This is a genomic window from Blautia sp. OF03-13, assembly GCF_003460685.1.
Classification (GTDB): Bacteria; Bacillota; Clostridia; order Lachnospirales; family Lachnospiraceae; genus Fusicatenibacter; species Fusicatenibacter saccharivorans.
Map to the genome: position 1 here is coordinate 115,344 of NZ_QTVR01000009.1, position 45,955 is coordinate 161,298.

34 protein-coding genes and 4 pseudogenes (1 of these 38 running past the window's edge) are annotated in these 45,955 nt (G+C 46.2%); 30 read left to right on the forward strand and 8 right to left on the reverse strand.

Annotated features, from left to right (window positions below; all coding sequences use genetic code 11):
- From DXA55_RS08905 to trmL, 3 genes are all read left to right on the forward strand, one after another.
- On the forward strand, window positions 1–1,463 hold the 3' portion of the coding sequence (locus DXA55_RS08905) for a VanW family protein (protein WP_117813807.1). Its footprint begins 46 nt before the window's first position; the window shows 1,463 of its 1,509 coding nt (coding positions 47–1,509); its start codon lies beyond the left edge, outside the window; it ends in the stop codon at window positions 1,461–1,463.
- 109 nt (window positions 1,464–1,572) lie between these two features.
- Window positions 1,573–2,553, forward strand: coding sequence for an AIR synthase-related protein (locus DXA55_RS08910; RefSeq protein ID WP_117813809.1), 981 nt, complete (start codon window positions 1,573–1,575; stop codon window positions 2,551–2,553).
- Window positions 2,554–2,585: 32 nt separating this feature from the next.
- On the forward strand, window positions 2,586–3,086 hold the full coding sequence (trmL, locus tag DXA55_RS08915) for a tRNA (uridine(34)/cytosine(34)/5-carboxymethylaminomethyluridine(34)-2'-O)-methyltransferase TrmL (RefSeq protein ID WP_117509323.1): 501 nt from the start codon (window positions 2,586–2,588) through the stop codon (window positions 3,084–3,086).
- Window positions 3,087–3,128: 42 nt separating this feature from the next.
- On the opposite strand, the gene DXA55_RS08920 is transcribed toward trmL, so the two are convergent.
- From DXA55_RS08920 to DXA55_RS08935, 4 genes and pseudogenes are all read right to left on the reverse strand, one after another.
- Window positions 3,129–3,620: a CinA family protein gene (locus DXA55_RS08920; protein ID WP_117813811.1), complete on the reverse strand. Its 492-nt coding sequence runs from the start codon at window positions 3,618–3,620 to the stop codon at window positions 3,129–3,131.
- Between the two features lie 63 nt (window positions 3,621–3,683).
- Window positions 3,684–5,102 carry a sensor histidine kinase gene (locus DXA55_RS08925; RefSeq protein WP_022461606.1) on the reverse strand — a complete coding sequence of 473 codons (1,419 nt, stop codon included), beginning with the start codon at window positions 5,100–5,102 and terminating at the stop codon, window positions 3,684–3,686.
- On the reverse strand, window positions 5,102–5,806 hold the full coding sequence (locus DXA55_RS08930; RefSeq protein WP_022461607.1) for a response regulator transcription factor: 705 nt from the start codon (window positions 5,804–5,806) through the stop codon (window positions 5,102–5,104). Before DXA55_RS08930 ends, DXA55_RS08925 begins: the two co-directional genes overlap by 1 nt.
- Window positions 5,807–5,880: 74 nt before the next feature.
- A pseudogene (locus DXA55_RS08935) lies at window positions 5,881–8,255 on the reverse strand (endonuclease MutS2).
- A 501-nt stretch (window positions 8,256–8,756) separates the two neighbouring features.
- Between DXA55_RS08935 and DXA55_RS08940 the strand changes: the two are divergent.
- From DXA55_RS08940 to rhaD, 6 genes and pseudogenes are all read left to right on the forward strand, one after another.
- A complete protein-coding gene (locus DXA55_RS08940; protein WP_117760729.1) occupies window positions 8,757–10,211 on the forward strand; it encodes a S1C family serine protease in 1,455 nt (484 codons plus the stop codon).
- Window positions 10,212–10,448: 237 nt separating this feature from the next.
- A complete protein-coding gene (locus tag DXA55_RS08945; protein WP_055228015.1) occupies window positions 10,449–11,399 on the forward strand; it encodes a 3'-5' exoribonuclease YhaM family protein in 951 nt (316 codons plus the stop codon).
- A complete protein-coding gene (gene rlmD / locus DXA55_RS08950; protein WP_117813813.1) occupies window positions 11,396–12,784 on the forward strand; it encodes a 23S rRNA (uracil(1939)-C(5))-methyltransferase RlmD in 1,389 nt (462 codons plus the stop codon). The genes DXA55_RS08945 and rlmD overlap by 4 nt, the downstream gene beginning before the upstream one ends.
- Before the next feature lie 396 nt (window positions 12,785–13,180).
- Entirely contained in the window at window positions 13,181–13,474 is a 294-nt protein-coding gene (locus DXA55_RS08960; protein ID WP_055267517.1) for a ParB N-terminal domain-containing protein, read from the forward strand.
- 1,104 nt (window positions 13,475–14,578) lie between these two features.
- Entirely contained in the window at window positions 14,579–14,815 is a 237-nt protein-coding gene (locus DXA55_RS08975) for a hypothetical protein (RefSeq protein ID WP_118700810.1), read from the forward strand.
- A gap of 90 nt (window positions 14,816–14,905) precedes the next feature.
- Window positions 14,906–15,447, forward strand: a pseudogene (gene rhaD, locus DXA55_RS19270) (rhamnulose-1-phosphate aldolase); the annotation flags it as partial.
- Window positions 15,448–15,455: 8 nt separating this feature from the next.
- On the opposite strand, the gene DXA55_RS08985 reads toward rhaD, so the two are convergent.
- Window positions 15,456–16,493, reverse strand: a complete 1,038-nt coding sequence (locus DXA55_RS08985; RefSeq protein ID WP_158565064.1) for an AraC family transcriptional regulator — start codon at window positions 16,491–16,493, stop codon at window positions 15,456–15,458.
- Window positions 16,494–16,707: 214 nt separating this feature from the next.
- Between DXA55_RS08985 and DXA55_RS17295 the strand changes: the two genes are divergently transcribed.
- The 16 genes from DXA55_RS17295 (at window position 16,708) to DXA55_RS17070 (ending at window position 38,485) form a co-directional block, all read left to right on the forward strand.
- Entirely contained in the window at window positions 16,708–17,199 is a 492-nt protein-coding gene (locus DXA55_RS17295; protein ID WP_199605767.1) for a hypothetical protein, read from the forward strand.
- Between the two features lie 17 nt (window positions 17,200–17,216).
- Entirely contained in the window at window positions 17,217–17,798 is a 582-nt protein-coding gene (locus DXA55_RS17300) for an alpha/beta hydrolase (protein ID WP_330415199.1), read from the forward strand.
- A gap of 35 nt (window positions 17,799–17,833) precedes the next feature.
- A complete protein-coding gene (locus tag DXA55_RS08995) occupies window positions 17,834–20,086 on the forward strand; it encodes a glycoside hydrolase family 3 C-terminal domain-containing protein (protein WP_117802661.1) in 2,253 nt (750 codons plus the stop codon).
- 62 nt (window positions 20,087–20,148) lie between these two features.
- Window positions 20,149–20,655, forward strand: coding sequence for a glycoside hydrolase family 78 protein (locus tag DXA55_RS17705; protein WP_158581228.1), 507 nt, complete (start codon window positions 20,149–20,151; stop codon window positions 20,653–20,655).
- A gap of 29 nt (window positions 20,656–20,684) precedes the next feature.
- Window positions 20,685–22,943, forward strand: a complete 2,259-nt coding sequence (locus DXA55_RS09000) for an alpha-L-rhamnosidase (RefSeq protein WP_242998444.1) — start codon at window positions 20,685–20,687, stop codon at window positions 22,941–22,943.
- 14 nt (window positions 22,944–22,957) lie between these two features.
- Window positions 22,958–25,588, forward strand: coding sequence for a family 78 glycoside hydrolase catalytic domain (locus DXA55_RS09005; RefSeq protein ID WP_117813817.1), 2,631 nt, complete (start codon window positions 22,958–22,960; stop codon window positions 25,586–25,588).
- A gap of 105 nt (window positions 25,589–25,693) precedes the next feature.
- Window positions 25,694–26,506: an SGNH/GDSL hydrolase family protein gene (locus tag DXA55_RS09010; RefSeq protein WP_227093632.1), complete on the forward strand. Its 813-nt coding sequence runs from the start codon at window positions 25,694–25,696 to the stop codon at window positions 26,504–26,506.
- A gap of 103 nt (window positions 26,507–26,609) precedes the next feature.
- Window positions 26,610–27,986 carry an MFS transporter gene (locus DXA55_RS09015; protein ID WP_117509310.1) on the forward strand — a complete coding sequence of 459 codons (1,377 nt, stop codon included), beginning with the start codon at window positions 26,610–26,612 and terminating at the stop codon, window positions 27,984–27,986.
- A gap of 23 nt (window positions 27,987–28,009) precedes the next feature.
- Complete coding sequence (locus DXA55_RS09020) at window positions 28,010–30,265, forward strand: beta-glucosidase (RefSeq protein WP_117813819.1); 2,256 nt, start codon at window positions 28,010–28,012, stop codon at window positions 30,263–30,265.
- Between the two features lie 213 nt (window positions 30,266–30,478).
- A complete protein-coding gene (locus DXA55_RS09025) occupies window positions 30,479–33,289 on the forward strand; it encodes an alpha-L-rhamnosidase (protein WP_055267552.1) in 2,811 nt (936 codons plus the stop codon).
- Window positions 33,290–33,303: 14 nt separating this feature from the next.
- On the forward strand, window positions 33,304–34,656 hold the full coding sequence (locus tag DXA55_RS09030) for an MFS transporter (RefSeq protein WP_055267537.1): 1,353 nt from the start codon (window positions 33,304–33,306) through the stop codon (window positions 34,654–34,656).
- 266 nt (window positions 34,657–34,922) lie between these two features.
- Complete coding sequence (locus DXA55_RS09035) at window positions 34,923–35,279, forward strand: family 78 glycoside hydrolase catalytic domain (RefSeq protein ID WP_010782296.1); 357 nt, start codon at window positions 34,923–34,925, stop codon at window positions 35,277–35,279.
- Window positions 35,276–36,370: an alpha/beta hydrolase gene (locus tag DXA55_RS09040; protein WP_055267539.1), complete on the forward strand. Its 1,095-nt coding sequence runs from the start codon at window positions 35,276–35,278 to the stop codon at window positions 36,368–36,370. The genes DXA55_RS09035 and DXA55_RS09040 overlap by 4 nt, the downstream gene beginning before the upstream one ends.
- Before the next feature lie 681 nt (window positions 36,371–37,051).
- Window positions 37,052–37,663 (forward strand): hypothetical protein, encoded by a 612-nt coding sequence (locus tag DXA55_RS09050; protein ID WP_117813821.1) that lies wholly within the window; start codon window positions 37,052–37,054, stop codon window positions 37,661–37,663.
- Entirely contained in the window at window positions 37,648–38,088 is a 441-nt protein-coding gene (locus DXA55_RS09055) for an alpha/beta hydrolase (protein ID WP_117813823.1), read from the forward strand. Before DXA55_RS09050 ends, DXA55_RS09055 begins: the two co-directional genes overlap by 16 nt.
- An 82-nt stretch (window positions 38,089–38,170) precedes the next feature.
- Window positions 38,171–38,485, forward strand: coding sequence for a hypothetical protein (locus tag DXA55_RS17070; protein WP_010782299.1), 315 nt, complete (start codon window positions 38,171–38,173; stop codon window positions 38,483–38,485).
- A 2-nt stretch (window positions 38,486–38,487) separates the two neighbouring features.
- Here the strand turns inward: DXA55_RS17070 and DXA55_RS09060 are convergent, their stop codons facing one another.
- Together DXA55_RS09060 and DXA55_RS19275 are read right to left on the reverse strand one after the other, a co-directional pair.
- Complete coding sequence (locus DXA55_RS09060) at window positions 38,488–38,805, reverse strand: hypothetical protein (RefSeq protein ID WP_010782300.1); 318 nt, start codon at window positions 38,803–38,805, stop codon at window positions 38,488–38,490.
- A gap of 3 nt (window positions 38,806–38,808) precedes the next feature.
- Window positions 38,809–39,726, reverse strand: a pseudogene (locus DXA55_RS19275) (ParM/StbA family protein).
- A 220-nt stretch (window positions 39,727–39,946) separates the two neighbouring features.
- Between DXA55_RS19275 and DXA55_RS09070 the strand changes: the two are divergent.
- The 5 genes from DXA55_RS09070 to DXA55_RS09090 all read left to right on the forward strand — a co-directional run bounded on the left by DXA55_RS09070 (window position 39,947) and on the right by DXA55_RS09090 (window position 44,503).
- On the forward strand, window positions 39,947–40,621 hold the full coding sequence (locus DXA55_RS09070; protein ID WP_014080778.1) for a response regulator transcription factor: 675 nt from the start codon (window positions 39,947–39,949) through the stop codon (window positions 40,619–40,621).
- Entirely contained in the window at window positions 40,609–41,787 is a 1,179-nt protein-coding gene (locus DXA55_RS09075; RefSeq protein ID WP_117813825.1) for a sensor histidine kinase, read from the forward strand. The genes DXA55_RS09070 and DXA55_RS09075 overlap by 13 nt, the downstream gene beginning before the upstream one ends.
- A 116-nt stretch (window positions 41,788–41,903) precedes the next feature.
- A complete protein-coding gene (locus DXA55_RS09080; RefSeq protein WP_117813827.1) occupies window positions 41,904–42,974 on the forward strand; it encodes an ABC transporter permease subunit in 1,071 nt (356 codons plus the stop codon).
- Window positions 42,971–43,627: a transporter gene (locus tag DXA55_RS09085; RefSeq protein WP_242998439.1), complete on the forward strand. Its 657-nt coding sequence runs from the start codon at window positions 42,971–42,973 to the stop codon at window positions 43,625–43,627. Before DXA55_RS09080 ends, DXA55_RS09085 begins: the two co-directional genes overlap by 4 nt.
- Window positions 43,628–43,630: 3 nt before the next feature.
- Entirely contained in the window at window positions 43,631–44,503 is an 873-nt protein-coding gene (locus DXA55_RS09090) for an ATP-binding cassette domain-containing protein (RefSeq protein ID WP_117813829.1), read from the forward strand.
- A gap of 37 nt (window positions 44,504–44,540) precedes the next feature.
- Here DXA55_RS09090 and DXA55_RS19280 read toward each other — a convergent pair.
- A pseudogene (locus tag DXA55_RS19280) lies at window positions 44,541–45,855 on the reverse strand (tetratricopeptide repeat protein); the annotation flags it as partial.
- Window positions 45,856–45,955 lie beyond the last annotated feature (100 nt).

The following is a 45,955-nucleotide window of genomic DNA, read 5'->3' on the forward strand; positions in this document are numbered from 1 at the left end:
CATTCGCATTCTGCTTTCTGGCAGAACCAGTCAAAGCGGATGGCCGGACAGCGCTGGACGGAATCTATGTAGAAGACATTTCCGTCGGCGGTATGACCGAAGAGCAGATCACACAGGCAGTAAACGACAAAATTGAACAGTTAAAACCCTCGGTTATCAACCTGTCTGCCGGAGAGCAGAATGCACAGGTGACAGCAGGGGATCTCGGACTTTCCTGTGCCAACCCGGAGGTGGCAAGAGAAGCCGTCACAATCGGGCAGGAAGGCAATGTACTGAAGCGGTTCCTGACACAGAACCGGCTCAAAAATGGAGAGACGGTGACGTTTTCCCTGAAATATACAGTCGATGGCGAGGCAGCGCGCCAGGCGGTAGAAAACAACACAGCCGTGCTGAACCGCGAGGCAACAGATGCAACGCTGACCCGCGAAAACGGCGAATTTGTCGTCAATCCGGGCCAGACCGGATGCAGCGTCAACGTGGATGAGTCCACGGCGAAGGTTGTCAATTACCTGACGACAAGCTGGCGGGGCGGCATCGGCGGCGTAGAACTGGTAACAGAAGAAACACCGGCAGGCGGTAATCCGGAGCAGCTTGCACTTGTCAAAGATCTGCTCGGCGAGGGTACGACGGAGTATGGCAACGGTACGAGCGGCAGAAAACAGAATGTCGCAGTCGGCGCAGAGAAGATTAACGGAACGCTGGTACAGCCGGGCGAGGAATTTTCCGTAGAGGCGGTCGTTGTGCCGTTTGATGCGGAAAATGGTTATGCACTGGCAGCATCGTATGAGATGGGCAAGGTCGTCGATTCGTACGGCGGCGGTATCTGCCAGGTTTCCACAACGCTCTATGTTGCTGTCTTAAAAGCAGAGCTTGAGGTGACGGAGCGGTACAGCCATTCCATGATTGTCCACTATGTGGATCCGTCGATGGATGCGGCGATTGCAGAGGGATTGAAAGACCTGAAATTCATCAACAATACGGATGCGCCGATTTATATTGAGGCGAGCGCGGACGGAAGCACCCTGCATTTTGCCATCTACGGCCATGAGACGAGAGATCCGAACCGCACGGTCCGCTATGAGAGTGAGACGACAAACACGGAGGATCCGACGCCGAGCCTGACGGAAGATGCGAATGCATCGTTTGGAACAATTGAACAGACATCGTACGGCTATCAGGGTTCGACGGCGCGGCTGTGGAAGATTGTGAATGACAATGGAAATGAGACGAAGGAGCAGGTGAATTCCAGCACTTACCGCATGACATCGGATGTCTATACCGTGGGAACAAAGACGGACAATGCAGCGGCGCGTGCGGAAATGCAGGCGGCGATTGCGGCAAATGATCTTGCAAAAGCAAAGGAAGTTGCAGCGAAATACAGCCAGAGCAGTTCGTCATCGAGTTCTTCGGAGAAGAAGGAAGACAGCAGCGATACAGAGAAAACGGAGGACGATGAGGACTAGGCGTTTTCTGGTTACTGTTCACTTAGCAGTGAAACACTTGCTGTTTCGTTGCGTAAGAACATGACGTCTGCTTTTTCGTTTGAAACAGGAAGTTCGAGGAGGACAAGGGATGCGAAAGGGTAAATTACAGCAGAGCGTGCTGGTGCGCTCGGTGTTTAAGATGCTGGGGCAGAAAAGAGAGGACGCAGCAGGGCCGGCGGTCGGACGTGGGGTATCGGCATTTGCAGGAGAAAAGGAGACGCAGGTGTTTTCGTGTGCGCCGGTGCTGGTGAAGGATCCGGAGGACGCGGTGCTCGCGGTCTGCAGGGTGTGCAACAGTGTGGCCGCGGCGGGGGCATCGGCAAAAGGAGTGCTGGTGTCGCTGATGCTGCCGGAGGCGATGGAAGAAAAGGATTTAAAGGAGCTGATGCGGGCGGTTGACGGTGCGTGTGTGCGGTATGGAACTGCGGTGATCGGCGGGCATACGGAGGTGACGGACTGGGTTTTGTATCCGGTGCTTAACGTGACGGCGGCAGGCGGGACAACGCGTGCGGGGCTGTTTGATCCGTCGTGTGTGACAGCGGATTTGGATCTTGTCGTGACGAAGGGGATTGCGCTTGGCGCGGTGTCTTATCTGGCAAAGACAAGAAGGGATGAGCTTCTGACGAGATTTTCTCCGGGATTTATCCATGGGGCGGCGGATTTTTCGGAGGATTACTCTGTCTGCCGTGAGGCGGAGATTGCGATCGAGCACGGTGCGGCTGCGATGCAGGATCTCTCGGAGGGCGGGATTTTCGGGGCGCTCTGGGAGATGGCGGACGGCGCGGGTATCGGGCTTGATGTGGCGCTGAAGAGGATTCCGATCCAGCAGGAGACGGTGGAGATCTGTGAATTTTTCGGGGTGAATCCGTATCAGATGCTTTCGACGGGGGCGCTGCTGATTGCGGCGGCGGACGGCGAGGGGCTGGTGCAGAAAATGGCACTCGAAGGGATTCCATCGGCGGTGATTGGGCGGACGACATCCGGGAAGGAGAGGATTCTCCGGAACGGGGAAGAGGTCAGGTATCTGGATAAGCCGCAGATGGATGAGATGTACCGGGTTGGCAGATAAGGCTTAAATATACGACAGGAGTGATTGGTAAAATGGCACATTTGAATATTGTTCTTCATGAGCCGGAGATTCCAGCAAATACAGGTAATATCGGACGGACGTGTGTGGCGACGGGGACGAGGCTGCATCTGATTAAGCCGCTGGGGTTTGATATTTCGGACAAGGCGGTCAGGCGCGCGGGGCTGGATTACTGGTCAAAGCTGGATGTGACAGTGTATGAGAGTTACGAGGATTTTCTGGAGAAAAATCCGGGGGCGAAGATTTACTATGCGACGACGAAGGGGCCGCAGACGTATGTGGATGTGCAGTATGAAGAGGACTGCTTTATCATGTTCGGAAAGGAAAGCGCGGGGATTCCGGAGGATATTCTGTACGATAATCAGGAGACGGCGGTGCGGATTCCGATGATTAATGATATTCGGTCGCTGAACCTTTCAAATTCCGTGGCGATCGTACTGTACGAGGCACTGCGGCAGAATAACTTTGACCATATGCAGCTCGCGGGGCATTTGCGGACGCATGAGTGGAGGTAGACGGACGGGACTCTGGTGATCGTAGACGGAGCTGCATTCTTTTTATAAGGAAGAAGTTAAGATCATTTCCAATTCGGCAAAGACCTGCTCTGCGTAAAGCTGTTTGATTTCGTGGCGGGTCATGCCGGAGACGTTGGTCTGGAAGGTGAAGGTGTGGGCTTGGGCTTTGTATAAAATACAGAAGTAGACGACGCCCTGTACGCTGTCAGCGTTGTTGGGGTCGAGATTTCCGGTTGTGCCGGTGATTCCGATGGCGATGGCGGTGTGCAGGTTTTCTTGTACTGTGCGGGCCATGGCTTCGGCGCATTCGGGGGAGTAGACGCCGTGGATTTCGATGACGGAAGGGTCGACGCCGACGAGGACTTTGGTTTCGTTCAGATACGTGACGTAGCCGCCGGGGAAAATGGCGGAGGCGCCTTCGGTGTCGGTGATCAGGGAGGCGATCAGGCCGGAAGTGCAGCTTTCCATGGTGGAAATGGTGGTGTGGGATGTAATGAGCTGTTTGATGATGGAATCAATGGTGTTTGGGTTCATAGTGAAAATTACCTCCAGAGTTAGTTTGATATGTCTGGCAAAAAAGCCCCTCGGCGGAGGGGCTTATTTTGGTGCTTCGCCTTTGGCGAGTGTAAAGATAAATTCGGTACCAACGCCCTCTGTACTGATGACATTGATATTCTGGTTATGCGCAGTGATGATCTCTTTGACGATTGAAAGCCCAAGTCCCGTTCCTTTGCGGTCCTTGCCGCGGGAGGCGTCGAGCTTGTAGAAGCGCTCCCAGATTTTCGTGATGCTTGCCTTTGGAATGCCGCAGCCGGTGTCCTTGACGGAGACGAAGACTTTACCGTGCTTCTCCGTTGTCTCAACTGTGATGGTGGAATCGTTGTTGCTGAATTTGATTGCATTATCAATGAGATTGTACAGCACCTGCTGGATTTTTCCCATATCGGCGCAGACGTATAAGGTGCGCGATGCGAGGATCAGTGAAATGGAAATCCGTTTTTTTGTGCAGGTTCCCTCAAACGAAGCGGCGGTATCCTTGATGACGGCGTTGATGTCAAACGAGGTCAGATCGAGCATATTCCCTTTATCGTCGATGTCGTTCAGCGTCAGCAGGCTCTGCGTCAGCTTGTGCAGCCGTTCTGTCTCAAACAGAACGATTTTCAGATATTTTTCCTGCATTTCCGGCGGAATCGTTCCGTCGAGGATTGCCTCCACATAGCCTTTGATCGAGGTCAGCGGTGAGCGGAAGTCGTGAGAGACGTTCGCCACAAATTTCCGCTGGTATTCGCCGGTCTTGTTCAGCTCGCCGGACATGTAGTTCAGCGTGGAAGCGAGATACCCCATCTCATCGTGAGATTTAACATCAATTTTGTGGGTCAGGTTGCCGGAGGCATACTCCTTTGCACCGTTGATGATCTTTTTCAGCGGCCGGTACACGACGAGGGAGAAAAAGATCAGAATCACAAACGAGAGTCCGAACACGAGCAGGAACAGAAAATCAATCCGTGCCAGCAGACTTTCCCTCTGCTGATAGACGTCCTGCAGCGGAAGGTGGATGGCGACATAGCCATTGATCCGGAAATCGGAGGTGACGGGAACCATGACGCTCAGCATTTTGTCTTCGAAATAGCCGAAAAACGTTCCCGTGCTGTAATACTCGCTGCCGAGCGCAACCGGATCAAAACCGTCGATGATCTCCGGGTTTTCCTCATCGAGTGCAGCTGCCGTGTTCAGCAGAATTTCCCCGTCTGCGCTGATGAGCCAGATCTGGGAATTGTGATAGGAAGCCAGTGCACTGAGCGAATTGTAAAGATCCGTCAGGGAACGCTCACTGTGGTAATAAAGGTCGCCCTGTTTGGAAGCGATCTGCGTGGCCTCCCGGTACAGACTGGTGCTCGCGCTGGAGACCAGACTGTCCTCCACCATGCGGGAGCCGACCGTTGAGATCAGCGTAAAGCCGGCAATGGCGAGAATGACATAAATGAGAATTAATTTCCGGTAAAGCGTGCGTCGCATTATTTTTTAACCTCAAACTTGTAACCGATGCCCCAGACCGTCGTGATGGCCCAGGAGGCATGGTCCTTGATTTTTTCGCGGAGACGTTTGATATGAACGTCTACCGTGCGGGTATCGCCGATGTACTCATAGCCCCAGATATGGTCGAGGAGCTGTTCTCGCGTAAAGACCTGGTTTGGTGAGGAAGCAAGGAAGTAGAGAAGCTCCAGTTCCTTCGGCGGCATATCGACGGTGCGGCCCTGGTAAATGACGGAATAGTTCGTCTGGTTGATGATAAGATCCGGGTACTCGACACATTTTCCTGCGGTCGCGGACACCGGGATCGTGCGTGATGGCTGAAATCTCCGCAGCACTGCTTTCACACGGGCAACGAGTTCCTTGGAATCAAATGGTTTGATGATGTAGTCATCCGCGCCGAGTTCCAGGCCGAGGACTTTGTCGAACACCTCGCCCTTTGCCGAGAGCATGATGATCGGAACATCGGAATCGTGCCGGATTTCGCGGCAGACCTGGTAGCCGTCCATGCCGGGCAGCATCAGGTCGAGCAGAATCAGGTTCGGCTGGAAGGAGTGAAACTCCCGGACAGCCTCTTCTCCATCGTTTACAATTTTTGTGTCATAGCATTCCTTGGTCAGATAGAGAGAAATCAGTTCTGCGATATTGTTATCGTCATCGACGATCAGAATTTTCTGTTTGGAAGCCATAAAAGATTCTCCTTCACTGGGGACAGGACGGAACCGCATACAGTATGCGTTCCGTCCCATATTTTCCTGAGTTTTTATTTCTTAAACGTAACAATCGTAACGCCGGCATCGCCCTCGCCAAATTCCGCTAAATGGAAGTCCGCTACGTGTTTCTGGCGGCGCAGATAATTGTGAATGCCTTTCCGCAGTGCGCCCGTTCCTTTTCCGTGGACAACGCGGACACTCGGCAGATGGGAGAGATAAGCGTCATCGAGATATTTGTCGAGTTCGGCAACCGCTTCATCCACCGTTTTTCCGAGCAGATTGATCTCGGTAGAAATCGTGGCAGCCTTGGAAAGCTTCGATTTTCCGCTGCTTGTGCGGGAGATGGACGGGCCGGTGATGACAGCCTCGTCGATCAGCACAAGGTCGGAGATATGCACTTTGGTCCGCATGATACCCATCTGGACGAAGAGATTTCCCTTCGAATCCGGGCGGGTGCTGACAGTACCTTTGAGATTCATGCTTAAGACTTTGACGGCATCGCGAGATGAAGATCCTGCGGGCGGAGATTTCCGGTGCGCTTCGGCACTTCCTTCGCCTTTTTCTTATCGAGCTTGTTCATTTTTTCACGCAGAGCGGTACGTTTCTGCTCCATTTCGCGGACGGAAACATTCTCTTTTCCAAATTTCTGGAAATCGCGCATCGTCTGGTCGGCGTATTCCTTCGCCTCGCGGAGAATTCTCTGTGCCTCCTCGGTTGCATTGGAGATCATCTTTTCTTTTCTTGCGTCGATCTGTTCCTGATTCTTGGCAAGGCTCTGCTTCAGGGATTCGACTTCCGCGCGGGTGCGGGCAAGCTCTTCTTTTTCGCGTTCCAGCGTGATCCGGTTCTGCTCGAGAGTGGTCAGAACGTCTTCAAACGATTCATCCTGCTCGCTGATTTCGTCTTTTGCCTTGTTGATGATGTAGTCCGGCAGGCCGAGTTTGCTGGAAATCGCAAACGCATTACTCTTTCCAGGAACGCCGACGAGCAGGCGGTATGTCGGGCTTAAAGTCTCGACATCGAATTCACAGCAGGCATTCTCCACGCCCGGTGTGGATAAGGCATAGATTTTCAGTTCACTGTAGTGTGTCGTTGCCATGGTGCGGATGCCGCGCTCGTGGAGCGTAGAGAGGATCGCGATGGCAAGCGCCGCGCCCTCTGTCGGGTCGGTACCGGCGCCGAGCTCATCGAACAGGACGAGGGAATTGCGGTCTGCCTTGTCGAGGAAGGAAACCACATTCGTCATGTGGGAGGAGAAGGTACTCAACGACTGCTCGATGCTCTGCTCATCACCGATATCGGCGTAAACCTCGTCGAAAACGGAAAGGGAGGAGCGGTCGAGTGCCGGAATGTGAAGTCCGGACTGGCCCATCAGTGTTAAGAGTCCGACCGTCTTTAAGGAAACCGTTTTACCGCCGGTATTCGGTCCTGTGACGATCAGAAGGTCGAAATCTTCGCCGAGCGACAGATCAATCGGAACGACTTTTTTCGCATTGATCAGCGGGTGGCGTGCCTTGCGCAGGTGGATTTTACCTTCGGTGTTGAAGATCGGCTCATTGGCGTTCTGCTCCATTGCAAGAGCGGCGCGCGCGAAGATGAAGTCAAGCTCTACCATGTTTTCGAGGTCGTAACGGATCTCATCGCGGTGCAGGTCTGCCTGGGCACTCAACGTAGAGAGGATGACCTCGATTTCTTTTGCTTCTTCAATTTCCAGCTCACGGATATCGTTGTTCAGTTTGACAACGGCCATCGGCTCGACAAAGAAGGTGGAACCGGTCGAGGACTGGTCATGTACCATGCCAGGAACCTGGCCTTTGTACTCGGATTTGATCGGGATACAGTAGCGGCCGTCGCGCATCGTGATGACGGCATCCTGCAGATACGTGCGGTAGGAACCGTTGACGAGCGAGATTAACTGGCTGTGGATTTTTTCCTCACACGATTTGATGGAACGACGGATGCGGCGTAGATTCGGGCTTGCATCATCGCTGATTTCATCCTCGGAGAGAATACAGCGGCGGATTTCCGTGGAAAGCAGCGTCAGAGGCTCCAGTGTTTCGAAGAGATCTTCGAGGCTGTCCGGCGTCTGGTCCGCATTTTCGCGGCGGCCGTACGCTTTGACGCGTGCCGTGTTTTCCAGAAGTGCGGCGGTCTGCAGAAGCTCCGTGATGTTCATGGAGCTGCCGATTTCGAGACGCTTTAATGCGCCGCGGATATCTTTGGCATCACCAAAGGAAATGTGGCCTTTTTTAAAGAGCCGGGTGAGCGCGTCGTGTGTTTCGTGCTGCATCCGTGTAATCTGGGAAAGGGAAGAGGAAGGAACGAGTTCCAGACATTTCTTCCGGCCCAGCGGAGAACTGGCATACGAAGCCAGTTGTTCGATAATTTTGTCGTATTCGAGCGTTTTTAATGCTTTCTGATTCATAATACTTACCTTTTCGTAATTCATAATTCAGTCATTGTCTACAGATAACGCGGTATTTTTGATGCAATACCGCACGGATCTGATGTTACAGTTCACAGGTACCCTGCGAACTGTAACATTCGCAGCCCTCATTTAAAGTTTTGCTTCGCAAAAGGAGGGCTGCTCACACCTGAATCACTTTCTTACGCAGCGAAACAGCAAGTGTTTCACTGCTGAGTGAACAGTAGCGATCTGATTATATATCTGCACGGGAAGTACAGACCGGAAGTGGAATGTGGGTCACAGGTTTTTCCACTCCCCCAATTATACCTTAAAAAAGAAAAGAAAGAAACCCCAAGAACGAGAAAATGCAGGATGTTGCGCAAATGAGAAAAAAATGTAACAGTCTTCATAAAATGTTCATATCTATCTGGTAAAGTTTTTTATATATGTGAAGATTGCGGAAGCGCATATGCGCAGAGCAGTTCGGTATGGAATACAGATGTATGGAGAAAGAAATGTATGGAAAATGACCCAAAACCTTACAAATTCATGAAAGAGAGCATCAAAAAGCAGCCGCCCGACTGGAAAAAGATTGTTCTTCTGATTGCCGGATGGCTGGCACTTGCGGCGCTTGGCGGTCTGGTTGCGGCCGCGGTATTTGCGGTGACAGAGCCAAAGATTGCAGAAGCAGTTACCAGGGAAGAGCTGCCGGCGAAAGTGGATATCCCGGGAGATGAGGATCCAAACAGCGGACAGGAGCCGGATGAGACAATTACCGCATCTTCGGCGAGTGCGTCGGTAGACAGCAGCGGCTCCGGTTCGGAAATCAGCAGTTCTACAGTGGATAGCAGTACTTCAGAAAGCAGTGTATCCGAAAGTACGGTTTCCGAAAGCACAGAGGAGAATGGAGCGGCAGAGGGAACGGAAAGCAGCACTTCCGAAGAGCCGGAGGAGGGCAGCGAGGTTTCCAGTGTCGATGGGGAAACGGATGCGGAGGAAAAGAACAGCAGCCTGAAAAATTATGAAGCGCTCTACCAGGATATGCTGGAAGTAACGGAAAAACCAAAACGAGCGCTGGTTACCGTCATCGGCATTACCAATCAGATGGACTATTTTAACCAGAACTATGAAAACCAGCAGCAGATTTCCGGTCTGATTGTTGCGGACAACGGGCAGGATCTCTTTATTCTGACGGAATACCGCATCGTGGAAAATGTGGAGCGGATTCAGGTCACCTTCTGGGACGAGACGATGGTGGATGCCACATACCAGCGCCACGATCCGAGCACCGGCCTTACGATTGTGAAGGTGGATGAATCGAAGCTGGATGAGGAAACACGGGACGGTCTTGCGGTTGCGCCGCTCGGCAGTTCGTATCTCGTCAGCCAGGGTGACCCGGTCGTGGCTGTCGGAAGCCCGGTCGGCTACAGCAATTCGATTGCGTATGGTGTGGTGACTTCGGTTACGAACAAGATTTCCGCGCTGGACAATGAGTACAATCTGCTGACCACCGACATCCTCGGCAGCACGGACGGCAGCGGCATTCTGGTAAATCTTGACGGCGAAATCGTCGGCATTATTGCGCAGAGTTACAGTGCCAAGGGAAACAACGTGGTGACGGGCATTGCGATTTCCCAGATCAAAAAGCTGATCGAAAATCTTTCCAACAACGTGAGCCGCGCGTATATCGGCATCCGCGGACAGGATGTCACAGAAGAACTTTCCGATAAAACCGGCATTCCAAAAGGCGTTCTCATCAGCCGCGTCGCAGACGATTCTCCGGCGATGATGGCGGGCATGAAAGAGTACGATGTGATTGTAAAGGTCGGGGAGCACAAGGTTGAGACGATCAAACAGTACCATGAACAGCTTGGCAAATACAGCACAGGAGACGTGGTTACCGTGACGGCGATGCGGAAAGGCGCTGAAGGGTATGCGGAGATGACGTTTGATGTGACGATGGGGGAAGTATAAAAAACAGAGGCTTTCGGGAGCAGAAAAAGCCGGTTTTAGCCGGTGGGGCTTCCGGAAGCTTTTCTTTTCGAATGGTTTTCCACTGGCGGATGAAAAAATACGTGCATTCTGCAGGAAAATCTGGTAGAATTGGTAAGGCATGCAGGAGCACAGGCTTTGCATCATAAAAACGGCATCATAGAAACAAAAACGGAACACTGTGTCCGCATTTATTTTAGAAAAAGAGGATTTATTTTTATGAAGTATATCAACGAACTCCGGGAAGGAAACCGCATTTCCGGAATTTATCTCTGCAAACATAAACAGTCGGCTGTTACCAAAAACGGAAAACAGTACGAAAACGTGATCTTACAGGATAAAACCGGTACGATCGATGCGAAAATCTGGGATCCGAATTCTATGGGAATCCGTGAATTTGAAGCACTGGATTATGTAGATATTATGGGAGATGTTTCCAGTTTCAATGGAGCACTTCAGGTTTCCATTAAAAATGCAAGAAAAGCGGAAGAGGGCGAATATAATCCGGCGGACTATCTGCCGACGAGCCGTTACGACATCAATACGATGTATCAGGAGCTGCTCTCCTGGATCGGAACGGTGAAAAATCAGTATCTCTCCGAACTGCTGACGTATTATTTTATCCAGGATCAGGAGACCGCAAAACGGTTCCGCATGAGCTCTGCAGCAAAAAGCGTGCATCACGGATTCGTCGGCGGCCTTTTAGAGCATACGTTAAGTGTCACCCGTTTCTGCGATTTTATGGTAAAATCGTATCCGATTCTGAACCGCGATCTGCTGATTACGGCAGCAATTCTGCACGATATCGGAAAGACGAAAGAACTCTCCTTATTCCCGCAGAACGATTACACCAATGACGGACAGCTGCTCGGCCACATCATGATCGGTGCGGAGATGGTACACGATGCGGCGCAGAAGATCGACGGTTTCCCACAGGAACTCGAGAATCAGTTAAAGCACTGCATTCTGGCGCACCACGGCGAGCTGGAATACGGTTCCCCGAAAAAACCGGCAATGGTAGAGGCGGTAGCGCTGAACCTGGCGGACAATGCCGATGCCAAAATGGAAACCCTGACCGAGCTGTTTGACGCAGCGCCGGCCGGCAATGAGTGGCTTGGCTACAACCGGTTTTTTGAGTCCAACATCCGCAGAACAGGAGACTTTTCATGAACTATCAGAAAAATGATGTACTGACGGTGAAAATTGAAGATATGGGACACGACGGAGAGGGTATAGGCAAATGCGAGGGCTATACCCTCTTTGTCAAGGACACCGTCATCGGCGATCTTGCCGAGGTAAAAGTGATCAAAGCAAAGAAAAATTACGGCTACGCGCGCCTGATGCGCCTGATCGAGCCGTCCGCGCACCGCGTCGAGCCGGTCTGCCCGGTTGCACGTCCGTGCGGCGGATGCCAGTTGCAGATGCTCGACTATGCGGAGCAGCTTCGCTTTAAGGAGAAGAAAATCGCCGGAAATCTCCAGCGCATCGGCGGCATGGCGGAGATCCCGATGGAGCCGATCGTGGGGATGGAAAATCCGTTCCGCTATCGAAACAAAGCCCAGTTTCCGATCGGGCAGGATAGAAATGGAAAGCTGATTACGGGATTTTATGCGGGAAGAACGCATCAGATCATGGAAAACCGGAACTGTTATCTCGGCGTGGAGCAGAACGAGGAGATTCTGAACCGCATTCTTGCCTGGATGGAGGAGAACGGCGTTCCGGCATACAACGAGGAGACCGGCAAAGGCCTGGTGCGCCATGTGCTGATCCGGTTTGGATTTATGACGAAAGAGATTATGGTCTGTCTCGTTGTGAACGGAAAGAAACTGCCGGCCGAGGAGAAACTCATCAAATCGCTGACAGAACTCGAAGGCATGACAAGCATTACCCTAAGCGTAAACCGTGAGCGGACCAATGTGATCATGGGAAAAGAAATCCGCTGCCTGTGGGGACAGGGGTATATCACCGACTATATTGGAACCGTAAAATATCGGATCTCCCCGCTGTCCTTCTACCAGGTCAACCCGGCGCAGACGGAAAAACTGTACGGTCTTGCCCTGGAATACGCAGACCTCACCGGAAATGAGACGGTCTGGGATCTCTACTGCGGCATCGGAACGATTTCCCTGTTCCTCGCGCAGAAAGCCAAAAAAGTCTACGGTGTCGAAATCGTCCCGGAGGCAATCGCGGATGCGAAGAACAATGCGAAAATTAACGAGATCGAAAACGCTGAATTTTTCGTTGGAAAATCGGAAGAGATTCTTCCGGCCTACTACGAACAGTACGCCAAAGACCACCCGGGCGAACACGCCCACGCGGACGTCATCGTCGTCGATCCGCCGAGAAAAGGCTGCGAAGAAAACCTCCTCCACACCATGGCCAGCATGCAGCCGGACCGCATCGTGTATGTATCCTGCGATTCCGCAACGCTGGCACGAGATGTGAAGGTGCTTGGGGAGCTGGGGTATGAAGTAAAGAAAGTCCGAGGGGTTGACCAATTCCCGATGACGTGCCATGTGGAGTGCGTGGTTGCACTACATCGGGTCGATATGTAAGAATCCTTGATTTGCGCGAAGGCAACGAGGAGAGTTCCGAAGAAATAACTGGCTGTAAAGCCAGTGTTTATGCGGAATTCGACGACTGCCCGCGAGTCGGGAAGTTTGTAAAACTTCTCGACTTCCGGCACTTTGAGCGACATATGATGTTCTCACAGAGTGATAGAAAAACCTACAAAAAAGCAATTTCAGACGGTGTGAATGTCTCAGTCGTATTGGATGTGGGGTGTGGAAACACATAAAAGTACAATTAATATTTTGAAGTTATTCAATAGAATACGAAGCGTGAAAGACCGTTCATTTTCAAGTAATTGGAGATGAGCGGTCTTTTTCTGTTTGCAGATAACATTGACGTAACTGAGTAGAAGTTATTCTACCGGAAGAACGGAGGTTGTAATGGAAGAGATAAAGAGTATCAGAATAAGCGAGTTAAAGGACTTTAAGAACCATCCTTTTCATGTGCAGCAGGACATAGAGCTGTGTGCCCTTATGAAAAGTATTGAAGATGAGGGTGTGATTGTACCTTTGCTTGTAAGACCGAATCCTGACGGAGAAGGTTATGAAGTGATTGCAGGACACAGACGAAAGGCAGATGCCGGCTGGGCTGGTCTTGCGGAGGTTCCGGCAGTTATAAGAGAATTGGATGATGATCAGGCGATAGTGGCGATGGTAGATTCTGTGCGCCCGTAAGGCGTTTGGGGTGGACACCCAAGCGACGTGGGTCATTATGATTTTGTTTTGAGAAAACAATAAGAAAAATTATCAAGTGTGAAGAACACAGTCTTATCGCCAACAACTAACCTTGAATGGAAACATAAAGGGGACAACAGCACGTTTGTAAAGGCACAAGTCAACAAAGCTTCCAAGTTGCGACTGAGTGTCGAGGTGAAAGGTACTATATGAGGATGAAGCTAAACTGCTTGAAGGAAAGTCAGAGGCTAGAGCTAACCATCTCCGCACCGAAGGGAAGATGTTACGGTGATGTATTGGCAGATTAGTATTTTGCTGTCTGCAATCTGCGTGATAATCAATGCAAGCTAGCCATAGGTTCATTTGAGGATGCATCTGAAATCAAGGAAAAATTCAGAGTATTTCTCGAGGATACTCTGCATCTTGAGATGTCCGAAAAAAAGACCAAGATAACACATAGTCAAGATAAAGCAAGATTTCTTGGATATGATATCACCACCGCAAAGAACTCAGCGCTTATGCAATCATCAGGCATACAGAAATGCCTATTCAGGCGGTTGGACAGGAACAACCTGTGCCTGACGATAAGGGTGCTTCTGGGAATATGGATTACACAGAGGAGGATGTGAAGAAGTATCAGATGGATCCTGATATCAATGAGTTGCTGGATTTCAGTTTTTGCGGGGAATGACAGCAGAAGGCTACAAAACATTTATAAATGGAAGTGTTATGGCATCATTTATGGAAGGAATTGTAGCCTCAATTTTAGAAGAAAAAAGTGGTGCCGGATACGGCACGAATTGTAGCCAATTAAATACAGTTATCAGCGTAATTGAAGCCATGTATCTTTGCGAAGGTATGTGGCTTTTTCCTTTTTGCGCTGAGGATAGATTTTTTAACCAGCCCTCGTGCATTTATGCGAGGGCTAAGCCTCGCAGACGAAATACACCCATCGCACAAAACTTCGTTTTGTACTCTGTGTATTTCGCCCTTGCAGGGGGCTATCACGCCGGATACGGCGGTGGGTTCGTAAACGGACACCTATATGTCCACTCACATTGGCATTAGAAGTGAAAGAAAGAGTTGCAGGAGCAGATTGCTGTATTGGATAGAAAAGCAGGGAGGATGAAATCAGAGCTTTCAAATGTGCTTCAGGATGCAGACTATGCAAATGCTTCGGAGTTTTATACCGAGCTATTCATGGTTCGTGAGGAGAGGCAAAGGTATGAAGAGGCTTGTAAGGAATGGCAGCAGAAGTGTGTTGAGGTGGAACTTGTAGCGGTGAAGGATAGTAAGTATTTTGGGGACGTAATTCCGATTAGCAGGAATAGAGGGCGATAAAGTAAGGCGATGCTATTAGTGAATCTGATAGCATCTGTGTAACTACATAGTGACAATTTTGCATCTTCGAAGTGGTAGTCTATGCAAAATATCATCGAATTGGATGAAAAAGGAGAGAATTACCGCATCCTTTGGGGTCTGGTAAACGGAGGCAGACCGACCAGTGAGCTGCCGAGTCACCTGATGAACCATGAAGTGAAAAAAGGCGTTACCAATGTTTATCATGCACATACCACGAATGTGATCGCACTGACATTTGTACTGCCGTTGGAGGATAAAGTATTTACTAGAGAACTCTGGGAGATGGCGACCGAGTGCCCGGTTGTATTTCCTTCCGGAATCGGTGTAGTAGGATGGATGGTGCCGGGCGGCCGTGAGATCGCAGTGGCGACAAGTGCCTGATGAAAGAATATGATGTGGCAATCTGGGCGCATCACGGCATGTTCTGCTCAGGGGAAGACTTTGATCTTACATTCGGATTAATGCACACCGTAGAGAAATCCGCGGAAATCCTTGTAAAGATGCTGTCCATGAGACCGGATAAAAGACAGACAATCTCACCTCAGAAGTTCAGAGATTTGGCGAAAGATTTTAAAGTAACTTTACCGGAAAAGTTTCTATATGGCAAATAATGTACATATCACATATTTGGCGTATCAGAAGCATGAAGCATGTTTCGATATTCCATAGGCGTACATCCGTATTTCTTGCGGAACAGCTGAAAGAAAAAGCTGGTATTCTGATATCCGACGGCAAGGCTGATATCATTTGTGGAAAGTGCGGTGCTCCTTAACAATTTTGCCGCCTGAGAGAGCCGGTGTGTCTGGACCAGCTCTTTGTAAGTGGTTCCGGTATGCTGGCGTATGTAGGCAGAGAGATAGTTTGGGTGCATATTAAAAAACTCAGCTGTAGAAGAAAGGGTACAGTCCGCAAAGTTTGTTTCGATATATCGGAGTATGGTATAAATCTGATCCACAGAGGCGTGATCTAGAACCATACCGTGCTGGAACAGATTGATCATCTCGCAGGTAATCAGCGTAAAAAGACTGTCTAAAAAAGGTCCGGATGTTACGGACGGAGAATAAAATTCACAGAGAAACTGGTTGGCAAGATCTGCCAGCCGGTTTTGTTTTTGTTCCGGGGAAAAGACAATATACATGCTTTCCTGCATCGTGGTGTTCAGAGCCTCAATGAAAAAGTGTGTAAGGTAATTATCCTGAGACAGGCGTTCAAAAAAAGTACCGTTCAGATATTCGCGCGTCAGCAGAAAATTGATGATAATATCATTTTCTGAACATCTTTTGACAGAATGAGGTGCATTCTGGCTGATCAGAACCATCTGCCCGGCTTTTAGCCTGAATGTAGTCTTATTTATCGTCATTGTGCAGGAACCAGAATAAATATAACTCAACTCCAGCCACTCATGGATATGCAGAGGTACGTTTTCAAAACGATCCTGTTTTACAACAGCGAAGTTGTAATAACTCGGAAGCACTTTCTTTGAAAGAAATAAAGAACGCAGATCTTCAAGGTTCGTATCAAAACGGTAACAGGGTGTATCAAACTTACCTCTGGCAACAGGAAATTGTGAATAATCTTTCTTTACACCATTCAGACGCTGGGTTTCTTCGGTAGTGTGCTGCTTCAGAAATTGATTCAATGCAGATAATGTCATCATATATAATCTCTCCTTTTCGAGATATGAATGAACTGTGATTATAGTCATCAGCAGTTTATTTAACCTGTCTAAAATATACCATATTGGGGGCAAAGGTGTACAGAGTAATCTCGGATATTTATTAAGTTTGGTCGGTAAATCACTTATGTTTCGTTGATGTAATTTTAGTCTGTATAAAGTAAGATGTCAGTAAGAAAAGGAGGCATAGGTTAGGATGAAGATATTTTTTGCAGTAGTGGTGATTGTTTTATTATTTGTAATCGGTGCGACATTATATGTCTATAAAAAAAGTGCCATGTTTTTGCCGGCACTTCTTGGCATCTGCGGATTTCCAAAAATAAAGGAAAGCAGCTATTACGATGAAAACGGACATTTCCGTCCGGGAACGGGGGAGGACAAAGTTGGATTTTTCATGCAGCATCCGGTATTCGGCGGTTTTAAACATATGTTTTTCAATGTGGAGGACAACGTGCTGAAAGCTATTGCGCCTGTAAAGTATAAGGATTTTTTAAAGGCGCCGGGCCGTGAGGAACAATTGGATGCAGCCTTGGAATCTTTCAATTATCTAACCGGACTTGTTGAGAAAGGTCAGGCAAGGCTGGTGTCGGATCTGTATCCTGCGGAAGCAGTGAAGGGTCATCCGTACAGGTCACATCTGACGGGAATGTTTTATCAGGACAACAGGGAAAACCACTTGCCATTGTAGTTCCGGGAGGCGGATTTATCAGTAATGTAACTGATTGCGAGGGGTATCCTGTGGCGATGAAGCTGCATAAAATGGGATATTCTGTTTTCGTCGTAAGTTATCCGGTCGGCAGACAGCTGGGTGAGACAGAACAGGTAAAGCAGGGACAGGCTGCCGCGAGGGAACTGACACAAGTGATTCGATATCTGACGGAGCATCAAAAACAGTTTTCTGTAAACATGGATGATTATGCCATCTTTGGTTTTTCAGCAGGAGGACTTATGACCACGGCGTATTCATTTGCCAATTATGAGGACTGCTGCCACAAGAATCATCTGCCAAGACCGAAGGTGATCTTCCCTATGTATGGTCTGGACTGGAATATCAAAGCTTTGCAGGAGGACAAGGGACTGGCGGTATTTTCTATCGTAGGGCGGGATGATGAGTTCGGTTTTGCAAATGTGGAAGATAAACTGCCGGAATTAGAGAAGGTACTGGGCAAAGAAAATGTGTCGGTCAGAATCGTTGACGGACTGGGACATGGATTTGGAATAGGAAATGAAACAAAAGTGAAAAACTGGCTTCAGGAAGCAGTCATCTTCTGGGAAGCCCACAGATAGGAACAGATAAGAATTTATTTAAGGAGGATTTCATAATGAGCAGAAACCTGAAAGAATTGATCAGACAGATGACACTGGAGGAAAAAGCAGGACTATGTTCGGGAGCGGATTTCTGGAACACGATGGGAATCGAAAGGTTAGGGATTCCTTCCGTTATGATGACAGACGGCCCGCACGGCTTGCGCAAACAGGAAGGCGCGGCAGATCATCTCGGCCTGAATAAAAGTGTGAATGCAGTCTGCTTTCCGGCAGCCTGCGCCACGGCATCCAGCTTTGACGTGGAACTGATGGAATGTATGGGACAGATCCTTGGGGACGAGTGTCAGGCTGAGAACGTGGGCATGCTCCTCGGCCCTGCAGTTAATATCAAACGCAGTCCTCTCTGCGGAAGGAATTTTGAATATATGTCCGAAGATCCATATCTGACAGGAAAGATGGCGTCAGCATATATCCGGGGCGTACAGTCGAAAGGCATCGGAACCAGTATGAAACACTTCGCCGCGAATAATCAGGAAACAGACCGTATGCAGATATCGTCGGAAGTATCGGAACGGGCTTTCCGGGAAATTTATCTGCCGGCTTTTGAGGAGGCGGTGAAGAAAGCGCAGCCAAAGACTGTGATGTGCAGCTACAATAAGATCAACGGAGTATTTTCTTCAGAGAATAAGAAGCTTCTGACAGATATCCTGCGGGATGAGTGGGGATTTGAAGGATATGTGGTCAGTGACTGGGGAGCTGTAAATGACCGGGTGAAAGGACTGAAAGCCGGTCTTGACTTGGAGATGCCGGGATCAGGAGGATATAATACAAGAAAGATTATTCAGGCAGTGGAGAATGGAGAACTGGAGGAAGAAATTCTTGACAGAACGGTGGAACGCATACTGAAAGTAGTCTTCTCCTACACAGATAACAGGAAAGCGGAGACTGTATTTGACAGGGAAAAGGATCACAAAGCAGCGGCAGATATCGAAACAGAGTGCGCCGTACTTCTGGAAAACAGGGGAGTGCTGCCGCTGAAAAAAGAACAGAAAGTAGTCTATATCGGGGAATTTGCAAAGAAACCGCGATACCAGGGCGGGGGATCGAGTCACATCAATACGGACAGCGTAGTGTCGGCTCTGGAAACTGCGGTGAGAAAAGGCAGGGCAGTGGAGTACGTGAAAGGCTTCTCGTCAGAGCGTGACGAGATGACAGAAGAGGATCTGAAACAGGCGTGTGAAGCGGCAGCGGGCGCAGATGTAGTTGTAATCTTTGCCGGACTGCCGGACAGCTTTGAGTCGGAAGGATATGACAGAACATCCATGGAACTGCCAAAGTGTCAGAATCGCCTTATAGAGGCTGTGGCTGAGATACAGAAAAATGTGGTAGTGGTTCTTCATAACGGAAGTCCCGTAGAAACTCCATGGGCGGAGTCTGTAAATGCCATTCTGGAGATGTATCTGGGAGGAGAAGGCATTGGGGAGGCCAGCGACCGGCTGTTATTTGGGGAGGCAAATCCAGGAGGACGTCTGGCGGAGACGTTCCCATATCGTCTGGAAGACAACCCGAGTTACCTGAATTTCCCTGGAGACGGCAGGACTGTTCTCTATGGAGAAGATATCTTTGTCGGATACCGTTACTATGATGCGAAGAAAGTACCGGTGCGCTGGGCATTCGGCCATGGACTGTCATATACGGAATTCAGCTACAGCAATATGAAACTCTCTTCTGCGGAAATGAAAGATGGAGATATTCTGAAGGTGAGCATTGATGTGGAGAATACAGGGAAGAGGGCAGGAAGTGAAGTGGTTCAACTCTATGTCAGTGACAAGGACAGCACGGTGCCAAGAGCAGTGAAAGAACTAAAAGGGTTTGCGAAAGTATTTCTGAATCCGGGTGAGAAGAAGACGGTTACAATGGAACTTTGCGCGAGAGATTTTGCTTACTACGAGACAAAGATTCACGACTGGTACACTCCGTCAGGTACATATGAGATCCAGATCGGGCATGCCAGCGATGAGATCAGAGAGGCTGCAGAACTTACATTTACTACTGATGTGCTGCTGCCGTTCACTGTGGATATGACCACTACAATGGGGGAATTGATGAACCACCCGAAGACAGCAGGGAAAATGATGGAGTATCTTGAGGGGATATCACAGGGAGAAGAACCTAAGAAAGAAGATGGGGAGGTACAGCTTGTGACTCCGGAAATTATTGCGCAGATGCCGCTGAAATCATTTTTAAGCGTTATTCCGGGCGAAGCGATCGAGCAGATGATCGTGGAGTTAAATGCTCTGTGTCAGTAGTGGGAGGAACGGTTGGCTTATTATTGGATGAAAAAGTATCAGCATGAAAATGAGGAAGAATTATGGGCAAGATTTATGCGGCAAAAACAAATCATATCACAAACCCTTTAGGGTTTTATCTGAAACCGTTGGTATTTTCATGGAAAGTGAAAGGCGGCAGAGGACAGGAACAGAAACATGCAAGGATTGTGATCAGCAAGAACAAAACCTTTACAGATATCTGTCACGACACGGGGGAGGCAGAGCTGGACAGTCTCTCTGCAAGAGTGGAATTTGAACCGCAGCCGTATACAAGATATTACTGGAAAGTTATTGTGACAACAGATGCAGAGGAAGTGATCGAATCAGACACGCAGTTCTTTGAGACCGCCAAAATGGATGAACCGTGGACGGGCAGGTGGATTACCTGTGACAGCAGTCAGGAACGGCATCCGATTTTCTCAAAGAGGATTCGTCCGGCAAAAGAAGTGAAAAGCGCAAGACTGTACATTTGCGGCCTGGGATTGTATGAGGCATATTTCTTGGGGAAAATAAAGAAAATCCTAAGAAAATCGGTGAAGAGTATCTGACTCCGTACTGCAATAATTATGACCGGTGGATCCAGTATCAGACGTATGACATCACAGAACAGGCAGAACGAGGAGGTGTGCTGTCTGTTCTTCTCGGAAACGGTTGGTATAAAGGCAGGTTCGGTTTCAATGATCCGGAGCGGGAAGCATATTACGGTGACGAGTGGAAGCTGATTGCGGAGATTCACATAGAGTACAAAGACGGAACGAAAGATGTGATCAGTTCTGATGAAACCTGGTCAGTTACAAGAAGCAATTTGTGGTTTTCCAATATCTATGACGGTGAGAGAAGAGATGATACGCTGCCGCCGGTAGAGGAGTCTCCTGCGCGGATCGCAAAGGTTCCGAAAGGCCGGCTTATGGAACGGTTATCTCTTCCAGTTAAGGTACAGGAGGAGATGAAGCCGGCAGAGCTGATCCATACTCCTGCCGGAGAAGAGGTATTTGATCTGGGGCAGGAGATCACGGGGATCTTCCGGCTGCGGGTGCATGAGCCGGCGGGGACAACTATCAGGATTCAGACGGGCGAGGTGCTTCAGGACGGATGTTTCTACAACGAGAATTTAAGAACTGCACTTTCGGAGTACATTTATGTTTCTGATGGTACAGAAAAGGTGATTACGCCTCATTTTACATACTATGGTTATCGATATGTGAAAGTGACCGGGGTTAGGGACCTTTCGTGTGAGGATTTTACGGCGCTTGTTCTTTACAGTGATTATGAGAGCATCGGGGCAATCGAGACAGGGAATGATCTTGTGAACAAATTAATCTCCAATATCGAATGGGGAATGAAAGGGAACTTTCTGGATGTGCCTACAGACTGTCCCCAAAGAGATGAGAGGATGGGCTGGACAGGAGATACACAGGTATTTTCCGCGACTGCAAGCTATCTGGCTGATACCTATGCGTTTTACCGAAAATATTTATACGACCTGTATCAGGAACAGCTTCTGGCGGGCGGAATGGTTCCGGAGATTGTCCCCACATTCGGACCGACAAAATGTTCCTGCGCATGGGGAGACGCCGCATGTATCATCCCCTGGAACGTATATTTGTTCAGCGGGGACAAAACAATACTCGAAAACCAAATTGAGAGCATGAAAGCGTGGGTCGATTATATCCGGAGAATTGATGGAGACCATCATGGATGGAGACAGGTTTTCCATTATGGTGACTGGCTTGCTCTTGACCGTACAGGTGCCGCTGCGAACAGCGTGTATGGAGCGACTGATGAAGCATACATTGCAGACATCTACTACGCGGCAAGTGCACAGATTGTTGCAAAAGCAGCAGAGGTGCTTGGACTGGAAGAAACGAGACAGGAGTATCAGAAAATCGCAGACCGTCAGTGGCAGGTCGTGAAAGAAGAATATTTTACTGCTACAGGCAGATGTGCGGTGAAGACGCAGACAGGGCTTATTCTTGCACTGAAATATCATCTGTCTGAAAATGAAGAACTGACAAAGCAGATGCTGCAAAAGCTTCTCAGGGATAATAAAAATAAATTAAATACCGGGTTTGTAGGAACCCCGCTTCTGTGCAATGTCCTGACTGATCATGGAATGACAGACGCGGCATACCGGCTGCTTCTGAATAAGGAATACCCGGGCTGGCTCCATGAAGTGAAGCTGGGAGCAACAACGGTGTGGGAGCGTTGGAATTCACTGGATGAGAGCGGACATGTCTCCAGCACGGGGATGAACAGTCTAAATCATTATTCTTACGGCGCTGTATTGGAGTGGATCTTCCGTCATGCGGCCGGGATTGATGTGACGGAACAGAACCCGGGAGGCAGGGTGATGCGGATCAGCCCGAAAGTGAATAATGGACTGAAATATGTAAAAGCTGTTTATGATTCGGCAAGCGGATGCTATCAGTGCGGCTGGGAGATATCAGAGGATAATAAAATCACGGTCACTGTTACGGTTCCGTTCGGCGGAAGTGCAGAAGTGGTTCTTCCATATGCGTCGGAATCTGTATATGAAGATAAAGAAAATCCATTATTTGAAGAGGTGGAAAATGGAATCTGCCGTGTGAGAGCCGGAGAATATGAAGTCGCTTATGAGGCGTCACAGCCTTTAAAGAAGAAATACAGCATAGACTCGACAATGGAAGAACTGCTGAACCATCCGGATATCCGCGCGTTTCTTTCTCAAATGATGGAAGTGGATATGATCCCCGATATTGCATATGGGCTTTCGCTTAGAGATGTCGCGAAAACATTCGCAGGAGAGATAAAAAAAGATGAGGCGCAGATGCTGGATGCGGCACTGGCAAAATTCTAATCAGGAGGGTTGCTATGGAGCTTATAAGGCTTAAAGTAAACAGTCAATATAGACCATGCGTGGACGAAGCACCTTATTTTTCATGGGTAATCACTAGTGATGAAAAGAATGTGATGCAGACATCCTATCATATCACAGTGAAAAATATGGACGAAGTAATGTGGGATTCTGGAATGGTAGAAAGTGATAAAAGTATTTTTGTGGAGTACTCCGGGAAACCATTACAAAGTCTCAGTGACTACAACTGGACAGTGGAAGTGACAGTTAATAACGGAGAAAAGGCGGCGGCATCCTCATCCTTTGAGACAGGATTTATGAAGAAAGAATGGACGGCCGAGTGGGTGAAATCTCCGTTTCCTATGAAAAAGGTAAAACCCGGAACCGGCGGGCAGAACCCGGCAGAATATTTTCGCAAAGAATTTGATGCACGAGACGGCATAAAACGAGCGCGCGTTTATGCCACCTGTCACGGAGCATATCAGCTCAGCATGAACGGAATGCGTCCGGATGACAGAGAGTTTGCGCCGGAATTTACCGTCTATTCTAAATATCTGTGCTACCAGACTTATGATGTGACCCCGTTTTTGAGAGAGGGAGGAAATGTCATAGGAATGCTGGTGGGGGACGGCTGGTATGACAGCGCGAACTTTAAACCGAGAAGCAGGAAGTTTAAAGCCGAACATTCTGTGTTATTTCAGATAAAGATTGATTATGAAGACGGAACGAGTGAAATGGTGCTGTCAGATGATACGGTGAAAGTTTCAGAAAGTCCGATTCGTTCATCAGATCTGTTTGCAGGTGAACTCTATGACGCACGGATGGAACAGGAAAACTGGAACTGCTGCGGATTCGATGACAGCAGCTGGAAAACCGGTATTCCATGCGGAAAAATTTACGTGAACCTGGTGGCTCAGTACGGGGAACCGGTGCGCCCGGTAAAAGAAGTGCCGGCAGTAGGAATGACAGTTAGCCCGAAAGGCGAGACGATCATTGACTTTGGACAGAACTTGGCAGGTGTTCTGCGGGTAAAAAGCAAACTGCCGGCCGGAACAAAAATGGTATTAGATCATTTTGAAACTCTTGATCAATATGGAAACTATTTCAACAATATTTTCATGTCAGAGAAAACAGGGCACAAGCAAAGTGATATTTATATCTCAAACGGGAAATTCACAGAATACATACCGCATTTTACATATCATGGATTCCGCTATGTGAGAGTGACATGCGATCAGCCGGTGAGCCCGGAGGATTTCACAGCGATTGTCCTGTCTTCTGACAATGAGGATCTGGGAACATTTGAGACGTCCAACGAAGATATAAACCGGCTTTACGAAAATACAAGATGGTCTCAGCGGTCGAATCTGTTTTCAATCCCCACGGACTGCCCGCAGAGAGAAAAAGGCGGATGGACCGGAGATATCCAGATTTATGCAAGAACAGCCATGCTCAACGAAAATGTAACCCCATTTCTGACAAGATGGCTGCGTAATATGACCTTCAGTCAGCAGAAAAATGGGGCAATCCCCAATGTGATCCCCCTTACCGGAATCTATGAATTACTGGAGAAACTGAATCGGATCGTATACCGCAATTTTGAACCGGTGGGAGAAGCAGGATGGGGAGATGCCGCCTGTATCGTACCGTGGAGCATGTATCAGCTTACAGGAAATATCAGGATACTGAGAGAGCAGTATGACACAATGAAAAAGTGGTGCGACTATATCATCAACACTGCAAAGAAGCGTAGAGGCAAGATGAAACATCCAAAAGAAATTGACCAGTATCTGTGGAATACAGGACATCAGTACGGGGAGTGGCTCATACCGAGCCAGACAGTAGACGGAGCAGACCAAAGCGCTGCAAAACTTATCAATACTTCTACATACTGCGCGCCAATTTTTGGATGGAATTCCTGCCGGATCATGGCAGATACGGCAGCACTCCTCGGGCATACATCAGACGAATTATACTATGATGACATTGCGTCCAGAATGAAATCTGCCATTCAAAAAGGACTGATCGATGATGATGGGAAGATGCCTCTTGATTTTATGGGCAGTTATGTGCTGGCAATCGCATTTGATCTTGCTCCTGAAAGGAAGAAAAAAAGTATCGCCGGACATTTGATCCGCAAGATAGAAGAAAACGGGGATTGTCTGGATACAGGGTTCCTGACGACGCCGTATCTGCTGGATGCGCTCTGTAAGATCGGCAGGATGGACAAGGCATATAAAATCCTGCTCCAGACAAAGTGCCCGTCATGGCTTTATGAGGTGAAGCAGGGAGCGACAACAATCTGGGAAAATTACATTTCTTACAAGGAGGACGGGTCTCCGGTTATGACAAGCCTGAACCACTATGCCTTTGGATGCGTGGACGACTGGATGTTCCGGAAGATAAGCGGCATTGATATGGCTGCTCCCGGATTTAAGGAGATTGTAATCGCACCGGAGCCGGACAATGCGTTTACCAGTGTAAAACGTACTTATATAAGTGAGTACGGGGAAATCGCAGTCAGGTGGAGTATGGACGAAGGGAAATTTAAGCTGAAAGTAAAAATCCCCTGCAACACGACTGCCGTTGTAAAGATGCCGGATGGCAGATTATACAAGGTAGGAAGCGGAATGTATCAGTTTGAATAAAGAATCAAAGAAAACAAAATGACAGTATTTGCGAGAACTGACCGGTAAATACAGACGGTTAGTTCTCTTAATATGAAAGTTGAAAATAATAAGGAGTTAGGGATTATGAAAAAGAAAATATTGAAGATTATCTTAAGTATCGTTTTAATTCTGATTCTGGCTGTGGGAATCGGCCTGACATATTTAGTAGGAGCAGCAGGCGGTGGAGGACCGTTTGATTTTGTCTGGAAGAACAAACTGAAAAAAATGCCGGGAAACGCAGAAAAATACAGTCTGGAAAATATAGAACCGTTAGAAAACAGCCCTCTTGAAGGGAAGCGTATCTGCTACCTTGGATCATCTGTAACCTTAGGTCTGTACTCAATGGATGTTTCTTTCGCAGATTATATCTCTTACAGAAATGGCTGTGAGTATGTAAAAGAAGCTGTAAGCGGTACTACTTTAGTGGATAACGGAAAGACGTCTTATATCCAAAGGATGAAAAATAATATCGGTACAGATGAGAAATTCGATGCATTTGTCTGTCAGCTTTCCACGAATGACGCGTCGAAGGAAATGCCGATGGGAGAAATCAGCAGTTCAGAAAATCTGGAGGATTTTGATACACAGACGATAACAGGAGCAATGGAATATATCATTGTATATGCAAAGCAGACATGGAATTGTCCCGTGATCTTTTATACCGGAACAAAATATGACAGTAAACAGTATCAGCAGATGGTAGATGTATTGTTTGAGCTTCAGGATAAATATGGAATAGGCGTGATCGACCTTTGGAATGACGAGGAGATGAATGACGTTTCTGAAAAAGAATATGAAGTTTATATGGCAGATCCGGTTCATCCGACGCAGGCAGGATATCTGGAATGGTGGACGCCTAAGATGGAAGAATACTTATATCAGTTTTTAGAAAGATGATTATTATATTAAGTTTCGTCGGTAAACTGCTTATATATCGTTGGTGATTTGCCCTTTGGAATTATTTATAATTGAATCAAACAATGAAAGGACGGATAACGAAATGGAAAATTCAGTTACAAAAAGAGAAAAAATCAGTTATGGTTTGTATTTTATGGGACAGAATGTATTCTATGGACTGGTAGGATATATGACTACATATTTTACAGATATCGGCATAACGGCAGCATTGGTTGCGATCGTGGCGCTTATCACGAAAGTGTGGGATGCCATCAACGATCCGATCTTCGGTATGATCATGGATAAGGTGAATTTTAAGAAAGGGAAATTCCTGCCGTGGCTTCGAATATCTGTCATAGCGATTCCGGTGGCAACTATTCTTCTTTTTATAATACCTACCGGGATTTCCATGACGGCTAAAATCATATGGGCAACACTTGCTTATATGTTATGGGATACAGCCTATACCCTTTGCGATGTACCGATTTTTGGTATTGTTACCACGATGACAATAGACCAGAAGGAACGTGTTTCACTAAACAGCATAGGAAGATTGTTTGCTATTTTTGCAGGTATTGTTACAGGAATTGCCCTGCCGTTGGTACGGCAGCGGTTAGGCGGCTGGTCAACAACAGTAATTGTGTTATCTCTTTTGTCATGTGTTATGATGATTCCGATTTGTCTGTTCGCAAGGGAGAGAGTAATTGAAAAAGAAAGAGTCCAGAATGACGGGGCAGAAGAAAGTTATACATTGCGAGATATGGTAGAATGTCTGCGGAAGAACAAATATTTATTGCTTTTCTTTGCGGCTCCGCTCATCAGCAGCCTGCTTAATGTTGGTGCAAATTGGGGCTTATACGTTGCCCGGTACTGCCTTGGCGGTGAAGAAGCTGCCTCATATGTTTCGATGGCGGTAATTATTCCGACCTTAATCGGTGCGGTTATGGCAGTAGAATTATGCAAAAAATATGATAAATTTAAAGTCTTCTATATTTCATATATTTTCGCGTTACTTCTGGGAATTGTAAGATTCATAGCCGGGTATGAGAATATGATGGTGTATGTGATTTTAAATGCCTTAGGAGGAATTCCGCTGGGAATAGCAGTTATACTGCAGTATCAGTTTACGCCGGACTGCTACGAGTATGGACAGTACAAGACAGGATTAAAAATGCGTGGTGTAACGTTTGCGGCGCAGACATTTTTTACAAAATTAAGTGGAGCGATCGCAACAGCAGTCAGTGTGTTTGCGTTAACTATAATCGGCTTCCGAGAGGGAGAAGGCGTTGTTCAGGCGGCAGGATTTGCCGATAAATTATGGACATTCAGCTGTCTTGGCAGCATTATCGGGGGTATTTGCACTCTGCTTATACTTCGTCTTTACAAGCTTAATGACCATGATGTCCAGCTGATGGCAAAATGCAATAATGGTGAGATCAGCCGTGAAGAAGCAGAGGCACAGATGATCAATCAGTATTAAGAAAAGAAAGGAGGACTTTTGCGATGGACAGAATAAAGGAACTGATTTCAAAAATGACGCTGGAAGAGAAGGCAAGTCTCTGCTCGGGCGCTGATAACTGGCATACGAAAGAAATCAAACGACTGAACATTCCGTCAGTTATGATGGTGGACGGCCCTCACGGACTGAGAAAGCAGGAAGGGGAAACGGATCATCTGGGATTGAATGAAAGTGTGAAGGCCGTTTGTTTCCCGGCAGCCTGTGCAACAGCCTCCAGCTTTGATGTTGACCTGATGGAACGGATGGGAGAGACGCTGGGAGCGGAGTGTCAGGCCGAGAATGTAAGCATACTGCTTGGCCCGGCGGTGAATATTAAAAGGAGCCCGTTATGTGGGCGGAACTTTGAGTATCTGTCGGAGGATCCATATCTGGCAGGTAGGATGGCATCGGCATATATCCGCGGAGTACAGAGTCAGGGCGTGGGGACAAGCATTAAGCACTTCGCACTGAATAACCAGGAAACACTCCGTATGACGATATCTTCCGAAGTGTCAGAACGTGCGCTCAGGGAAATCTACCTGCCTGCGTTTGAGGAAGCGGTGAAAGAATCAGCTCCAAGAACCGTCATGTGTAGCTACAACAAAATAAATGGAGAATATGCTTCGGAAAACAGATATCTTCTGACAGATATCCTGAGAAAAGAATGGGGATACAAAGGCTGCGTCGTCAGTGACTGGGGCGCTGTAAATAACCGTGTGAAAGGACTGCAGGCCGGACTGGATCTGGAGATGCCTTATTCCGGAGGATACAATGACAGACAGATTGTGAAAGCAGTACAGGAGGGAAGACTGGACGAAGCTGTGCTGGATGAAGCGGTGGAGCGGGTATTGAATGTTGTGTTTGCCGGTGAAGAGCAGCATCGTCCGGAAGATATATCTGATAAGGAAACAGATCATAAAAAAGCAGCTGATATTGAGACGGAATGTGCGGTCCTGCTGGAAAATAACGGTATACTTCCGCTGAATACAGACAGAAAGGTTGCCTATATAGGGGAATTTGCCGAAAAGCCGCGGTATCAGGGCGGCGGCTCCAGCCATATCAATCCGTTCAGGGTTGTTTCGGCATTGGATGCTGCCGGAGAAAAAGGGCGTAGCGTGACTTATGCAAAAGGATTTTCTAACGAAAATGACTCGATGACGGAACAAGAGCTGGAAAAAGCGCTTCGGACTGCTGCAGAAGCAGACGTCGCGGTAATCTTTGCCGGGCTGCCTGAGATATTTGAGTCGGAAGGGTATGACAGAACATCCATGAAGCTGCCAAAATGCCAGGACCGGCTGATCGAAGAAGTGTTGAAAGTACAGCCTAATGTTGTAGTGGTACTCCACAATGGAAGTCCGGTAGAACTGCCATGGGCAGACCGGGTAAGCGCGATCCTTGAAATGTATCTAGGAGGTCAGGGCGTTGGCGAAGCCTGCGACCGGCTGTTATTCGGGGAAGCAAATCCGTCCGGCAGGCTGGCAGAGACATTCCCGTACCGGCTGGAAGATAATCCGAGCTTCCTTCATTTTCCGGGAAATGGAAAGCGGGTGTTATATGGCGAGGATATCTTTGTCGGATACCGTTATTATGATACAAAGAAGGTTCCGGTGCGGTATGCATTCGGACATGGGCTGTCTTACACGGAATTTACTTATGGGGACCTGACTTTGTCATCGGCTCAAATGACGGGTGAGGATATACTGACAGTCTCTCTCAAGGTGAAAAATTCAGGAAAGACAGAAGGAAAAGAAGTCGTACAGTTGTACGTGGCTGACCTGTGCGGCATATCGGAGAGACCGGTCAAGGAATTGAAAGGATTTGCCAAAGTTCATCTCCTGCCGGGAGAGGAGAAAACGGTGTCGATGGAAATTTCGGCGAGGAATCTATCCTATTATGAAGAACGTCTTGGGGACTGGTATGCGCCATCCGGAACATATCGGATCCTGATCGGCCATGCTTCTGATGACATCCGCTTACATGCTGATGTTGTGTTTGAAATAAAGAAAAAATTGCCCCTTCGCGTAGATTTCACAACAACGTTCGGAGAATTATTGGATCATACGAAAACCGCTCCCGTTATTACGGAACTGCTGGCGCCTTTGGCAGCAGCGGCCGCATCAGCAGAAGGGATGAGTGACGAATACAAGAAGCTGGGAGAGCAAGTTATCCGGGAAATGCCGCTGAAATCTCTGCTGGGGCAGATGCCGGGAGAGCAGGTGGAACAGCTGATCGGGCAGCTGAATTGTTTACTTGCACAATAGGATAATTGAGGATGAGGTAGCGGTAAATGGTATTCGTAATATGGCAGAAGAGATTGTGTTGAAAGAATTGATTTACAGGTAAACAAAGAGCTGAAATCTTAAGCTTGGTAGGTAAAATGATGAAATTCCGTAAATGATTTTATGAGGCAAATCCATTATACTCGAATTACAGTGTACACAATGAAAAAAGGAAGGAGCTTAGAAAACGGCAATATGAATCAGATTTACGCAGCAAAAACAAATCATATCACGAATCCGGTGGGATTTTTACTGAATCCGGTGGTTTTTTCGTGGAAGGTCAGAGAATGCAGGGGAAAGAACCAGAGATGTGCCAGAATCCTTGTGGCAAAGGATGAAACCTTCGCGGATGTTCTTTGGGACACCGGGGAGGCAAAGCTCGACAGTCTGGCTGTAAAAGCGGAGATGAATCTGGAGCCTTGTACCAGATATTACTGGAAGGTAATCGTTACTACGGACGCAGACGAAGTGCTGGAGTCCGACGTACAGTTCTTTGAGACGGCAAAGAGGGACGAGCCGTGGGTGGGAAAATGGATTACCTGCGACAGCAGGATGGAACGCCATCCCATTTTCTCAAAGCGAATCATTCCCCGTGGAAAGGTAAAAAAAGCCCGTCTCTATCTCTGCGGACTGGGGCTTTATGAGGCATATTTTACGGATGGAGAGAAAACCGAAACAGATATTTTAAAATCCGCGAAAATTGGGGAAGAATATCTGACCCCGTACTGCAATAACTACAATCAGTGGTTACAGTATCAGACGTATGATGTGACCGCGCAGATGCAGCGCGAAGGTGTGTTGTCCGTTCTTTTGGGGAATGGGTGGTACAAAGGGAGGTTCGGGCTCAATCAGACAGAACAGAAAGGATTTTACGGCGACGAGTGGAAACTGCTGGTAGAGGTGCATCTGGAATATGAGGATGGCACACAAGAGATAATCGGCACGGATGACACATGGGAAGTGACAAGGAGCAATCTGTTTTTTTCCAATATATATGACGGGGAGAAACGGGATGATACCTTGGAACCTGTCGAACCTGTCAGCGCGCAGCTTGCGGAGGCGCCGCAGGGGCGACTGACGGAGCGGCTGTCCCTTCCGGTGACTGTGCATGAACAGTTTACACCGAAGGAACTGATTCACACCCCGAAGGATGAATGGGTGTTTGACTTAGGGCAGGAGATTACCGGGATTTTCAAACTTCATGTCCATGAGCCGAAAGGAAAAGAAATCAGAATCCAGACAGGCGAAATCCTGCAGGACGGATGTTTTTATAACGAAAACTTAAGAACCGCTTTGTCGGAATATGTGTATATCTCTGACGGGGAAGAAAAAGACATTGTTCCGCATTTTACATTTTACGGATACCGGTATGTAAAAATCAGCGGGGTAACCAATGTCTCCTGTGAAGATTTTACGGGAATGGCACTCTACAGTGATTACGAAGGTACCGGTAGTATACAGACAGGAAATGAACTGGTAAATCAGTTGATTTCCAATGTGGAATGGGGCATGAAGGATAATTTCTTAGATGTGCCGACAGACTGTCCGCAGAGAGATGAGCGCATGGGATGGACAGGCGACACACAGGTGTTTTCGGGTACGGCATGTTATCTGGCGGATACCTATGCATTTTACAGAAAATATCTGTACGATTTGTATAAGGAACAGCTGATTGCCGGAGGGATGGTTCCGGAGGTGGTGCCGACCTTCGGTCCGTCGAAATGTTCCTGTGCATGGGGCGATGCGGCCTGTATCGTTCCGTGGAATGTCTATCTGTTCAGCGGGGATGCTGCCATATTGGAACAGCAGTTTGACAGTATGAAGGCTTGGGTGGACTATATCCGTAAGGTGGACGGAGAGCACCACGGATGGAGACATTCCTTCCATTACGGAGACTGGCTGGCGCTTGACCGGGTGGGAGCCGCGGCGGGAAATGTATACGGAGCGACCGATGAAGGCTATATTGCGGATATTTATTATGCGGCAAGCGCGGAGCTTACAGCGAAGGCAGCGGCGGTTCTCGGGCGAAAGGAAGAGGAAAAACAATATCGGGAAATCGCCGAAAAACAATGGCGTGTGGTAAAAGAAGAATATTTTACCCCGACCGGAAGATGCGCGGAAAAGACACAGACGGGTCTTCTGCTGGCTCTGAAATATCATTTGTCAGAGGACGAAGAGCTGACCAGAGAGATGTTAAAGAAACTTTTCCGCGAGAGCAGAAACAAATTGAATACCGGATTTGTGGGAACCTCTCTTTTGTGCAATGTGTTGACCGATAACGGAATGACGGATACCGCCTACCGCCTGCTTTTGAACGAGGAGTATCCGGGGTGGCTGCACGAAGTGAAACTGGGAGCCACCACAGTCTGGGAACGATGGAATTCACTGGATGAAGACGGTAAGATATCCAGTACCGGAATGAACAGTCTCAACCATTATTCTTACGGGGCGATTCTGGAATGGATGTTCCGCCATGTGGGAGGAATCCATCTTTTGGAAGAATCTCCGGGAGGAAGAAGGATTGCAATTTGTCCGAATGTCCATTATGATTTGAGAAGGGCAGAGGCAGTGTATGATTCGGCCGTCGGACAGTATGCATGCAGCTGGGAAATTATGGAGGATAACAGGATTAGAATCAAAATTACGATTCCGTTTGGCGGAGAAGGCGAGGTGCGATTGCCGCATGCTCCGGAGATTCTGTTTGAAGATAAGACAAATCCACTATTCGCAACAGTGGTGAACGGTATTTGTTATATCACTGCAGGAAACTATGAAGTCGTATATGAGGCAACTGAGAAGTTAAAGAAAATATACAGCGTGGAGTCAAAGCTGGAAGATTTGCTGAACCATCCGCAGATACGGGCATTTTTGTCGACGATGACCGAGGTGGATATGATACCGGATGCGGTCTATGGACTGTCGTTTCGACAGGTGGCGGAGATGTTTTCCGGACCGATGGATGAAGGGCAGACAGAGATGTTGAATACAGCATTATCACAATATTAACGAGGAGAGAACAAATGAGTGAGAAGAGTAAAAAACAAAAGGTTAGTATCGTGGAAAAAATGGGCTTATTTATGGTATGTGCGGGAAATATTCCACTGATGGGATTATTGTCAGGATTCTTTATGATTTACTATACGAATGTGGTTGGTCTGGAACCGGCAGCACTGGCGACCCTGTTTTTAATATCCAAGGTGGTGGATGGAATCAGCGACCCGATTATGGGATATTTTCTGGACAAATTTCCGGTAACAAAAATGGGAAAATTTCGCCCTATGATTATTCTGGGAACAATCATCTGTGTTATAAATTATATTTTACTGTGGTTTGGCGCAGTCTGGATTCCGGTCGGAAAATATGTGATTGTGTATGTGACGTATCTGCTGCTGGGCTGGACGTTTGATATTATGGATATCTCCAAGAACAGTTTGCTCCCGGTCATGAGCGCGGATGACAAGGAGAGAAACAGTTTGTCACTTTTCAACGCGTTGGGAACAATGATAGGTAGCGCGGTACTGGCTGTGGCAGCACCGATTCTTGTGGCGGAAGGAACGTTACAGAACTATTACGTGTTAATTTTCGGTTCCATGGCCATGGTGTTGGTTTTATCTATTGCAGGGGCTCTTTGTGTAAAGGAAAGAGTAGCTTTTGAAGGAAAAAAAGAAGAAAGTTATACATTCAGGGAATTGTTACAGTTTTTGCGGTATAAACCTGTCTGGGCACTGTTTTTAGTGGCACTGGTAGTCGGGGTGGGCAGTAATATAGCAGGAGGAGCCGGCGCTTATTTTTACACATATATATTGGGTGATATGACGCTTATGTCAGGGGTGTCACTTGTTTCAATGATAACTGCTCTGGTGGGAATTTTCCTTGGACCAATTCTGGCAAACCGGTTTGGAAAGAAACAGATTTTTGTAATGGCAATCGTCGTATCCATCCTGTTTTCCGCACTGCGTTTGATTGATGTGAGATCTATGCTTTTGATCTATATTAGTACAGTGGCAGGAGGTGTGGCAGGCGGATGTATAGCACCGCTGACAACCAGTATACAGGCAGATAATACTACTTACGTGCAGTATAAAACCGGAAAACGTGCAGAAGCGGCGATCGCATCGCTTACATCTTTTATTACAAAAGTGGCGCAGGGACTCGGAGGAGCGATTCCGGGGTATGTATTGGCAGCTACAGGTTTTGTTACCGGCTCGGTTGCCCAGCCGGAGAGTATCAATACAGGAATTATCCTCTGCGTACTGATACTTCCGACTATCCTGACTGCCGCAGGGGCGATTCTTTTTGGTACACAGTATACGTTGGATAAAAAAGCAGTAGAGGAAATGCACACGGCAATCGCAGCGCGCAGCAATAAGTAACATATTGAAGGAGAATGCGATGGAACTGTCAAGATTAAAAGTAAACAACCACAGCGACGGATAACACCGGTGATACCGCCACCGCCACATCCTCCTTTGAAACAGGTTTTATGAAAAGGGAGTGGAGTGCGCAGTGTTGTTTGAAACGAGAATTGAGTATGAAGACGGCACATTTGAGACAGTTCTCTCTGACGATAAGTTGAAAGTTGCCGATGGTACAGTATGGTGAACCTGTGCGGCCGGTGAAAGAAGTGGAGGCGGTCGGTATGGAGGTAAGCCCAAAGGGAGAGACCATTATCGATTTCGGTCAGAATCTGGCAGGTGTACTGCGGGTAAAGGTGGATTTGCCCGCAGGAACAAAGTTGATACTAGATCACTTTGAGACCAAGGATTCTCAGGGGAATTATTTTAATAATATAGCTGGTGCTGACATGACAGGTCATACACAGACGGATGTATATATATCTAACGGGAAACCCGCAGAGTACAGACCGCATTTTACATATCATGGTTTCCGCTATGTGAGAGTGATATGTGATGCTCCGGTAAAGCCGGAAGATTTTACGGCAGTGGCGCACGCAGGACAATTTTGGGCAAGAGATAAGGAGGAAAAGAACATATGAAAATTCTGGCAATGATAATGCTCGTGCTGCTCATTTTAGCAGTCGGCTTTGTGGGGTATGTTTATAAGAAAAATGCGATGTTTCTGCCGGCACTGTTTGGCATCGGCGGTTTTCCGAATATAAAAAAGAAAGATTATTATCAGGCAGACGGAACATTCCGGAAAGCGGAAAAAGATGATAAAATGGCATTTTTTATGCAGCATCCGGTGTTTGGCGGCTATAAGCATATGTTTTTTAATGTTGAGGATAACGTGTTAAAAGCGATTGCCCCGGCAAAATATGCAGATTTTCTAAAAGCGCAGGGCAGAAGTGATCAGATGGAAAATGCACTGGAGGCTTTTAATTACCTGACCCGGCTTGTGGAAAGTGGAGAGGCGCAGTTGATTTCCGATATTAACTCGAAAGAAATGATAGAACAGAATCCATATCAGTCTCATTTGACCGGAATGTTTTACAAAGGAAAGCAAGGAAAACCGTTGGCGGTGGTCGTTCCCGGAGGTGGATTTATCAGTAATGTGACGGACTGCGAGGGATATCCCGTGGCAATGAAATTACACAAGTTGGGGTACTCCGTATTGGTAATCAGTTACCCGATTGGCAAACAGCTGGGAGAAACGGAACATGAAAAACAGGGGCAGGCAGCGGTCAGGGAGCTGGTGCAGGTAATCCGTTATCTGAAGGAGCATGAGCAGGAACTGTCTGTGGATATGGATGACTATGCGATATTCGGTTTCTCGGCAGGCGGCATGATGACTACGGCATATTCCTTCGCAAATTACGAGGACTGCTGTCACAAAGTAAAACTGCCGAGACCGAAAGTGATTTTCCCGATGTATGGTCTGGACTGGAATGTGAAAGCGCTTGAGCAGGATAAGGGACTGGCGGTATTTTCCATCGCAGGGCGCGAGGATGAATACGGATTCGGAAATGTAGAGAAGAGACTTCCGCAATTGAAATCCGTGTTGGGTGAGGACAATGTGTCTGTACGGATTTACGATAATCTCGGACATGGATTTGGTATTGGTTCCAATACCATAGTACCTCATTGGTTTGAAGAGGCAGTGGAATTCTGGGAGGCACATCGGAAATAATTTTTTCAAGAACAGGAAGAGTGAATTTTGAGAGGTCAAGTGTTTTATAAAATTATAAAACATCTGACCTTTTTTAAAGATGTTGGGGTCAAAAGCCCCCAACTATGATGCCTACGGATTGTTCCGTGCTTTGCACTCCCACAATCCTCCCAATTATTCGCAGAGTAGTCTCGGAAACTCAATAAATAATTGATATAATTCAGAGAGTATTCCAGCAAATCAGTAATACAGTGGTTTGCGAGCGGAGGAGATGATGTTTAGAAGAGCTGCAGTAAAAAAAGACATGGTAAGCAGCCATCTTGAATGAGAGCTGAAACAAACGCTATTGGGGAAAGAGTCCGCTTATATGTTGGATAGTTATCCATGGCAGAATCAAGGCACATATTTGATATGTGCAGGTCGGGCATGTGTTTTTCAAATTCATGGAAAGCTACCAGAAAACTGACAGAATCATGTCTTTTGGCACTGGTAAACCGCAAAAGGAGTGGAATATCAACGTGTAGTGAATGGCGCACAATTCACGAGAAATGACAATAGTTTTTTGGAAATTTGCTGAAAAAATTTAAAATCCCTCTCTGAAAATGGGAGGAAACGAAAAAAGTAACAAGTACAAAAAGAGCGGAGATTCGGGTTTTATGGAGTTTCCGAGACCGTTCTGAAATAGATAAGGAGGAAAAAAACATGGGTAAGTACAAAGGGCTGTTCTGGCCGGCAATCTTAGGCGTCAAGCATATGCCGAAGGTAAAGGAATCGGAGTTTTACAATGTCGCGGGAGGGTTCCGCAGGGCTACGATCAATGACAAGATTGCGTTCTTCCTGCAGCATCCCGTATGGGAGGGCAGGCCGGAGCTTTTTATGAAGACCGGGTCGCCAAAGGAAATATATGCCATGTCAGGCATGAGCGTCCATGGTTTGTGCAATCTTATCGGGCAGCCCGCACAGGCGCAGAGCATCGTGGATGGTTTCAACTATGTCGTGGAGCAGAAAGGGCTGAAAAAGGTGCATTTCATCAGCGGGCTTTATGCGGAGGATGAGGTAAGGCGTGATCCCGACAAGGGAAAGGTACAGGGGATCCTGTTCCAGGGGGAGCCAGGGAAGCCCGTGGCTGTGCTGATTGCGGGCGGCGGGTTTGACGGCGTAGCCTCTTATTTGGAGAGCATCCCGGCAGCCATGGAGCTGCACAGGAGGGGATACAGTGCGTTTGTGCTGGTCTACCGTGTGAATGTGGAGCTGCATGAACCGAACCGCAGGCCAAGGGCGGGGAGGCATCCAAGGATGTGCTGCCGGCGGTAAGGTATCTGATAGGGCATCAGGCAGAGTACGGCTATACGATGGACGGCTTTGGTATGTTCGGGTTCTCCGCTGGAGGCCTGATGACGACAGCCTACGCATTTTCTGATTATAAGGACTGCTGCCATAAACATAATCTGCCAAGGCCCGCCGCCATCTTCCCCATCTATGGCCTGCACTGGGAGCTTAAGGTTCACGAGGAGGACAAGGGGCTTGCTATATTTTCCAGGGTCGGGCGGGATGACCCTACCGGTTTTGCGGCCGTGGAGAAGATCATCCCGGACATCAGGAAAGCGCTGGGGCAGGAAAATGTCGATATCGTCATGTATGATAAGCTGGGTCATGGCTTTGGCCTGGGGATAGATACTGCGGCAGAGGGCTGGCTGCGGGATGCAGTCGCATTCTGGGAGGAGCATCGGAAATGTTGATTTGCTCTTCACGGATTTCAACTGTTGTTTGTGCCGCGGTGCGGCATGTCCGAAAGCGTGGGAGAACAGGAGAAATGACAGTATGGGACAGGTAAAAAACAATGATTCTTTTTTGGGCAAGGCTGAAAAATTAAAGCCTGTGCTGAAGCACAGGATGCTCCGGCCGGTGGGCGTTGTGTCCTTTGAGCGGAAAAAGGCGGACAGCGGGGCGGATTTCTGGAATACGGTGGGAATTGAGCGGTTGGGGATCCTCTCCGTTATGTTATCGGACGAGCCTCTCGCATATCGTGGGATTGTCATCCCACTTTTAGGCTCATATTGGGGCGGGTCCCAAGGCCTTTCATCCACTTATGAGCAAGCTCATGTGGATTTAGACCTTTTGACCTTGGCATCATGACATTACCTGATTTGGGGCTCCCTTTGCGCCATGCCTGCAGTCAGTCCGGAAAGAAAAAGTGGCAATGCCTGTTTCAGACTGTTTTCCACTGCATCTACAATCTGTTTCACAAAAAGTTCTTCCCGTTCTCTTGTTTCCAGATAAGGATCAGCCCGTGTGCGGTAGTAGCGGTCAAAATAATCTACCAGTGCAAGAGAGATTACCTGACTGTAAGATTTAAAATCCTGCCTGTCCATTGTCTGTAAATATTCCCAGGCTCTCCGCTGCTGTTCTTTGTCCAGATTAAAACGCAGGTTTGTGTTGCGGATATTGTTCTGCATGGTTTATCCCCTCCTTTTCAGGCTCATATAAGCAAGAGATTCGTAACCTTTAGCGGTGGCGCAGATGTCATCAATGATGGTGACTCGTGATTTGTCATACGTTCCGAAGTTACGGAACAGGCATCCACCGCCGCCAACCACATACAGGCGCATCAGGTCAGGATTGTATTCATATTTGCGGAGCGTGGAAAAAAGTTCTGCCACATACTGTCTGGCAATAGAACTGATACAATCCAGATATGGTGCTGAAATGTCAGCTGTTCCAAACCGCAGAATCTGTTCTACTGTGGATTCTTCAATTTTCACTCCGAATTTGTCCAGAACAGCGTTCTTTGCAGCAATCATGCATTGGTTTACACCAAGTTTTTCTGTCCAGCATCGGCTCTCCTGCGCTTTCTTATTGTTGATATACAGAATGTTCATGGTTCCGTTTCCGATATCTGCAAGGAGATTGGTTCCCTTGAAATCTCCAAGTTGGTTTACGATAGCCGGATACCCCTGTGGGTAAAGGCTGCATCCCACAAAGTGGAGATGATACTCTTTGCTGTTAAAAAGGTAACGGACTTCTGGATTCTGGAGCAGATAGGAACGAAAAGCTTCTCTTTGAGTTCAGATCCATGTCAGAGGGAGTCCGGCAGCCAGATGAACATCTGCTTCACGGATGGAAAAGACATTCAGTTCCCTTGCAATAGCCATTAGCGTCAGAAGATAATATTCTTCGTCCATAGCTTTATCCGGGATAAATTCTTTGTGTCCTTCGCCAATCCGGTAGTAAATGCCGTTATATTCCAGAATATTCCCGGTGAAGATTGGTTCGGTTTCATAGGCTTTGATGCCGGTTGGTGTGACGATGTTTGCTGTTTTCATATTGCCGTAGCCATGATCTACAGCAATGATTTTTGTGTTTCTGAGTTCTCGCATAAAAAATACCTCCGTTTTCGTATTGATTGATTCAGCAGGTCGTACCGGTGTGGTACTGCTCTGCTGTGAGATAAGCATACGAAGATCGGAGGAAAAAGGCATTGAGGGGAAATTGAGCAGGAATTGAGAAAAAAGATATATTGTGCTTACGTTCTTCATGTACTCTTGTTGTGATTTCATTGTTTTTTATCGTATAATATGGATACTGGAGGTGGTTTGGATGAAATACAAGATTTTAGTTGTCGATGATGATAAAGAATTGGTGAAAATGCTTTGTAGTTATTTTAATATGAAACAATATGAAACCATTACGGCTACAGATGGAATGGAAGCATTAAATAAAATAAAAATGAAACCGGATATTATTTTGTTGGATATCAATATGCCACGCATGGATGGGATTGAAGTATGTCGTCTGATACGCAGTAAAGTGTTATGTCCAATTTTATTTCTAACAGCAAGAGTTGACGAAGATGATAAAATTAATGGGTTGCTTTCAGGTGGGGATGATTATATTACGAAACCATTTAGTCTTCGGGAGTTGGAAGCGAGGATTGTTACAAACATAAAGAGAGAAGAAAGGCATCAACAAAAAACGGAATACCGTTTCATGGATGAAATGCTGATTGATTATTCTGAAAAAATAGTAGCTATAGCTGGACACAGGATGGAGTTCACAAAAATTGAATATCAGATTATTGAATTCTTATCCATGCATCCAGGGCAGGTGTTTGATAAAGAACGTATATATGCACAAGTCTGTGGATATGATGCGGAAGGGGACAGTAGAACGATAACGGAATTAGTACGGCGTATAAGGAAAAAAATAGCGGATTATTCAGAAAAAGAATACATAGAAACTGTATGGGGGATTGGATACCGATGGAAAAAATAAGAAACTTGTCACTGAAAAAAACAATTCTGCTTTATTTTGTGATCAGCTTAACGGCAGCATTTCTGTTATCTGGATTTACAGTTCATTTTGCAAGAAATATGCAGAATAAAATATGGGAAAAATATATTGATTATGCAGATTATACGGACGTGTTTCAGCAATATGGAAAGAAATACGAGATTGAGACATCAAGACCTAATCAATCACAGATGAATCGTTTGGACCATCATCTTTCGGAAATGTGTGACTTTATGGAAACATATTCGGTACTGATTTTTTCGATTGTTGGGAGTGTTGTTGCGGTATTCTTTTTTTATAAAAATAAGTTAAAGACACCTCTACAGGAACTAAAAGATGCCTCACAAATGATTGCAGATAATGAACTGGATTTTCATGTGTCCTATGAAAATAAAGATGAGATGGGAACTTTGTGTAAAGAATTTGAAATGATGCGAAGTGATTTATCAGATAACAACAGAAAGATGTGGCGAATGATTGATGACGAGAAGGCTTTGCGGAATGCAATTGCACATGATATACGTTCTCCACTTTCCATATTGCGTGGGTATCAGGAAATGCTCTTAGAGTTTGTTTCTGCTGAGAGTATAAAAACAGAGGATGTTATTGATATCTTACAAACAGGCATGTATCAGATTGACCGTATAGAGCATTTCACGGAAAACATGAGAAAAATGTCCCATTTAGAACAGAGGGAACTGCAATGCTCAGAGATAGAATTATCGGAACTGGCAAAAAAGATTGAGGCAGAAGCTGCCATGCTGTCCAAGAAGGAAAGTAAATTATGTAAGGTAGAAAGAGTGCAGGAACAAAACATTGTGAAAGTGGATGAGGAACTTGTCATGGAAGTGACAGACAACTTACTGGAAAATGCGGTTCGATATGCACAAAAAAGTATTGCTTTGCAGATAAAGAAAAAGGATGGTTTTCTTATAATTTCTGTTGAAGATGATGGAATAGGATTTGTGGATACTGAGGAAAAAGTAACAGAACCATTTTATCATAAGAATCCACAAGATGATTTAAAGCATTTTGGCCTTGGTATGTATATTTCTCGTATTTTCTGTGAAAAGCATGGAGGAAATTTGAAAATATATAATGCCAGACAAGGCGGTGCTCATGTAGAAGCTCTTTTCAAAGCTGAATAAAAATACTTTATAAGGCTGAAATCACAAATAAAGTGGTTTTAGTCTTTTTTGTTGTGAATTTATTGAGAATTGATTTGTATGATGTTGTTAAAGAAATAAAGAAAGGAAGAGATACAATGAAAACAATCATAAAAAGAAGTATACTTGATTATTTAAAGAACCCTGTTTTGTGGATTGGCTTGATTATTATAGTTGCCAGTATGTATCAATGTCTGTCATCGTATTTGCAAATTCATTATATCAAACAGAATGAACAGGTCACACAAAATGATGTAGAATTGGAAGATGCCGATGTCATGGATGGGTACATTCCCACATCTGATGATAAAGAAAGAAGAAGGGAGTGGGAAGATACGATCAAAGAGACGTTAATGGACACCTCCCAAAATGGTTTTGGATTTAGCAGGCAGGAAGCGGATCATGTAATGAAAGAAATTCAGAATATGGATGTAAAGACTGCTTCTGAGTTCCTGGAATCCCAATATGGCTATTATAACGCAATATATGCTTATGAGGACCTTGAAATTCATAAGGGGACAGCAGAAGAAATCAATCATTATATCGAGCGGAAATTATCCGAACATTCTTTTTCCTGGTACTTTGCCAAAAAATTTACGGATTTTGCAGGATTGCATATGGCCTTTTTTGCAACAGTCTTGCTATCATTTTTATTTATTCAGGATACACGAAAAAGTACCTATGAATTATTACATACAAAGCCTGTTACGGCAATCCAATATATATGTGGGAAAGTAATAAGCGGATTCATTAGTATGCTGGGAGTATTAGTGATTTTGAATGTTATATTCTTTATGCTGTGTTTGAAAACGTCTTTAGAATCGGGATTTCCGGTAACACCAATTGATTTTTGCGTGAATTCTCTGATCTATATTGTGCCGAATCTTTTGATGATATGTTGTGTCTATACAATTACAGCATTAATATTTAAAAATCCGCTTCCGGCAGCACCAGTTTTGTTTTTACACATTATATATTCAAATATGCTGACCGAGAAGAATGATATTTATTATATGAGACCGTTCTCTATTATGGTGCGATTTCCTGGCAGGTTTTTTGAAACACATGCAGCCAAAATGTCAAATATAAATCAGATTATGCTTGTGATCGCATCTGTTATATTAGTATGTATTTCTGTTACAATCTGGAAAAGGAGGAGGGTTCATTGAAAACGGAACTCAAAAACTGCCTGTCGTTATATAAGATTTTTTATTCATGTGCATTTATACTGATATTGTGTGTTATTCATCCGATTATATACTATGAAGAAATCGGTTCAGCAATTCAGTCTCCAATAGCATTTTTAACAATTATTTTTTGTAGTGACACATATTTGATGGAAGTAAAAAGTAAGCGTGCCGATGTATTTCATTTGTATGATCAAAAAAAGCAGTTAAAAGTAATATCGCAGAGAGTGGGCGTTCAAATATTATATTTATTAATACTTTCTTGTGTTGGATATGTTTTGTTTTTCTGGCAAAAACCGGGCGGTGTAAACGAAGGCATTTCGGGTATTCAGATATTTCTTTTATATTTCATTGCAATGTTTGGAACTATCTGGTTTTGGAGTATATGCACTGTGATTTTGTGTACATTGCTTCGAAATATGTGGGCAGGTATTGGATGTTTATTTGGAATTGTCATTGGACTTATATCAAAAGCGGGAAGTTCATTTTTCGGAAATCTGGGATTGTTTTCTTTCAGCTTTTGTGAACCTACTCAATTAATGTCAAAGAGTTGGATTTATGGAACGCTTGTGTCTTTTATAGCGGGGCTGTTTTTATTTGCAGTATTACCAATGGCTTTAAAGAAAAGAGGATAGATTATGAGTATTAGAATAAATGATTTAACAGTTAGATTTAAAAATGGTGTAGTTGCAGTAAATAAGGCATCTCTTGAAATACCCAAGGGAATTTACGGACTTTTGGGTGAGAATGGTGCTGGAAAAACCACTTTGATGAGGGTTCTTACAACCGTTTTAAAACAAACGGAAGGAATGGTTTCCCTTGATGGAATTCTGTATAACGAGGGAAATTATGAGAAAATACAGAAAAAGATTGGTTATCTTCCACAGGAAATCGACTTATATCCGAATCTTACGGTGAAAGAATGTCTTGTATATATGGGGGGACTGTCAGGAGTATCCAGAAATGACCTCGAACAAAGAATTACCTATTATCTGGAAAAGACTTCTCTTACAGAGCATCAGAATAAAAAAATGCGGCAATTATCTGGTGGTATGAAGAGACGTGTCGGACTCATACAGGCACTTCTTAATAATCCGGATTTTTTGATTATTGATGAACCAACAACTGGGTTAGATCCGGAAGAAAGGATTAGGATCCGCAATCTTCTGGTTGATTTTTCAAAGGATAGAACTGTGCTGTTTTCCACTCATGTAGTAGAAGATTTAGCAGCAACCTGTACACAGCTTGCCATTATGAAAAAAGGGAATTTTTTATATTCCGGAAGCGTGAGTGGATTGCTGGAAAATGCAAAGGGCTGTGTTTGGAATTGTACGGTACAAAATGCAGAAGAAGCCCGTTTGTTAGAAGCCAATTATTCTATTTCATCTAAGCAGTATGTAGAAAATGGAATTCATATGAAAATATTAAGCAAAGGAAAGCCAAATGAGAAGTGTGTCCCGGATAATGATATCACTTTGGAAGATGCGTATATTTATTTGACGAATAGTTGAATATAACGGCGGGCAAGTTGCCCGCCGTAAATTGTACTTATTTTGTTAAAAGACCGGATAGAGTTTTTCCAATGGAAAATCCAATCTGTGGATATAACTCCTGAATCTCCAGATATTTTGCTTCAATCATTTCAGGCTCATCAGCCAGATCTTTTCATATATTTTGAAAGCTTTTTTAAAATGTGTTTTGGCGTGTGAAAGATTGGCGGTCATCAGATAAATGGTTGCAAGGGTTTCCTGTACTTTGGCATAATCCAGACATTCATCGGAATGGTATTCCTTGATGATGCCGGATAATTTTTGCAATTCGGAGATTCCTCTTTCGGGTTCCTGCTGTTCTGTCAGGAACATTGCATAATTGGCAATCTGAGGTATGCTGTCATTTATATGAAGCAGGTTAAATTGGTCAAGCAGTGAGATACTTTTTTCCATGTGTTCTCTTGCAAGATCGGGATGACCGTTCATGCGGTAAAGTCCACCGAGATTGACATGAAGGTTGGAAACAAGGCGAGCATTGTCAGCAGTGATATTTTCTATCTGGGCAAGTGCATCCTTTTCCAGTTTTATTGCTTTTTCTGGCTTGATTTCAAGAGTAGCCTGAAAATCCAGTAACAATGCCCGGTCAGAATCGGTGCCAATGTCTTTAGGCTTCAAAAATTTTTTAATTCCTGAATGATTTCTTTCATACCTTTCTGGTAATTATAATTATCCATATATGGAAAAACATTTTCCAGAAAAAGTAGATATTTTGGTATATCATCTTTTTCAATCAATTCTATGATGTTTCCTGCTGTCTGAAACAGCTTCTTGTAATAATCGACTTCAATTTCATGCATTAAACATATTTTCTGTAAAGAATCCAGTAATATGTGACAGCTACTTACAGATGGTTTTGTCTCTGAAAGGGCAATTTCCTTAATCATAGGATGCAGGGAGATTGTGTGACGTGTAGTTGTCTGCACAAAACCAGTTTCAATCAAGTCGTTAATTTCATTTAAGGTAGGCAGTTCCAGCCATTTGACGAATATGCGGGCAGAAATACCAGTGTAAGGAAGAAAACACAAATTGCACATGATATCCTGCTGTTTTCGGGATAAAGCATATAGTGAAAATAGAGTATGGATATGACTATAATAAGTGGCTTTACTGCTTTGACCATCCTTGATTATCTTAATTTTATCTTCATTATCGAGAGATGCTCTTTCTTCCTGAAGTTTTGCTAATAACTGACCTGGAGTTGAAATTCCATTTTCCAAAAGTTTTGCAGCCAGTTCTACAGCAAAAGTATGATAGTGTACGGTCTCTATGATTTTTTCGACGGTCGAACGATACTTGTCTGCTTCTGAATGAAAAGTCTAATCCCCCAGCTATGCTGGGGAGAATAGAGTAGTCGGAAGTGGTGAGGATAACAAAATAAAGCCTCCTGTGATAGAATGAGAATGGTGTCGCAAG

Excerpts from the sequence above, each read along its gene's own strand:
- DXA55_RS08910 (WP_117813809.1), top strand. The coding sequence starts at position 1,573 with ATGCGAAAGGGTAAATTACAGCAGAGCGTGCTGGTGCGCTCGGTGTTT.
- trmL (WP_117509323.1), top strand. The coding sequence starts at position 2,586 with ATGGCACATTTGAATATTGTTCTTCATGAGCCGGAGATTCCAGCAAAT.
- DXA55_RS08920 (WP_117813811.1), bottom strand. The coding sequence starts at position 3,620 with ATGAACCCAAACACCATTGATTCCATCATCAAACAGCTCATTACATCC.
- DXA55_RS08925 (WP_022461606.1), bottom strand. The coding sequence starts at position 5,102 with ATGCGACGCACGCTTTACCGGAAATTAATTCTCATTTATGTCATTCTC.
- DXA55_RS08930 (WP_022461607.1), bottom strand. The coding sequence starts at position 5,806 with ATGGCTTCCAAACAGAAAATTCTGATCGTCGATGACGATAACAATATC.
- DXA55_RS08940 (WP_117760729.1), top strand. The coding sequence starts at position 8,757 with ATGGAAAATGACCCAAAACCTTACAAATTCATGAAAGAGAGCATCAAA.
- DXA55_RS08945 (WP_055228015.1), top strand. The coding sequence starts at position 10,449 with ATGAAGTATATCAACGAACTCCGGGAAGGAAACCGCATTTCCGGAATT.
- rlmD (WP_117813813.1), top strand. The coding sequence starts at position 11,396 with ATGAACTATCAGAAAAATGATGTACTGACGGTGAAAATTGAAGATATG.
- DXA55_RS08960 (WP_055267517.1), top strand. The coding sequence starts at position 13,181 with ATGGAAGAGATAAAGAGTATCAGAATAAGCGAGTTAAAGGACTTTAAG.
- DXA55_RS08985 (WP_158565064.1), bottom strand. The coding sequence starts at position 16,493 with ATGATGACATTATCTGCATTGAATCAATTTCTGAAGCAGCACACTACC.
- DXA55_RS17295 (WP_199605767.1), top strand. The coding sequence starts at position 16,708 with ATGAAGATATTTTTTGCAGTAGTGGTGATTGTTTTATTATTTGTAATC.
- DXA55_RS08995 (WP_117802661.1), top strand. The coding sequence starts at position 17,834 with ATGAGCAGAAACCTGAAAGAATTGATCAGACAGATGACACTGGAGGAA.
- DXA55_RS17705 (WP_158581228.1), top strand. The coding sequence starts at position 20,149 with ATGGGCAAGATTTATGCGGCAAAAACAAATCATATCACAAACCCTTTA.
- DXA55_RS09005 (WP_117813817.1), top strand. The coding sequence starts at position 22,958 with ATGGAGCTTATAAGGCTTAAAGTAAACAGTCAATATAGACCATGCGTG.
- DXA55_RS09010 (WP_227093632.1), top strand. The coding sequence starts at position 25,694 with ATGAAAAAGAAAATATTGAAGATTATCTTAAGTATCGTTTTAATTCTG.
- DXA55_RS09015 (WP_117509310.1), top strand. The coding sequence starts at position 26,610 with ATGGAAAATTCAGTTACAAAAAGAGAAAAAATCAGTTATGGTTTGTAT.
- DXA55_RS09020 (WP_117813819.1), top strand. The coding sequence starts at position 28,010 with ATGGACAGAATAAAGGAACTGATTTCAAAAATGACGCTGGAAGAGAAG.
- DXA55_RS09025 (WP_055267552.1), top strand. The coding sequence starts at position 30,479 with ATGAATCAGATTTACGCAGCAAAAACAAATCATATCACGAATCCGGTG.
- DXA55_RS09030 (WP_055267537.1), top strand. The coding sequence starts at position 33,304 with ATGAGTGAGAAGAGTAAAAAACAAAAGGTTAGTATCGTGGAAAAAATG.
- DXA55_RS09035 (WP_010782296.1), top strand. The coding sequence starts at position 34,923 with ATGGAGGTAAGCCCAAAGGGAGAGACCATTATCGATTTCGGTCAGAAT.
- DXA55_RS09040 (WP_055267539.1), top strand. The coding sequence starts at position 35,276 with ATGAAAATTCTGGCAATGATAATGCTCGTGCTGCTCATTTTAGCAGTC.
- DXA55_RS09050 (WP_117813821.1), top strand. The coding sequence starts at position 37,052 with ATGGGTAAGTACAAAGGGCTGTTCTGGCCGGCAATCTTAGGCGTCAAG.
- DXA55_RS17070 (WP_010782299.1), top strand. The coding sequence starts at position 38,171 with ATGGGACAGGTAAAAAACAATGATTCTTTTTTGGGCAAGGCTGAAAAA.
- DXA55_RS09060 (WP_010782300.1), bottom strand. The coding sequence starts at position 38,805 with ATGCAGAACAATATCCGCAACACAAACCTGCGTTTTAATCTGGACAAA.
- DXA55_RS09070 (WP_014080778.1), top strand. The coding sequence starts at position 39,947 with ATGAAATACAAGATTTTAGTTGTCGATGATGATAAAGAATTGGTGAAA.
- DXA55_RS09075 (WP_117813825.1), top strand. The coding sequence starts at position 40,609 with ATGGAAAAAATAAGAAACTTGTCACTGAAAAAAACAATTCTGCTTTAT.
- DXA55_RS09080 (WP_117813827.1), top strand. The coding sequence starts at position 41,904 with ATGAAAACAATCATAAAAAGAAGTATACTTGATTATTTAAAGAACCCT.
- DXA55_RS09090 (WP_117813829.1), top strand. The coding sequence starts at position 43,631 with ATGAGTATTAGAATAAATGATTTAACAGTTAGATTTAAAAATGGTGTA.